We start from the raw sequence: 57,178 nt of genomic DNA, 5'->3' as shown, positions 1-57,178 counted from the left end.
GAGCACCGACTCAGGGTGGAACTGCACGCCTTCGACAGCCAGTTCACGGTGACGCAACCCCATGATGATGCCGTCTTCCGTGCGCGCCGTGACCTCCAGCTCGTCCGGCACGGTCTCCGGCTCCGCGGCCAGCGAGTGGTAGCGCGTCGCGGTGAAGGGTGAGGGCAGCCCGGCGAAGACGCCCTTGCCCTCGTGCAGCACGAGCGAGGTCTTGCCGTGCAGCAGCTCGGGGGCCCGGTCGACGACTCCGCCGTACGCCACCGCCATCGACTGCATGCCGAGGCAGACGCCGAAGACGGGCACGCCGGTCGCGGCACAGTGACGGACCATCTCGATGCACACCCCGGCCTGTTCGGGCGCGCCGGGGCCCGGCGAGAGGAGCACACCGTCGAAGCCGTCCTGCGCATGCGAGGTGGACACTTCGTCGTTGCGCACGACTTCACACTCCGCGCCCAGCTGGTACAGGTACTGGACGAGGTTGAAGACGAAGCTGTCGTAGTTGTCGACGACGAGAATCCGCGCGCTCACTGGCCGTCCACCGTCACATCATTGAACGGAAGCAGGGGCTCCGCCCAGGGGAACACGTACTGGAACAGCACATAGACAACCGCGAGGGTCAGCACGAGCGAGATGAGCGCCCGCACCCATGCGTTGCCCGGCAGATGACGCCAGATCCAGCCGTACATGCTGTCCCTTTCCGTTCGGTACGGAACCAGACTAAAGGTCGCCGGGGGCCCGTGGGTCAGCTGTGGAAAGCTTCCGGCTTGCCGTCCGTCACAGGTCGGGTGGCGTCGAGGTGCGCCCAGACGATGAGCCGGTGGCTGCTGCCCCACTCGGGATCACACGTGGTCAGCGTCAGATACCGGCCCGGCCCGTCGAAGCCGGACCGGCTGGGCACGGGGTCGATGACGGCGACATCACCCGGGACGGTCCGGTAGGGCTTCTGCTTGATGCGGTACGTGAACCAGGTCGTCCCGTCGTTGAGGATCACCGCGTCGCCGGGACGGAGCTTCGGGAAGTCCTTGAACGGGTCGCCGTACGTGCGCCGGTGTCCCGCCACCGAGAAGTTCCCGGTCTCGCCGAGCCGGGCGGTGGCGGCGTAGTGGCCGAGGCCCTTCTTCAGCGTCCCGGTCGCCGTGCCCTCCAGCACGGGCCAGTCCCAGCTCGCGCCGAAGCGGGGGATGTACATGACGGCGAAGGGCTTTCCGTCCACGTACTCCTTCGGGGCAGGCGGCGCGGGCGCCGGTGACTCCGGTGCCGCCGTCGACGGCTGGACGGGAAGCTGTACCCACTCCTCCTGCAGCTTGACGATCTCGCCGTCGGCCGCGCCCGCCGCCTTCACTCCGGTCCAGAACAGCACGTACACCACGAAAAGTACGATCACGGTGCCGGCGGTGATGCAGATCTCGCTGAAAGTCCTGACGATCAGTCGCGCCGGTTGCACCTGCGGCGCCGGTCGTTCCCGCCGTACCCGTCGCACCTGTCGCACCGACACCGGCGACCCCTCCCGGGAGCTAGCTCACAGGCTTCGCGTAGTGGAGATCCACTGTGCCCGAGTAGCCGGGGAGAGTCACCGCCTCGTGCTCGTCGACTTTCCAGCCGAGCCCGTAGGCCTGCACGTACAGCTGGTAGTTCTGGATCGCGGGCGACGCGGTCAGCGCGCGCTTGAGCCTGCCGGGGTCGCCGACGGCCGTGACCTTGTACGGCGGGGAGTAGACGCGGCCCTGGAGGATCAGGGTGTTGCCCACGCAGCGCACGGCGCTGGTGGAGATCAGCCGCTGGTCCATGACCTGGATGCCCTCGGCGCCGCCCTGCCAGAGCGCGTTCACCACGGCCTGCAGGTCCTGCTGGTGGATCACGAGGTCGTTGGCCTGCGGCTCCGGGTAGCCGGGGGCTGCCTGTGCGTTGGGCGGAGCATCATTGAGGGTGACGGAGACGGCCCGACCGCCGAGTTTCTTGGTCCCGGCGGCCTCCTCCAGGGACTGGAGCTTCTCGTCCTCGGCCTTGGTGGAACCGTCGTCGCGACGGGCGAGAGCGTCGACGTCCTTGCGGACCGCTGCCGTGGACTCGTCCAGCTCGGCGTTCCTCTCGCTGCGCTGCTGGATGAGGTCGGACAGCTTCAGCAGCGAGTCGTCGGTACGGAGGTTGGTGCCCTTGGCCGTGTTGAAGCTGGTGACGAAGATCAGCCCGGCGAGCGCGAAAACGGCAGCCGTCAGCAGCCGGACCGGCCGCCATGCGAAGCGGCGGTCCGGCCCGTGGGGGGAGTCGGCGGAATTGCTCAACGTACCCTTACTCCTACGGTGGCCGCGGAAGCACTACGCTAACGGACGCCCGGGGGTGCCGTGATCCCCCTCGCTCCCACCCGGCGCCAGCCACAGATCCCCTGCGCGGTCACGCAGCGCATCGACAGGAGAGTCCCTCGTGCCGAAGTCACGTATCCGCAAGAAGGCCGACTTCACGCCGCCCCCCGCCGCGAAGCAGGCGACCAACATCAAGCTGTCGAGCAGCAGCTGGGTCGCGCCGGTGATGCTGGCGCTGTTCCTCATCGGACTGGCCTGGATCGTCGTCTTCTACGTCACCGACGGCCGGCTGCCGATCCAGTCCTTCGGCAACTGGAACATCGTCGTCGGCTTCGGCTTCATCGCGGGTGGCTTCGCCGTATCCACACAGTGGAAGTAACCGCTTAACAGCGGTTGTCAAGCTCTGCCCCGAGGTTATCCACAGCGTTATCCACAGCGGTGGGAAAAGGTCTGACGATCTGTGGATAACTCAGAGAGTGTTGACGCCGATGTGACTACGGCGGCCGTTCCAGCGACATTCGCCATCACTGCTCGCCCCTTGTCCCTCCTGGGAAAACCCAGCTCAGGGACAAGGGGCACAGTTGTTCTCCACGGGGTGCACAAGATCCGCCACACGCTGTGGACAACTTTGGGGAAAGCTCGCGCTCACGTGAGCGACTGGGTCCTCAGGACGACGGTCACGATGATCGACAGCAGGACGAGTGCACAGGTACCGACCTGTACGAGAGTCCGTCGCTCACGCGGCGCGTGCACCATGCCGATGGCGACGACGGTGCCCGCGATCAGCCCGCCGACATGCGCCTGCCACGCGATGCCGCTCCAGGTGAAGGTGAAGAGCAGATTCAGCGCCAGGAGCGCGACCACCGGGCGCATGTCGTAGTTCAGGCGGCGCATCAGCACGACCGTGGCGCCGAGCAGGCCGAAGATCGCTCCTGAGGCCCCCAGCGAGGGCTGGTTCGGCGCGGCGAGCAGATAGGTGAACGCGCTGCCCGCCAGTCCGGAGAGCAGATACAGGGCCAGATAGCGCGCCCGGCCGAGCGCGGCTTCCAGCGGCCCGCCGAGCCACCAGAGCCCCAGCATGTTGAAGGCGATGTGCCAGATTTCCTGGTGCAGGAACATCGCGGTCACCAGGCGGTACCACTCGCCGTCGGCGACGCCGACCACTTGGACGGTCTGAGGGCTGAACGCCAGACCGATCAGGTCGAGCTGGTTGACGAGGGTGTCGGCGGAGACGGCGGCGAGGAAGACCGCGATGTTGATACCGAGCAGGATCTTGGTGACGAGACGGGGGTCACCGGATTCGACCGCACCCCCCGCGATCGTGCGGGGCCGGCTCGCGGCCGGGGCGTGCCCTGCGCCGGAGCCGGTGCGCACGCAATCGGGGCACTGGAAACCGACCGAGGCGCTGACCATGCACTCCGGGCAGATCGGCCGCTCGCAGCGGGTGCAGCTGATGCCCGTCCCGCGTCCCGGGTGGCGGTAGCAGCTGGGCGGCCCGGGCGTTGCCTGGGGCTGCTCCGGGCTTCCTGGCGCCTGATCCATGAGGTTTCCTCGTCTCCTGTCGTCTCTTGACAGTGCTTCGCCCCGCTCGTCTTACGGACAAGCGGGGCGGAAAGGTTCCCGTACGGGAATCTCCTCGTGCGAGGTCAGCCTTCGCGGGTCTCGACCACAACGGACTCGATCACGACGTCCTCGACCGGGCGGTCGGTACGCGGGTTGGTGCGGGTGGTCGCGATGGTGTCCACGACCTTCTTGCTGGCCTCGTCGGCGACCTCACCGAAAATGGTGTGCTTGCGCGTCAGCCAGGCGGTCGGTGCGACGGTGATGAAGAACTGCGAGCCGTTGGTGCCCGGGCCGGCGTTGGCCATGGCCAGCAGGTACGGCTTGTCGAAGGCCAGGTCCGGGTGGAACTCGTCCGCGAACTCGTACCCGGGGCCGCCCGTTCCGTTGCCCAGCGGGTCGCCACCCTGGATCATGAAGCCGCTGATAACGCGGTGGAAGACCGTGCCGTCGTACAGCTTGTCCGTGGACTTCTTGCCGGTCGCCGGGTGCGTCCACTCACGCTGACCGGTGGCGAGCTCGGTGAAGTTCTTGACCGTCTTCGGCGCGTGGTTGGGCAGGAGCCGGACCTTGATGTCGCCTTGGTTGGTCTTCAGGGTGGCGTAAAGCTGCTCAGCCACGATCTGCCTTCCTTAGTTCTTCTTTGACGTCCTCCGATCCTTGCACGGAAGTGCCGTCGGCACAGAAACCGTGACCCGGATGCCCGTACCGCATGCCGACCCCGCGCCCAACGGGCATGATTTCGAAAAGGGTGGAAAGGCGAACTGTGCCTTGCCTGGGAAGACAACCTCCCAGACCCCCGCGAACGCCACCGAGGAGGAGGATCCCGTGACCCGCATGGACAGCGTGCGCGCCGCGACCGGTACGGCGAAGGAGAGCGTGCTGCACGCCGCGGAAGTGGTGGCGCCCTACGCCGGCACGGCCAAGGGCCAGGCCGCTCTGTACGCGCACGAGGCTCGCGACTATCTCGCGCCGAAGGTGTCCCACGCCGCGCACGAGGCCCGCCGTCAGGCTCGTGCCCAGTACCGCACGCGTGTGGCCCCGCATGTGCCGCCGAAGGTCGACGACGCGGCTCACCGGGCCGCCGTCAGAACCCGGAAGGCCGCACGTCAGGCGGCGGACTACACGAAGCCGCGGATCGAGAGCGCCGTCGCGGCGGCTCAGCCCGTGGGGCTGGAGGCCGCGGCCCGATCCGCTGCTGCCCTGGCCGCGCTGCGCGGTCAGGTTTCGGCGAAGGAAATTCGGAAGCTTGCCAGGAAGCACGAGCGGCGGGCCAAGGTCGGCCGGGCTACCAAGGGCGTGGCCGTCCTCAGCGTCGTGGCCGTCGGGGTCTTCGCCGCCTGGAAGTGGTGGGACAAGCAGGCCAACCCGGACTGGCTGGTCGAGCCGCCGGCTCCCACCGAGGTCTCGGACCCGGGCGCTCCACTTGCGTCGGTCGACGGGAGCAGCCAGGCGGTGCTGGACCCGGAGGTTCAGGCGAAGCAGGCGGAGTCCGAGTCAGAGACGAACCGCGAGGACCGTCGCTGACCGGTGGTCGTATGCGGGTGGCTGCTGGTGGGCGCCGTATCCGTGCCTGGGCGGCCGAGGAGGCCTGACCGGGCGGAACAACCGATCCGGGTGTGGCGACCGATGCGTGCGCAGCGGACCGGGCGGGCGCAGCAACCCAGGCGGGCATGACGACCGGGGCAACGGGCGCCGGGAGCGACGATGGCTTCTCGGCGCCTCATGCCGCTGCCGGTGCCACTGCCGGTGCAGCGGTCGGTGCCTGTGCCGCGATGGGCTTCGGGTCGGCGTCCTGCCAGGCCCCTTGCGTATCGGCTTCGGCGTCGGGCACGGCGGGCAGATGGCGTACCGCCGGCGAGGCGCCGTGGGCCTCTGCTCTGATGCGCTGTTTGATCGTCGGCGGCAGGGACCGGTCCCGCGGTTGCCTGGGGCGGACCACTCTCACCCGCTGCGCGTGTCCGGCAGCCGTGGTACGCGGCCGCTCCTGAGTGGTGGTCTCCTCCGGCTGCCGGTTGGCCGACTGCGGAGCGGCCGAAGCGGAAGGTGCGAATCCCAGCGGGGCGAGCAGTGCGATGAACAGGGAGATGAAGGCGGTCCACAACTTCTTGACCGTGACGGCGGCGGCCATGACCCCTCGCTTTCAGGTAAGGGCGTTTTACATACCTTCCTCATGATGTGTACGCATCTCGGGAATCGTGGGATCCGCGCCACGCGTCGACAGATCTTCGGATGAACACCACCCGTACGGCCCTGAGCCTTCCGAGCTCGCTGAACCGGCCGTCGCCGCCGAAGCGCCCGCCCAAGCCGTGGGCAGAGGCTCTGCCGGGGCTGCGCAGGCCTTCTGCCGCACCAGGGTGAGCGCGACCAGTACCGCCGCGAGGCCGGACGCGCAACTCAGGGCGACGGTCGCCCCGTAACCCGAATTCTCGGCGAGCCGACCCGCCATAAGGGCAGCGATGCCCTGGCCGGCGATGAGCCCGCTGCCGAGCAGCGCCATCGCCTCTCCCATCCGTGTCGGCGGCGCGACCCGCTCGCCGAGGCCGAACAGACCGGCGAGCGCGCTCGTCACCGCCATGGCGCCCCACGCGAATCCGGCCGTTCCGGAGTCGCACAGCTGCTTGGCCGGCGAGCTGACGCCCGCAGCGAAGGCAGTAAGCACGACCGTCACCCCACGCGCCCGCCCGCGCAGCGGCATCTCAAAACCTGGACAAGCTGGGACGATCCTCCGACGCGGAGCCTCGTGAGCATCCCGATTCTGTCGTGTACGCGTCCATCGCACGCGCCGCGTCCGGGCATTCGGATCGGCGCTCGGCTCGGCGCTCAGCTCGATACGCAGCCGCGTCCGGGCCCGTAGACCGGAAGGCCTGGCGCACACACCGCGCACACCACAACACAGAAATGCCCCTCCGACCCACGATTCGCAGGTCGGAGGGGCACGCATCCGGTGGAGCCTAGGGGAGTCGAACCCCTGACATCTGCCATGCAAAGACAGCGCTCTACCAACTGAGCTAAGGCCCCGGAACGCAGACCAGAGTACCGGGTCACCCCCGGGATCTCGCAAAAGGATTGGGACTCCCGGTATTCGACCACTCTCCGTAGGATGCTCGACGGGTTCGCAGCAGCGAAGCCGACGCATGGGGAAGCGATGGGGAGACGCACATGGATGCAGCACAGCAGGACACCACCGCCAGAGCCAGAGAGCTCCAGCGCAGCTGGTACGGAGAGCCACTGGGGGCGCTCTTCCGTCGGCTGATCGACGATCTGGGGCTGAACCAGGCCCGGCTCGCGGCGGTGCTCGGGCTGTCGGCTCCGATGCTCTCCCAGCTGATGAGCGGCCAGCGGGCCAAGATCGGCAACCCCGCCGTCGTCCAGCGTGTCCAGGCTCTGCAGGAGCTGGCCGGGCAGGTCGCCGACGGAAGCATCAGCGCTGCGGAGGCCACGGACCGGATGGACCAGATCAAGAAGTCGCAGGGAGGATCCGTGCTCACCAGCACCGGTCAGACCACGACCAGCTCGGGCGCGCCGACGGTGCGCCGGGTGGTCCGCGAGATCCAGTCGCTGCTGCGGTCGGTGGCCGCGGCCGGCGACATCATCGATGCGGCGGACACACTCGCACCGACGCACCCCGAACTGGCAGAGTTCCTCCGGGTGTACGGCGCCGGGCGCACCGCGGAGGCGGTCGCCCACTACGAGTCGCACCAGAGCTGAACGAGGCAGCAGAACGCCGGACGAAGCCGGACGAGGCACGACGCCGGAACAGGGAACTGGGAGCGGGCGCAGCGCAATGGGTGAGGTCTTCGCGGGTCGGTACGAGCTGATCGACCCCATCGGTCGCGGTGGAGTCGGCGCGGTCTGGCGCGCCTGGGACCATCGGCGGCGGCGCTACGTGGCCGCCAAGGTCCTGCAGCAGAGCGATGCGCACACGCTGCTGCGCTTCGTCCGCGAGCAGGCTCTCCGCATCGACCACCCCCATGTCCTCGCCCCGGCCAGCTGGGCCGCGGACGACGACAAGGTCCTGTTCACCATGGATCTGGTGAGTGGCGGGTCGCTGGCGCACGTCATCGGCGACTACGGCCCGCTGCCACCGCGCTTCGTCTGCACCCTGCTCGACCAGCTGCTGTCCGGACTCGCCGCGGTGCACGCCGAGGGGGTCGTGCACCGCGACATCAAGCCGGCCAACATCCTGCTGGAGGCCACCGGGACCGGGCGGCCGCATCTGCGGCTGTCCGACTTCGGTATCTCGATGCGCAAGGGTGAGCCGCGGCTGACCGAGACCAACTATGTCGTGGGGACGCCCGGTTACTTCGCGCCCGAGCAGATGATGGGCGCGGAGCCGGACTTCCCGGCCGACCTCTTCGCGGTCGGGCTGGTCGCGCTCTATCTGCTCCAGGGCCAGAAGCCCGACTCCCGTGCCCTGGTCGAGCACTTCGCCGCGCACGGCACTCCGGGGGCCCCGCAGGGCATTCCCGAACCGCTGTGGCAGGTCCTCGCGGGCCTGCTGCAGCCCGACCCGCAGGCCCGGTTCCGGACCGCCACGGGTGCGCGCAAGGCGCTGACCTCCGCCGTCGAGCTGCTCCCGGAGCCCGGCATCGACGACGAGCCGGTCGAGGTCTTCGACCAACTCGGGCCGCTGCCGACCGGTTTCGGACCCGACGGCCCGGTGACGTCCGCTCCCGCCGCCCAGCCGGCGCCCGCCCAGCCCGCGTCCGCCCAGCCTGATCCGTACACCCACCGGACCGGATACAGCACCGAGCCCCACACCGGTCAGAACACAGGCCTGCAGCCAGGGCCGCAGACGGGCCACGGTCAGCCGGGCCACGGTCAGCCGGCGGTGGCGCCCTCCGTGCCCTCACCCTCCGAGACCGGCTCCTTCCATCTCGCCCCGCCACCGGACCAGCCCCCGAACCAGCCCGCCGTCCCCGCGCATGCGGCCTCCCCCCGTCATGCTGCCGCACCGGACTTCTCCCAGGCCCAGACGGCAGCGGTGTCGTACGAACAAGCTCCTACTCGTCAATACACCGCCCACGGCCCGCAGGTTCCCGTCCAGACACCCCCGGTCTCCCACGCCCCGGTCCCCGCGGCTCCCCAAAAGCGGCCGGGACCGCCCCCGAAGGTGGCGATCCCGGTGCTGCTCGTGGCGCTGGTCTGCTTCGCGGTCGGCATCTGGGCGCTCACCCAGGCCTGACCGCCCCCGTCACCAGCCGGCCGGCGGTCCGTACTGCGACTGGGACTGGGCCGACTGGGACTGGTGCTGGGACTGGGACTGCATCGGCGTTTGCGTCGGCGCCGGCGTCTGAGTCTGCGTCTGCATCGGCCCGTGGGCCGGTAGGTGCGCCGGCCCGGCCACGCGCCTCCGCGCGAGCAGCATCCAGGCCCCCAGCCCGAGCACCAGCACAGTCCCCGCACCGATGCCTGCGGCGCCGACCAGCTTCATCGCGTTGCTCTTCTCCGCCTTCTCGCCCTCCGAGACGCCGAAGTCGCCGAGCGGCCCGTCGTACGCGGGCGCGGCCTTCGCCGCGCCTTCGACATTGAGCCGCAGGGTCACGCCGAAGGGTTCCTTGCCGTACTTCTGGCCGAGCTCGGGATTCAGGCTGACGGCGAGGTAGTACGAGCCGGCGAACCGCATGCCGTTGACCTTGGCGCTGCTGTCGTAGCGGTTCTCGTACGCCACTTCCGGCAGCGGGTCCAGCGCGGCCTGCTTCTGCCTGCCGTCGTACGCCGTGCTGCCGTCGTCGACGAAGCCGCGCACCGGGTTGTACAGCTGCATGGTCAGCGCGTTGCCGATGTAGCCCTCGCCCGATCCGCTCCCGATGTCCGCGGTGGCGAAGATCTGCTGACCCCAGTCGACCGGCACCCGGTAGAAGTACGTGCGACCGGCCTTCATACGACTGGTCCACTCGCCCTCGGAGATCGCGGCGGCGTCGTTGAAGCTGGTGCCGCCGGCCCTCTCCTTCGGTCCGCCACCGGGCAGAGCGGGCGAGGCGGAGGGCCACGCGCTGGGCGCGTCGGTCGGCCCGCCCTCCTTCAGCGCGGGCTCGGTCACATGGCGGATCTCCAGCTCCCAGTCCTCGGGGGTGGAGGTCGCCGAGCCGGAGCGCTCGACCAGCACGTTGTACGCACCGGGCGCCTGGCAGCTCGATCCGTCCTTCTCGATGGTGCGGTACGCGTAGGCGGCGAAGGGCCTGGCGAACGCGGCCGCTCCGGCCAGGGCGTCGTTGCTGCTGCAGTTGCTCCCCTGGCTGTCCTGCAGGCTCACCTTGATGCCGTCGCCGTAGGCGAACTTCGCCCCCAGCTTGGGGACGGCGACCACCGACACATACGCGTTCTTCTTGCCGTCCAGGTCCACGCGGTAGTTGAGCTTCCCGCCGGGGCCGATCGAGGAGCGGTACGTCGCACCGTCCTTCAGTGCCTTGGCGTTCGCCGTGCTCTCCGCGCCCTCGATCGTCTGCGCGTCGGTGTCGAAGGCGTACGGATTGGGCTCACCGGCCGCCCACGCCGTCCCGCCCGGCAGCGCGGCAACCGCGCACATCGCCGCCACCCCGGCCAGCGTCACCCGGCCCCTGCTGCGCTGCCTCATCACGCGCTTCCCCTTGTCGTGTCCGTGCCCGTCGCCATGCGCCCCGCCATGCCCGCCGCCGTCGCCGTCGCCGTAGCCGTGGCCGCCCTGCGCCGCGTCGCCCGTACGCGTACGAAGAGGAGCCCCGCGATCAGGACGACCGCGCCGCCGGCAGCCGCGGCGGTCGCAGTGCCGGTCCATCCTGCCCCGCCAGTCCCGCCGCTGTCTGCGCGCGTGGCCGAATCGCCCCCCTTGTCCGCCTCGTTGCCCGGCTTCTTCGCAAGCACGGGGGCGTCGTGCTGCGGCCCGGCCTTCTCGTCGCCGAGCACCGCCACGCGCAGCACCACGCCGATCTGCGGGCTCTCCGCGATCTCGGCGGCCCGGGCGCCGAGCGTGACGGCGATGTAGAAGTCGCCCTTGGCGTGCACGGGGACGACATTGGGGTGGGTCTCGTGGCGGTTGGTCCAGGAGACCGGGACCGTGCCCATCTTCAACGCGGCAGGACGCCCGTTGTAGACCGTCTGGGGGATGAACTCGGCGGTGCCGCCGCCCACGGGCGCCCGGGCCGGCGTGTAGACCTCGGTGGCCCCGTACGACAAGGTCGAGGAGTGTCCCCGCTTCAGCGTCGGCTCGTTGGCGAACTCGACGTCGTAGCGCAGCTGCTGTCCCCAGCCGAGCGGCACCTTGTACCAGAGGGTCTGCGCGGGCAGCACCCGGTCGCGCCACACGCCCTGGCCGAGCTCCCTGGCGTCGTTGAACCCGGTGCCGCCGGCCACGTCCTTCGGGTCACCGAGAGGCAGGGCCGCCTCCTTGCCACCCTTTCCGTACTCGGGCCGGGACTCGGCGGGCCTGACGCCCTGGGGGAGCGGCCGCTCGACGCCGTACGTCAGCTCCAGCGGCCAGCGCGCGGCGTCGGAACCCTTCTTGCTCTCGCGCTCGACGACGAGCCAGTAGCGCCCCGCCTTGTCACAGCTCCCGAAGCCCTTCTCGCTCGGGACACGGGCGACTGCCGAGGTCAGCGTCGTCGCGCCCTCCCTCTGGAAGAAGTGCTCGGTGCTGGACTCGCAGGAACCGCCGGACGTGTCGGTGCCGTAGGCGATCCTGGTGCGCAGTGCGTCGAAGGTGTCGACCGCCGCCCCGGGCTGCGGCACCGCCGTCGCGGAGAAGTTCACAGTGGAGATGCCATCGAGGTCGACGGCGTAATGCCGTTTCTCTCCCGGCCCGATGGTGTCCAGGTACTGGCCCGGCGCGAGCGCGGGCGCCCCGCCGCGATCCGGCGTGCCCTCGACCCGCTCGCCCCGGAAACGGTAGCCGTCCGCCGACAGCTGGGCGGAGCGCTGCAACTGTCGCGCCAGCGCCTCGGCGTCGGGTGCGTCGTAGTAACGCCCGTTACCGGCCTCGGCGATGCACTCCAGCTGCTTGCGGGCCGTTCCGCGGACCTGGAAGCCGACGGTGTCGATGCGCAGCCCGATGCCGTCCTTCGCGAGCTGCTCGGCGACCTCACAGGGCTGCGGCGTACCGCAGTTGTCGTCGCCGTCGGAGATCAGCAGGATCGTGCGTGTGCCGATCGCCCCGTCGGCGGGCTTCGGAAGGTCCTGGGCGGCCTTCTGGAGCGACAGCCCGATGGGGGTGTCCCCCTTGGGTCGCAGGGACGCCACGGCCTGCTTCAGGGCCGCCCGGTCGAGCGCCTGTACGGGCCGGACCAGGCGGGTGTCGGTGCAGCCCCTGGGCCGGTCCGCGCCGTAGACCCGCAGGCCGGTGGGATGGCCGTCCGGGAGCGCGTCCACGACGGTGCCGACGGCGCGCTGTGCGGCATCCATACGTGTCCGTCCCGTGCCGTCGTCGTCGTCGTCGGCCATCGAGCCGGAGGAGTCGAGCACCATGACGAGGCTGCTCTTCCCGTCCACACGCGGCGCAGACGCCGCACTCCCCGCCGCCGCACTCCCGGCCGCCGTGCTTCCGGCCGCCGTGCTTCCGGCCGCCGCCACCGCAGGCAGCGGCCCTGTTGCCAGAGCGAGCGCCGCTCCACCGATGATGAGCGCCGCTCCTGCGCGGCGCCGCAGTCGTGCTGTCACCCGTTGCCCCCTCGTCCGAGTCCGCGACTTTGCCCCTGCAAGCTATTGATTTGCGTAAGCGAACTCAAGGGTCTTGCGTCACAGTCCGGCAACAGGCAGCAACCACCCCACGCAGCCCACGCGCGCAGCACAGCACGTGGGAGCAGCACAGAGCCCCGGCCGCTCGGCGGCCGGGGCTCCGTCACTCAGACGTGTTTGCGTCTCACACACCCGAACCTGCGGGCACGGAGTCGGTCGCCTCCGTCCACAGATCCTGCTCGGCGCGATCCGCCTGGATCTGGCGGTACACGAGGAGCCCGCCGATGGCGGCCAGTGCGACCAGGAGAAGCTTCTTCACCGCGCGACCTCGTCTTTCCTTGACGTATGAGGACTTCTGGCGCCCGACTATACACACCGATCGATACCGTTCGGTGACCTGAGCCCGGGCCGGCTCGCACCCCGGGGGCGTCCAACTCCCGCTGCCGCCATACGAAATCGGCCCGGACGGAGAGTCTCCGTCCGGGCCGATCGTCACTGTGGGGCTAACAGGATTTGAACCTGTGGCCTCATCCTTATCAGGGATGCGCTCTAACCAACTGAGCTATAGCCCCGCCGCGCTGCGCGCTGACTCCTGAAGATTAGCGCACGTGGGGGGCAGTCCCAAAATCGCCCGGGGCGGAGCCCCTGATCGATACTGCCTACCCCCCGGGACCTACGCCTACTCGTCCTCGGCGAGCGTCAGCTCGACGCCGCCCACGAACCCGGCGGAGATGTTGTAGATGAAGGCGCCCAGCGTCGCCAGCGCCGTGGCCAGCACCACATCGATGACGGCGATCACCGAGGTGAAGATCAGCACGCGCGGCAGCGACAGGAACGACTGCAGATCGAAGCCGTTGCTCTCGTTCGACCCGGTGGCCTCGCTGATCGTGCCGCCGACCGTCGAGAAGACGCCCATGGCGTCCATGACCATCCACAGCACAGCGGACGCGACGATCGTGCAGATACCCAGCGCGATGGAGAGCAGGAAGCTCACCTTCATCACCGACCACGGGTCGGCCTTGGCCACCCGGAGCCGCGCCTTGCGCGTCCGCGGCTGGGTGGTCGCTCCGGTACGCGGCCGGCGGACGGCGGCGGCCGCCTGCCCTCCGGCCTGACCCGGCTGTCCCGGCTGACCGGCGCGCTGCTGGCCCCCCTGCGTACCCGTACCGCCCTGGGGCGAGGGGTACGCCTGGGGCGGGTGGTACGGCTGCGTTCCCTGCTGCACCGGCTGCTCCCCGCCGTAGGTCTCGTACGGGGGCTGCGGCCCCCGGGTGTCCGTCACCGTAACCCCCTGGGAGTCCGTGGCGGAGCCAGGGGTGCCGTCCGGTCCAGCAGCTCCGCCGTCGGCCGATCCGGCACCCGTGGCTCCACTCACGCTCTACTCCTCGTGCTCCCCGGCCGAGGGCTCCGTGCCCTCGCCGGCCCGACCGGTCTCGGCGGACTCGACGGCCTCGACTGTCTCGACGGCCTCGACCGCGACACCGTCCTCGGCGCCCGCCGCCCCTTCGACCTCTTCGGCCTCGCGACCGGCCTCGGCGTTGCGGGCGATACCGACCACGGCATCGCGCTTGCCCAAGTTGATCAGTTGGACGCCCATGGTGTCACGGCCCGTCTCCCTGACTTCGTTGACTCGCGTACGAATCACACCACCGGACAACGTGATGGCGAGGATCTCGTCGGTCTCCTCGACCACCAGCGCGCCCACGAGCGAACCGCGGTCCTCCACGATCTTGGCGGCCTTGATTCCGAGGCCACCGCGGCCCTGGACGCGGTACTCGTCGACGGCGGTCCGCTTCGCGTAGCCGCCGTCGGTGGCAGTGAACACGAAAGTACCGGGCCTGACCACATTCATCGAGAGCAGTTCGTCGCCCTCACGGAAACTCATGCCCTTGACGCCGGACGTCGCACGGCCCATCGGCCGCAGGGCCTCGTCCGTGGCGGTGAACCGGATCGACTGCGCCTTCTTGCTGATGAGCAGCAGATCGTCCTCCGCCGACACCAGCTCGGCGCCGATCAGCTCGTCGTCGCTGCCGTCCTCCGTCTCCCGGAGGTTGATCGCGATGACACCGCCCGAGCGCGGGGAGTCGTAGTCCTTCAGAGAGGTCTTCTTGACCAGTCCGGCCTTGGTGGCCAGGACCAGATAGGGCGCGGCCTCGTAGTCGCGGATCGCGAGGATCTCGGCGATCTGCTCGTCCGGCTGGAAGGCCAGCAGGTTGGCGACGTGCTGGCCGCGGGCGTCCCGGCCGGCGTCCGGCAGCTCGTACGCCTTCGCCCGGTAGACCCGGCCCTTGTTCGTGAAGAACAGCAGCCAGTGGTGCGTGGTCGAGACGAAGAAGTGGTCGACGATGTCGTCCTGCTTCAGCTTCGTGCCGCGCACGCCCTTGCCGCCGCGCTTCTGCGAGCGGTAGTCCTCGGTTTTGGTGCGCTTGATGTAGCCGCCACGCGTGATGGTGACGACGATGTCCTCCTCGGCGATCAGGTCCTCGATGGACATGTCACCGTCGAAGGGGATCAGCTTGGAGCGCCGGTCGTCGCCGAACTTCTCGACGATGACGGCCAGCTCCTCGCTGACGATCCCGCGCTGCTTCTCGGGCGAGGCGAGGATCTGGTTGTACTCGTTGATCTTCGCCTGCAGCTCGTCGTGCTCCTGCACGATCTTCTGCCGCTCCAGGGCGGCCAGCCGGCGCAGCTGCATCTCCAGGATCGCATTCGCCTGGATCTCGTCGATCTCCAGCAGGCCCATCAGGCCCTCGCGCGCGACCTCGACCGTGTCACTGCGCCGGATCAGCGCGATGACCTCGTCGATCGCGTCGAGCGCCTTGAGCAGACCACGCAGGATGTGGGCCCGCTCCTCGGCCTTGCGCAGCCGGAACTTCGTCCGCCGGACGATGACCTCGATCTGGTGCGTCACCCAGTGGCGGATGAACGCGTCGAGCGACAACGTACGCGGCACACCGTCGACCAGCGCCAGCATGTTGGCGCCGAAGTTCGTCTGCAGGTCAGTGTGCTTGTAGAGGTTGTTCAGGACCACCTTGGCAACGGCGTCGCGCTTGAGCACGATGACCAGGCGCTGGCCGGTACGGGACGACGTCTCGTCACGGACGTCGGCGATGCCGCCGACCTTGCCGTCCTTCACCAGGTCGGCGATCTTCTGCGCGAGGTTGTCCGGGTTGACCTGGTACGGAAGCTCCGTGACCACCAGGCACTGGCGGTTCTGGATCTCCTCGACCTCGACGACCGCGCGCATCGTGATGGAGCCGCGACCGGTGCGGTACGCCTCCTCGATGCCCTTGCGGCCCACGACCAGCGCACCGGTCGGGAAGTCCGGGCCCTTGATCCGCTCGATCAGCGCGTCGAGGAGCTCCTCGTGGGTGGCCTCCGGGTGCTCCAGCGCCCACTGGGCACCGGCCGCGACCTCGCGCAGATTGTGCGGCGGGATGTTGGTGGCCATACCGACGGCGATACCGGCGCTGCCGTTGACCAGCAGGTTCGGGAAGCGCGCCGGCAGAACCGTCGGCTCCTGGTTGCGGCCGTCGTAGTTGTCCTGGAAGTCGACGGTCTCCTCGTCGATGTCCCGGAGCATCTCCATGGACAGCGGCATCATCTTGCACTCGGTGTACCGCATGGCGGCGGCCGGGTCGTTGCCCGGGGAACCGAAGTTGCCGTTGGAGTCGACCAGCGGCATCCGCATCGACCACGGCTGCGCAAGACGTACGAGCGCGTCGTAGATGGAGGAGTCGCCGTGCGGGTGGTACGTACCCATGACGTCGCCGACGACGCGGGCGCACTTGTAGAAGCCCTTCTCGGGCCGGTAGCCGCCGTCGTACATCGCGTACAGCACGCGGCGGTGGACGGGCTTGAGGCCGTCCCGTACGTCGGGCAGCGCGCGGGACACGATGACGGACATCGCGTAGTCGAGGTAGGAGCGCTGCATCTCGGTCTCGAGCCCGACGGGCTCGATCCGCAGCTGCTCTTCCTCTTCGGTTTCCGTGGTCGCGGGAGTCGCGGGAGTGTTCTCGTCGGCCATTGCTGGTCTTCAGTCCTTTCGTGCGGTCAGCTGAGACCGACTCAGATGTCGAGGAAGCGGACGTCCTTGGCGTTGCGCTGGATGAACGAGCGCCGAGCCTCGACGTCCTCGCCCATCAGCACCGAGAACAGGTCGTCGGCCTGCGCGGCGTCGTCCAGGGTGACCTGGCCGAGGACACGGTGCTCGACATCCATGGTGGTGACGCGCAGCTCCTCGGCGTTCATCTCGCCGAGACCCTTGAAGCGCTGGACCGAGTCGTCCTTGATCCGCTTGCCCTGCTGCTTGCCGAGCTCGATGAGCGCGTCGCGCTCGCGGTCCGAGTACGCGTACTCGAAGTCGTCCCGGCCCCACTTGATCTTGTAGAGCGGCGGGCGGGACAGGAAGACGTGCCCGGCCTCGACCAGCGGCCGCATGAAGCGGAACAGGAACGTCAGCAGCAGCGTATTGATGTGCTGGCCGTCGACATCGGCGTCCGCCATCAGAATGATCTTGTGATAGCGGAGCTTCTCGATGTCGAAGTCCTCGTGGACTCCGGTACCGAAGGCCGAGATCAGCGCCTGGACCTCGGTGTTCTGAAGGATCTTGTCGATCCGCGCCTTCTCGACGTTCAGGATCTTGCCTCGGATCGGCAGGATGGCCTGGTACATCGGGTTCCGGCCGGACTTGGCCGAGCCGCCGGCGGAGTCACCCTCGACGATGAAGATCTCGCACTTGATGGGGTCGTTCGACTGGCAGTCGGACAGCTTGCCGGGCAGCGAGGCGCTCTCCAGCAGGCCCTTGCGCCGCGTCAGGTCGCGCGCCTTGCGGGCGGCCACGCGCGCGGTGGCGGCCTGGATCGCCTTGCGGACGATGTCCGCGGCCTCGTTGGGGTTGCGGTCGAACCAGTCGGAGAGGTGCTCGTGCACGACCTTCTGCACGAAGGTTTTCGCCTCCGTGTTGCCCAGCTTGGTCTTGGTCTGGCCCTCGAACTGCGGCTCGCCGAGCTTGACGGAGATGATGGCCGTCAGGCCCTCGCGGATGTCCTCACCGGTGAGGTTGTCGTCCTTCTCGCGCAGCAGCTTCTTGTCGCGCGCGTACCGGTTGACCAGGCCCGTCAGCGCGGCCCTGAAGCCCTCCTCGTGCGTACCGCCCTCGTGCGTGTGGATCGTGTTCGCGAAGGAGTACACGCCCTCGGTGTACTGCGAGTTCCACTGCATCGCGATCTCGACCGAGAGCGTCCGCTCCTTGTCCTCGGCCTCCACGTCGATCACGGTCGGGTGGATCAGGTCGCCCTTGCGGGAGTTGAGGTACTTCACGAAGTCGACGATGCCGCCCTCGTAGTGGTACTTCACCGTCCTCGCCGGCTGCTCCTCGGCCGCCTCGGCGTCGGGGTCGTCGGCGTTCATCGTCGCCTTGGCCGACTCGCGCTCGTCCGTGAGCGTCAGGGTCAGGCCCTTGTTGAGGAAGGCCATCTCCTGGAAGCGGCGCGCGAGCGTCTCGAAGGAGTAATCGGTGGTCTCGAAGACGTCCGGGTCGGCCCAGAAGGTCACGGAGGTGCCGGAGTCCTCGACCTGCTCGTGCTTGGCGAGCGGGGCGGTCGGCACACCGAGCTTGTAGTCCTGCGTCCAGCGGTAGCCGTCGCGCTTGATGTCGACCGAGACCTTGGTGGACAGGGCGTTGACGACGGAGACACCCACACCGTGCAGACCGCCGGACACGGCGTAGCCGCCGCCGCCGAACTTGCCGCCCGCGTGCAGGACGGTCAGCACGACCTCGACGGCGGGCTTCTTCTCGACCGGGTGGATGTCCACCGGGATGCCGCGGCCGTTGTCGACGACGCGGACGCCACCGTCGGCCAGGATCGTGACGTCGATCGTGTCCGCGTGGCCGGCGAGCGCCTCGTCGACGGAGTTGTCGACGACCTCTTGCACAAGGTGGTGGAGTCCGCGCTCACCGGTCGAACCGATGTACATGCCGGGGCGCTTGCGGACCGCGTCCAGCCCCTCGAGGACGGTGATCGCGCTGGCGTCGTACGACGAGGGCGCCAGAGCCACGTCGGTCCCGTCGGCAGCAGTGGAAGGAATGTTCTCGTTGGGGTTGCCGGAATCGGCCACGAAGCGCCCTTTCTGGCACAGCACAAGCCGTTCTCCGCGATCGCGGGAGCGGCTGCGTCGTTCGGCATTAATCGACGTGTCCCGTCCATCGGGCGGGATTCCCTACCAGTCTACCGGTACCGCCGACACTCATGGGGGTTTGCCGGTACCTGAGTCCGCATGTGCCGCCCTGAACGGGCGCCGACCGACTCCCCATATCCGGGAAGGGGCTCCAAGAGGCTCACACGGGCATTGAGCGCTTCGGCCTGTCAACCTCCGGCTACGGTGAGGGACGCCTCATGAGCCACGTGGGTTTCGGGCGGCACACCGGGCCGTGACAGGGGTACGGCGCGGGCCCTGCCCGGGCGCCCGCGGGGGCGCCCCGCGGACGGCGTCGGGACTCAGGGCCGTCGAGGGGGAGACGAGTCCGGGCTTCGGCCAGTGCCCGGATCGAGTGCCGGGACCGGGGGCAGAACCCCCCGTGCGGAAGGGGCGGGGGTGGGAGAAGGTCAGCCGTAGGTGTCGCCCGGGCCCGTGCTGCCCGGGGCGCGGAGCGAGCCGTACCGACGTGGGGGGCCGCCGGGGCCGAGAACCTTGATCAGGCGGACTGTTCCCTGGCCGAGGTCCTCGTTCAGCCGGGCCACCAGCCGCGGCGCCAGCAGCCGCAACTGCGTGGCCCACGCGGTCGAGTCGCACTGCACCGTCAGCACACGCTCGTCCGGATCCTCGTCGTACCGCAGCGGCACGCAGTGCTTCGCCAGGTCCTCGCCCACGATCTGCGGCCAGCGCCCCATCACACCGCCCACCGCCGCAGGCGTCTCCCAGCCCCGCTCGGTGATCAGCCGATTGATCGCCGCACCGAGCGGCAGCGGGTCCCGGCCGTCCGCACGAGCCCCGGACCGCAGTCCGCCGCCCCGCCTGGCCTGCCGTTTCTCCTGCGCCGCCGCGCCCCGCGCCCGGGCCTGCTCCTTGGCCGCGCGCAACGCGACCCGCGCCAGGTCCACCCCGGAGGCCTCAGGAACCCCAACCGCCTCGTTCTCGCTCATACGCGCTCCACCGCCCCGTCCGCGACGGAATACCGCGCGCCCGCCAGCACTCCCGGAACATCGTCGTCCACCGCTGCCGTCACCAGCACCTGCTCACCTGGAGCCACCAATTCCGCGAGTCGCTCACGCCGCCGGGCGTCCAGCTCTGCGAAGACGTCGTCGAGGACGAGCACCGGCTCGTTGCCCTCAGCCCGGAGCAGGTCGTACGAGGCCAGCCGCAGCGCCAGCGCGTACGACCAGGACTCGCCGTGGCTCGCGTACCCCTTCGCCGGCATCTCGCCCAGCTTGAGCACCAGCTCGTCACGGTGCGGCCCGACGAGCGTGACGCCTCGCTCGATCTCCTGCTTGCGCACCTCAGCGAGCGCGGCGATCAACTGCTCGTACAGCTCCTCACGGGTGTGCGCCTCCGCGCCCGCCGACCCGCGGTACTCGAGCGCGACCGGTCCGCCCCCGGGCGCAAGCTGCTCGTACGCCTTGTCGGCGAGCGGCTGCAGCGTCGCGATCAGATCCAGTCGCCGCGCGAGCAGCTCCGCTCCCGCCCGTGCCAGGTGCTGGTCCCACACATCGAGCGTCGACAGATCCATCGACCGCCCGCCGTGCCGCCGCGCCATCGCCGCCGACTTCAGCAACGTATTGCGCTGTTTGAGCACCCGCTCGTAGTCCGCCCGCACGCCGGCCATCCGCGGCGAACGCGCCGTGACCAGCTCGTCCAGGAAGCGCCGCCGCTCGCCCGGATCGCCCTTCACCAGCGCCAGATCCTCCGGCGCGAACATCACGGTCCGCACGATCCCGAGCACATCCCGGGGCCTGACCTGCGAGGACCGATTGATCCGCGCCCGGTTCGCCCGGCCCGGATTGAGCTCCAGCTCGATCAGCTGGGACCGCTCGCCCTGGGTGACGGCCGCGCGGATGACCGCCCGGTCCGCTCCCATCCGTACCAGCGGGGCATCCGATGCGACCCTGTGACTGCCGAGGGTCGCCAGATAGCCGACGGCCTCGACCAGATTGGTCTTCCCCTGTCCGTTCGCCCCCACGAACGCGGTGACGCCCGGGTCGAGCGGGACCTCGACCCGGGCGTACGAGCGGAAGTCGGCCAGCGACAGATGCGTGACATGCATATCGACGCCGACCTCCCCCGGCTTACCTCTTACTGCCTACTGCCTACCGCCTGCTGCCTGCTGCTTCACCGCACATCGACAGGCATGACCAACAGGCTGTGGATTACTTGTTGCTCTCGACCGCGTGCCCGCCGAACTGATTCCGCAGGGCCGCGATCATCTTCATCTGCGGAGAGTCGTCCTGGCGGGACGCGAACCGCGCGAACAGCGACGCGGTGATCGCGGGCAGTGGCACCGCATTGTCGATGGCGGCTTCCACAGTCCACCGGCCCTCACCGGAGTCCTGTGCATAACCGCGCAGCTTCTCCAGGTGCTCGTCCTCGTCCAGCGCGTTGACCGCGAGGTCGAGCAGCCAGGAACGGATGACCGTGCCCTCCTGCCAGGAGCGGAAGACCTCACGGACATCGGTGACCGAGTTGACCTTCTCGAGCAGCTCCCAGCCCTCGGCGTAGGCCTGCATCATGGCGTACTCGATGCCGTTGTGAACCATCTTCGCGAAGTGGCCGGCGCCGACCTTGCCCGCGTGCACCGAGCCGAACTCGCCCTCCGGCTTCAACGCGTCGAAGATCGGCTGCACCCGAGCGACGTGCTCGGCATCGCCGCCGTACATCAGCGCATAGCCGTTCTCGAGGCCCCACACGCCGCCCGACACACCGCAGTCGACGAAGCCGATGCCCTTGATGCCGAGCTCGACCGCGTGCCTCTCGTCGTCCGTCCAGCGGGAGTTGCCGCCGTCGACGACGATGTCGCCGGGGGACAGGAGCTCGGCCAGCTCGTCGATGGTGGACTGCGTCGCGGCGCCCGCCGGGACCATCACCCACACGACGCGAGGACCCTTGAGCTTGGCCACAAGCTCCTCGAGGCTGGGGACATCGGCGAGGTCCGGGTTGCGGTCGTAACCGATGACGGTGTGGCCTGCGCGGCGGATACGCTCGCGCATGTTGCCGCCCATCTTGCCGAGGCCGACGAGACCGAGCTCCATCAGAGATTCCTTTTGCGTCGTGTGCAGTTTCGTACCCGCGTCCGAGCCTACGCCCGGACGTGGTTGCACACCTGTGGGGTCAGCCGCTCATGCGGCGCACGGCCTGCGGCCGCTCTCAGCAGGTCAGCCGCTCAGCCGCACCGGCATGATCAGGTACTTGTAGGCCGCGTCCGCCTCCGCGTCCATCGCCAGCTTGCCGCTGAGCAGCGCGGGCTTGGTGGAGGTGGTGAAGGAGAGCTGGGCAACCGGCGAATCGATCGCGCTCAGGCCGTCCAGCAGGAACGTCGGGTTGAAGGCGATCGAGATGTCGTCGCCCTCCAGCTGAGCGTCCACACGCTCCACAGCCTGTGCATCGTCGCTTGAACCGGCCTCCAGGATCAGCACGCCCTGCTCGAAGCTGAGCCGCACCGGCGTGTTCCGCTCGGCGACGAGGGCGACACGCTTGACGGCCTCGACGAACGGCGCGGTCTCGATCACCGCGACCGAGTTGAACTCGGTGGGGAACAGCGTCCGGTACTTCGGCAGGTCGCCCTCCAGCAGCCGCGTGGTGGTGCGGCGGCCGGCGCCCTCGAAACCGATCAGACCCTCGCCCGCACCGGAGCCGGAGAGCGCCAGGGTGACGGTGTCACCGCTGGTCAGCGCCTTGGCGGTGTCCAGAAGCGTCTTCGCGGGCACCAGGGCGACCGCGGAGGCGTCCGGGGACTCCGGCTTCCACAGGAACTCGCGGACCGCGAAGCGGTAGCGGTCGGTGGAAGCCAGCGTGACGGTGTCGCCCTCGATCTCGATCCGAACACCGGTGAGGACCGGCAGGGTGTCGTCGCGGCCCGCGGCGATGGCGACCTGGGCGGCGGCGGAGGCGAAGACCTCGCCGGAGACCGTGCCGGTCGCGGTCGGCATCTGCGGCAGTGCCGGGTACTCCTCCACAGGGAGCGTGTGGAGTGTGAAGCGCGAGGAGCCACAGACGACGGTCGCCCGTACACCGTCTGTGGAAATCTCCACCGGCCGGTTGGGGAGGGCGCGGCAGATGTCGGCGAGGAGACGGCCGGAGACGAGGACCGTGCCGTCCTCCTCGACCTCCGCCTCGACCGAGACCTTCGCCGAGACCTCGTAGTCGAAGCTCGAGAAGCTGAGAGCGCCGTCCTCCGCCTTCAGAAGAAGGCCCGCGAGAACGGGCGCCGGCGGACGGGCCGGGAGGCTCCTGGCCACCCACGCCACCGCCTCCGCGAGTACATCGCGCTCCACCCGGATCTTCACCGGAACCGCCTCCTGCTGTTGCTCGCTCGCCCTGCTGGCCTTCGTCGGCATGGGGTCCCCAGCCGGAGCCAGGGGCCGATGCCGGAGACCAGTCTGACGCACGGCACCGACACTCGGTGCGGCTCGGGGTCAAGTCGAGACAAGAGGCAGCCGGAGCTCCGGCGCCGAGTTGTGCACAGGGCCCTCTTCGAAGCGAATTCCCCGGTAACTCAGAGTGGGAGTAGTAGTAGGTCCTGTGGAAACCGTGGATAACGCCATCCACGCAGGTCAGCCCAGATTTTTTGTCCACCGGCCCTGTGGGTGCGAGCAGTGGACAACCAGGGCTCTCTGTGGACGCCCGAAAGTTCTGCACACCCGATGCACAGGCCACAGGTACTTCTCCCCAGTGCTGTCCCCAGCTTTACCCAGGTTCCCCACAGCCCAATCCAGCCCCTTGGTGTGACGGCTTTCACTCGGTCCGGTGAGCTAGGGCGTTTCGTTGCCGAACAGTGGACAGGGGTGTGGAGAAGCTGTGGGCAACATGGCCTCGCCTGTGGGCCGGGTGGGGACAACCTGGATCAAGCCTTGTGGACGAGCCGCCCGTCCACAGTCTGTGGAGCGCGGTTGGCCACAAATCCACAACCAGCTGACCTGGAGTGATCAAGTCTCGGCATTCGGCCCTGTGGACGCAATCTGGACAACTCGGGAGTCCCCAGGCTGTGGACGGAAGATCGTCCGCACTTCTGTGGAGAACGGACCGACGCCGGTACGTATTCGAACACCGCGACGGCGAGTCCATGGCGGCGCGGTGGCGTGGCGGCGGCATGGCGACCGCATGAGGACGGCATGAGGACGGCATGGCGACGGCGCGGGACAGGGCACGGAACGCCGAAGGGCGCCCCGGGAGCAGATCCCGGGGCGCCCTTCGGCGCGGTCGGCACAGCCTGCTGTGCCGACCTTGCAGTCCTGCGGAAGCCGGCGTCAGCCGTTCTTGATGCGGTTGGTGAGCTCGGTGACCTGGTTGTAGATCGAGCGCCGCTCGGCCATCAGCGCACGGATCTTCCGGTCCGCGTGCATCACCGTCGTATGGTCGCGGCCACCGAACTGCGCACCGATCTTCGGCAGCGACAGATCCGTGAGCTCGCGGCAGAGGTACATCGCGATCTGGCGTGCGGTGACCAGCACCCGGCTGCGCGAGGACCCGCAGAGGTCCTCCACCGTCAGCCCGAAGTAGTCGGCGGTCGCCGCCATGATCGCACTCGCGGTGATCTCCGGTGCGGTGTCCTCGCCGCCCGGGATCAGATCCTTGAGGACGATCTCGGTGAGCCCGAGGTCGACCGGCTGCCGGTTGAGGCTCGCGAAGGCCGTGACCCGGATGAGCGCGCCCTCGAGCTCGCGGATGTTGCGCGAGATCCGGGAGGCGATGAACTCCAGTACCTCCGGCGGGGCGTTGAGCTGCTCCTGCACCGCCTTCTTACGGAGGATCGCGATCCGCGTCTCGAGCTCCGGCGGTTGTACGTCGGTGGTCAGACCCCACTCGAAGCGGTTGCGCAGCCGGTCCTCCAGGGTCATCAGCTGCTTGGGCGGCCGGTCCGAGGACAGCACGATCTGCTTGTTCGCGTTGTGGAGCGTGTTGAAGGTGTGGAAGAACTCCTCCTGCGTCGACTCCTTGCTCGCGAGGAACTGGATGTCGTCGACGAGCAGGATGTCCACATCCCGGTAGCGCTTGCGGAACGCGTCGCCCTTGCCGTCGCGGATCGAGTTGATGAACTCGTTGGTGAACTCCTCGGAGCTCACGTACCGCACCCGTGTACCCGGATAGAGGCTCCGCGCGTAGTGCCCGATGGCATGCAGGAGATGGGTCTTGCCGAGTCCCGACTCCCCATAGATGAAGAGGGGGTTGTACGCCTTCGCCGGGGCCTCCGCCACCGCGACGGCGGCCGCGTGCGCGAACCGGTTGGACGCACCGATGACAAAGGTGTCGAAGAGGTACTTGGGGTTCAGCCGGGCATGCGGCTCACCGGGACCGGGGGCCGGCGCGGGCTGAGCGCCGAGCGGGCCGGGCGCGCCACTGCCGGGTACTCCCCCGACCGGCGGGCCGGGCGGACCGCCGTGCCGCGGGCTCTGACGCTCCGGCAGGTCGTGCCGCTCGGGGCGTGACTGGTCGTACTGCCCGCGGTCGGGCATCGGCGAACGGTAGTCGTGCTGTTGGGGGCGGGCCGTGGCGTACGGGTCGCGCTCCTGGAAGCCGCCGAGTCGCGGCTGCTGCCAGGAGAGGTCCTCCTGGGTGCGCGGCCAGGCGCCGGGCTCCGGGCGCTGCTGCTGGTATTCGGGGTACGCGGGGCGGACCGTCGGCAGACCGTCGTCGCTCGTGGGGCGGTGGCCGTAGCTCTCGTACCTGTCGCTCTGGCGCGGCTCGTCGTGCTGCGGGCCCTGGTAGCGGGGCTGCTGCTGTACGGGCGGGGCGGACGGCTCGGCCGCGGAGTCGTCGACGGTGATCGCGATACGGATCGGGCGGCCGCACTCGCGGCTGAGGGTGTCGCTGATCAGCGGGGCCAGCCGGCCCTCGAGGACGCGCTTGCCCCATTCGTTGGGGACGGCGAGGAGAGCAGTGTCAGCCACCAGCGCGAGGGGCTGGCAGCGCTCGACCCACTGCTTGTCCTTGGGTTCGATGCCCTGCTGGCCCTCTCCCAGGAGATGCTCCAGCACTCGTGGCCACACTGCGGCAAGATCGGCAGGTACGTCAGCCACAAGGCACGCTCTCTCACAGGTCCCACGAATGTGTGGTTCTCGGGACGGGTCGGTCAGGCCCGGCAGGCGGGTAGGAAAGGAATTCGAGTCCAGTCAAGGTAGTCAGGCGGACCCTCGTCGTTCAAGTTGTTGTCCACAGCCTGTGTACAGCGGGGCGCGCCGTGACCCTGGTTTGACCGAATGGCGTAGCCGCGCGTACCGTAACCAGGTCGAGTTGTCGATGGCTGCTGCCGCCTGCCTCCGATGGGCAAAGATCACGATCAGTGATTGTGAAGCGGTGCACTCGGGCGTATTGCGAGCTACTCGTGGGCGCACGGTGACAGCCAGGCGATGCCCCGCCACTACACGAATCATTTCTGGAGCCCCCGAGTGAGCAAGCGCACCTTCCAGCCGAACAACCGTCGTCGCGCGAAGACCCACGGCTTCCGCCTGCGCATGCGTACCCGTGCCGGCCGAGCCATCCTGGCGAACCGCCGCAGCAAGGGTCGCGCGAACCTGTCCGCCTGATCGCTAACAGGTCATGACGTGCTGCCTACCGAGAATCGGCTGAGGCGGCGCGAGGACTTCGCGATCGCGGTACGCCGAGGACGCAGGGCCGGACGCCCGCTACTCGTCGTCCATCTACGCAGCGGTGCAACGGACCCGCACGCGCCTGGGGAGAGCGCTCCCCCGACGCGTGCGGGTTTCGTCGTGAGCAAGGCAGTAGGTGGCGCGGTCACACGCAACCAGGTGAAGCGGCGACTGCGGCACCTGATACGCGAACGACTGTCCGAGCTGCCCCCCGGTAGCCTGGTGGTCGTACGGGCGCTGCCCGGAGCGGGCGACGCCGATCATGCACAGCTGGCCCAAGACCTGGACGCCGCTCTTCAGCGGCTGCTGGGAGGGGGCGCGCGATGAAGTACCCGCTGCTGGCTCTGATCAAGCTGTACCAGTGGACGATCAGCCCGCTGCTCGGGCCTGTCTGCCGGTACTACCCGTCGTGTTCTCACTACGGATTTACAGCCATCGACCGGCATGGCGCGGTGAAGGGCACGGCCCTGACCGCCTGGCGCATCCTGCGGTGCAATCCGTGGTCGCCAGGTGGTGTGGACCATGTCCCCCCGCGTAAACGACCTCGTTGGCACGAGCTGCTGCGCGACTACCTGCGCGGTGGCAAGGGCGGGCACCCCCCTGAGACCAGCCCGGCCGCAGAGACCTCGCCCAATGCTCAAGGAGCCTGATTAGTGGACACGATTGCCAGTCTCTTCAGCTTTATCACCACACCTGTTTCCTGGATCATCGTCCAGTTCCACTCGCTCTACGGTGCGATTTTCGGCCCCGACACGGGCTGGGCCTGGGGACTGTCCATCGTGTCACTGGTGGTGCTGATCCGTATCTGCCTGATCCCGCTCTTTGTGAAGCAGATCAAGTCGATGCGGAACATGCAGGCGCTCCAGCCGAAGATGAAGGCGATCCAGGAGCGCTACAAGAACGACCGGCAGCGTCAGTCCGAAGAGATGATGAAGCTGTACAAGGACACGGGTACCAACCCGCTGTCCTCGTGCCTTCCGATCCTCGCGCAGTCGCCGTTCTTCTTCGCGCTCTACCACGTGCTGAGCAACATCGCCAACGGCAAGACGATCGGCGTTCTCAACCAGACCCTGGTGGACAGCGCGCGGCAGGCTGAGATCTTCGGCGCTCCGATCGCCGCGAAGTTCACGGACTCCGCGGATAAGGTCGCGGCGCTCCACGCTTCGGTGACCGATGTCCGCGTTGTCACCGCGGTCATGATCATCCTGATGTCGGCGTCGCAGTTCTATACGCAGCGCCAGCTGATGCAGAAGAACGTCGACCTCACGGTCAAGACGCCGTACATGCAGCAGCAGAAGATGCTGATGTACATCTTCCCGGTGATCTTCGCCGTCATGGGCATCAACTTCCCGGTCGGTGTTCTCGTCTACTGGCTGACCACCAACGTGTGGACCATGGGCCAGCAGATGTACGTGATCAACCAGAACCCCACCCCGGGCTCCAAGGCGCAGGACAACTACCTGCAGCGTCTGCTGAAGGGCGTCACGACTCACGGTGAGGTGCGCGGCCGCCGCAAGCGCAGCGTCGTCCAGGCCATCGTCGCCAAGGGCGCCGACCGCAATGAGAACGAGCGCCGGTTCATTGCGGCTCTGTCCAAGGCGGGCTTCGCCGCCCAGACGGACGGCACTGTGGTCAAGAGCGACACGGTCACCGCCGAGGCCGACGGAGGTGCCTCGTCGAGGCGCCAGCAGCCCAAGCGCCAGACCAAGGCCAAGCGGCAGGCCGCTGCCGCTCAGGCCGGCGGTGCTCAGCAGGACTCCACGTCGAGCGAGTCGAGCGAGTCAAGCGACTCGAGCGCCTCGAGCGTCTCGAAGCCGTCGCTCGAGAAGCGGGACGAACCGCAGGACGCCAAGCCGAAGCCGGCGGGTAAGACCGCCCCTGCCTCGGCCCGCCAAGCCAAGTCCGGACAGCGCAAGGGCCAGCAGCGGCCCAAGCACCCGTCGTCCAAGAAGTAAGAAGGAGTCCATCCGTGACGGAAGGCACCACCTCCGCCGCCGCCGAGGGTGGCGACACCCTGACCCGCCTGGAGCAGGAGGGGGAGATCGCCGCTGACTACCTCGAGGGCCTGCTCGATATCGCCGATCTCGACGGCGACATCGACATGGACGTCGAGGCGGACCGGGCCGCGGTCTCGATCATCAGCGAGGCGGGCAGCAGGGATCTGCAGAAGCTCGTGGGCCGGGATGGCGAGGTGCTCGAGGCACTCCAGGAGCTCACGCGCCTCGCGGTGCACCGGGAGACCGGGGACCGCAGCCGGCTGATGCTGGACATTGCGGGTTTCCGGGCCAAGAAGCGTGCCGAGCTCGCCGAGCTCGGGGCCAAGGCCGCGGACGAGGTCAAGAACACCGGTGAGCCGGTGAGGATGAAGCCGATGACTCCGTTCGAGCGCAAGGTTGTGCACGACGCGGTCGCGGCCGCTGGTCTGCGCAGTGAGTCCGAGGGCGAGGAGCCTGAGCGCTTCGTCGTCGTGCTCCCGGCCTGACCTGATCGTTCTCTCGGCCCCGTCTGTTCGCAGGCGGGGCCGAACTTTGTCAGCCTGTAGTCAGCCACCACAGCGCGGTAGCGCGGTACGGAAGGACGGTTCCGGTGACGGAGGCAGCAGAGCTTCCCCAGGCGCCCGAGGCGGCGCGGACGGTGTTCGGTGAGTTCTTCCCCGAGGCCGTCCGGTACGCGGAGCTGCTCGCGGATGCGGGGGTCAAGCGCGGACTGATCGGTCCGCGTGAAGTACCGCGGCTGTGGGAGCGGCATCTGCTGAACTGTGCCGTGCTCTCCGAGGTGGTCCCGGAAGGTGTCACCGTCTGCGATGTCGGTTCCGGTGCCGGACTCCCGGGTATCCCGCTGGCCCTCGTACGCCCGGATCTCAAGATCACCCTCCTTGAGCCGCTCCTGCGTCGCACGAATTTCCTTCAGGAGGTCGTGGAACTGTTGGGGCTGGACCATGTCACGGTGGTCCGTGGCCGCGCCGAGGAGGTCCTCGGGACGCTTCCGCCGGTGCATGTGGTGACGGCACGTGCGGTGGCTCCCCTGGACCGGCTGGCGGGCTGGGGTGTTCCGCTGCTGCGTCCATACGGCCAGATGCTGGCGCTCAAGGGCGACACCGCGGAGGAAGAGCTCAACGGTGCCCGTGCAGCCCTCAGCAAGCTGGGGGTAGTGGAGACCTCCGTGCTGCATGTCGGGGAGGGGATCGTGGATCCGCTCTCCACGGTGGTACGGGTCGAGGTCGGGGAGAGCCCCGGCGGTGTTCGCTTTGCGGCCAAGCGGGCCAAGGCCGCCAGGACGGGACGCAGCCGTCGCCGTCGTTGAGACCTGACAGGCCTGGTGTGATTGAGGTCTCACATCGTTCGGGAGCCAGCCAAGCGGTTGTTGGCCTGCGTCCCCATACGTACGCATTTCGGAGTGTCGTAACGATGTGACCGTGCGGCGCGTGCATCGTGTTTCACGTGAAACGTCGCTCACTGCTGCAGGGAATCATTAGCCGCGGTCGCGCGGCTGCCACTCCCCGTGACCGCAAGCCCCTCTTGAGGGCTACGGAATTGTCCCCAGAGGTGGATTCCTCCACAGAACCACCGGCCTCGCTGGTTCGCGACCCCCAAGGCATGGCAGGCTCTGTTCATCGCGAGTCTGAAGTCGAGGAGAGTGAATCCTTGCGGTCCGACGCCAACATCGCGGGACCGATGACCGATCCGGTCCCAGGTCCCCGTACCGAGTCAGCGGGGGCGGATGTTTCACGTGAAACACCGCCTCCGATGGACGACACCCCCATTGGTCGTGCTGCCCAACTGGCGGTGGAGGCTCTGGGCCGTGCCGGCGAAGGTCTTCCTCGACCTGAGCAGACACGCGTCATGGTGGTCGCCAACCAGAAGGGCGGAGTGGGTAAGACGACCACGACGGTCAACCTTGCCGCTTCGCTGGCGCTCCACGGCGCCCGTGTTCTGGTGATCGATCTGGATCCACAGGGCAACGCTTCCACGGCGCTGGGGATCGACCACCATGCCGAAGTCCCTTCGATCTATGACGTCCTGGTGGAGAGCAAGCCGCTCTCCGAAGTGGTCCAGCCGGTCCCGGACGTTGAAGGCCTCTTCTGTGCCCCTGCCACCATCGATCTCGCCGGTGCGGAGATCGAGCTGGTGTCTCTGGTGGCACGGGAGAGTCGACTGCAGCGGGCGATCCAGTCGTATGAGCAGCCGCTGGACTACATCCTCATCGACTGCCCACCGTCGCTTGGCCTGCTGACCGTCAACGCCCTTGTCGCGGGCGCCGAGGTGCTGATCCCCATCCAGTGCGAGTACTACGCACTCGAGGGCCTTGGTCAGCTCCTGCGCAACGTCGACCTGGTACGCGGCCACCTCAACCCCGCCCTGCATGTGTCGACGATCCTGCTCACCATGTATGACGGTCGGACGAGGCTCGCCTCGCAGGTGGCGGACGAGGTCCGCAGCCACTTCGGTGACGAGGTGCTGCGGACGAGTATTCCTCGGTCCGTGCGCATCTCGGAGGCGCCCAGCTATGGGCAGACGGTTCTCACCTACGACCCGGGCTCCAGCGGCTCGCTGTCGTATCTTGAGGCCGCGCGTGAGATCGCACTGCGGGGGGTCGGGGTCCATTACGATGCCCCAGCTGCGCATGTGGTCAGCCAGAACAACCAGCAGAGCATGTCGGAGGGGATCCAGTGAGCGAGCGACGTAGAGGACTGGGGCGTGGGCTCGGTGCACTGATCCCGGCCGCTCCGCAGGAGAAGCCGGTGGCTTCCGAGGGGGCAGGCCCGGTTCTTACAGCGGAGCGGGGTGTGGCCGTCTCCAAGGTGACCACGCTGCCGCCGGGGCCGGCGACGCCCGAACCGCGGACCGCCGAGCCCGAGCCGGAGGCGGTGCCCGAGGTCATGTCCCCGGCCGGTGCGCACTTCGCCGAGGTGCCCCTGGACGCCATCACGCCGAACCCCCGACAGCCGCGTGAGGTCTTCGACGAGGATGCGCTCGCCGAGCTGGTCACCTCCATCAAGGAAGTCGGCCTCCTTCAACCTGTCGTCGTACGCCAGTTGGGTCCCGACCGGTATGAGCTCATCATGGGTGAGCGCCGCTGGCGGGCATGCCGTGAGGCGGGCCTGGAGAGCATCCCGGCGATCGTGCGTGCCACGGAAGACGACAAGCTTCTGCTGGACGCCCTTCTGGAGAACCTTCACCGGGCACAGCTGAACCCGCTGGAAGAGGCTGCTGCCTACGACCAGTTGCTCAAGGACTTCAAGTGCACGCACGACCAGCTGGCCGACCGGATCGGACGCTCGCGTCCTCAGGTTTCCAACACGCTGCGGCTGCTCCGCCTTTCGCCTCCGGTCCAGCGCCGCGTTGCCGCTGGTGTGCTCTCCGCCGGTCACGCCCGTGCTCTGCTCTCGGTGGAGGACTCCGAGGAGCAGGACCGACTGGCACACCGCATCGTGGCCGAGGGCCTGTCGGTGCGTGCTGTCGAGGAGATTGTGACCCTGATGGGTTCGCGGCCCTCGAGCGCTCCGAAGCCCAAGGGGCCCCGTGCCGGGGCCCGTCTCTCGCCGGCGCTCTCCGATCTGGCATCGCGCCTGTCGGACCGCTTCGAGACCCGAGTGAAGGTCGACCTCGGTCAGAAGAAGGGGAAGATCGTCGTCGAGTTCGCCTCGATAGAAGATCTGGACCGCATCCTCGGCACGCTTGCTCCCGGAGAGGGGCGGGTCATGGAGAAGGGGCTCTCCGAGGAGGCCGCGGAGGACGAAGAGGTCTGAGGCCTCTGTGTAGTCATCAGGGCGGGTCGTGTCCGGCACTCGGCGGAACACGATCCGCCCTTTGCCGTCTCACGGTAGGCGTGTCCTCGCTGGGTGGATACGATGCGTTCTGGTATGGCGCATCCACCTTTACCCACCTCAGAGGAAGGCGAGCCATGCGATCGGTGAGCCGCAGCCAGCTACTGACAGCCGGCCTGAGCATTGGCGCGGTCGGCGGGTTCATCGGCAGCCTGCTCCGGGAACGGAGTGTGTTGTCCGCTGCCCTTGGCGCGGCAGTCCAAGGAAGTGAGGAGCAGCCTTCATGGGCCGTCGGCTCGTACCGCTCACATTGGACAACCTCCCAGACCTCCCCAAGCGCTGCCGAGCGTGTGTCTTCTGGGAGCTTGATCCAGTCAGCGGAGAAGCCGCAGTAAAAGCGGGCAGACCTGAGCTGGAGAAGGAGGCCTGGATCTCCGCCGTCCTGCTCGAGTGGGGATCCTGCGGCCGCGTCGTCTATGTCGACGAGGTGCCGGTCGGCTTCGTGCTCTATGCGCCGCCTGCCTATGTGCCGCGCTCCACGGCGTTTCCGACCAGCCCTGTCTCGCCGGATGCCGTGCAGTTGATGACCGCCTGGATTATGCCGGGCTATCAGGGGCAGGGGCTCGGTCGGGTGCTGGTACAGACCGTAGCCAAGGACTTGCTGCGCCGGGGGTTCAAGGCGATCGAGGCGTTCGGCGACGCCCGCTGGACCGAGCCGGCCTGTGTGCTGCCTGCAGACCACCTCCTGGCGGTCGGCTTCAAGACCGTCCGTCCGCACCCCACCTACCCGAGACTCAGGCTGGAGCTGCGCACCACGCTCTCCTGGAAGGAAGACGTGGAGCTGGCGCTCGACCGGCTTCTGGGAGCCGTACAGAAGGAACCAGCGCTTCGGCCGCTGTGAATCAGCAGCCGGAGATGAGGAATGGGCCAACCCCCACCGGGTTGGCCCATTCGTGTTTCACGTGAAACGAAGCGCGGCGCGTCAGGCCTTGGCGACCTCATCACCGATGAAGGCGTCGAGCTCACGGACGAGCATCGCCTTCGGCTTGGCGCCCACGATGGTCTGGGCGACCTCGCCGTTCTGGTAGACGTTCAGCGTCGGGATGGACATCACGCCGTACTTGGCAGCCGTGGCCGGGTTCTCGTCGATGTTGAGCTTGACGACCTCGATCTTGTCGCCGTGCTCGGCCGCGATCGCTTCCAGGGACGGCGCGATCTGGCGGCACGGGCCGCACCAGGCGGCCCAGAAGTCGACGAGCACGGGCTTGTCGCTCTTGAGCACGTCCTCTTCGAAGGTGGCGTCGGTCACGTTCTTCAGGGCCACGGCGGCCTCCTTAACTTGCGGGGTGTGGGGTGTGGGGTCGTTGAGCTCAGGCCGGTCAGACCGTCGCCGCTGCCGCAGTCTTCTCGTCGTCAGCGAGGGCGGCGAGGAAGCGCTCGGCATCCAAGGCGGCGGAGCAGCCGGTGCCGGCAGCGGTGATGGCCTGCCGGTAGGTGTGGTCAACCACATCACCGGCGCCGAAGACACCGGACAGGTTGGTGCGCGTGGAAGGGGCGTCGACCTTGAGGTAGCCCTCGTCGTCCAGCTCCAGCTGACCCTTGAACAGCTCGGTGCGGGGGTCGTGGCCGACAGCGATGAACAGGCCGGTGACGGGCAGCTCGGAAGTCTCCCCGGTCTTGGTGTTGCGCAGCGTCAGATCGGAGAGCTTCTGGTCCCCGTGGATCTCGGCGACCTCGCTGTCCCAGGCGAACTTGATCTTCGGGTCGGCGAAGGCGCGCTCCTGCATGGCCTTGGAGGCCCGAAGGCTGTCGCGGCGGTGGACGATCGTGACCGACTTGGCGAAGCGCGAGAGGAAGGTGGCCTCCTCCATGGCGGTGTCGCCGCCGCCGACAACGGCGATGTCCTGGTCCTTGAAGAAGAACCCATCGCAAGTGGCGCACCAGGAGACACCGCGACCGGAGAGTGCGTCCTCGTTAGGCAGGCCGAGCTTGCGGTGCTGGGAGCCCGTCGTGATGATGACGGCCTTGGCGCGGTGCACGGTGCCTGCGGTGTCCGTGACGGTCTTGATGTCACCAGCGAGGTCCACGGCGATGACGTCGTCAGGGACGAGCTCTGCACCGAAGCGCTCGGCCTGCGCCCGCATGTTGTCCATCAGGTCCGGCCCCATGATGCCGTCGCGGAAGCCGGGGAAGTTCTCCACCTCGGTGGTGTTCATGAGCGCACCACCGGCGGTGACGGCGCCTTCGAACACCAGCGGCTTCAGCGACGCGCGCGCGGTGTACAGCGCAGCCGTGTAGCCGGCCGGCCCGGAGCCAATGATGATCACGTTACGGACGTCGCTCACGGGTTTCTTCCTCGTCTCTGCAGACTGCCTACGGCCTACTGGGGCGGGTTCAACGACTCTCACCCCACCCAACGGATCCTACGGGGCGTGCATTCCCGCGGAGGCCGAGCGGCACGGCAGCAGTATCAGGGGCGAGGGTAGGCGTGGGTCAGCAGGAGCTCGCCCTTGCCGGACGGCGCGGTGTCGACACACGCCGCGTCGACCACATATGCCTGGACCTGAGAGTTGTTGTTGGAGTGCGGGAGCACGACGAGGTACGCCTCGATACCTGCATAGGTTCCCTGCTCGACCGCAAGGGCCGGATCGGTACGGCCGGTGCCCTTCTGGATGCAGGCGGGGACAGTTGCGGCCGGTGTGCGCATCGGGGAGCGAGGGCTGGCCTCGGGGCCGACGGAGGATTCCGTCTCCAGGCGGGGCGCCGGTTTTGTGTCGCCCTGCCAGCTGTCCTTCGCGGCGCTGTAGGGGGCCAGCAAGGCGTGGACGCGTGCCTGGAGCCGGTGCTCCGAGAAGTCGGACGCGGTATCGGCGGCGCTGACGCCGCTCTTCGTCGACTCTGCCCCGTCTCCGCCCGTGCCGATGGACTGGAGGAGCAGAATGCTCACCCCGGCGGCAGCGACACCGAAGGCCGCGCTCAGAACGGCAGTACGGCGCCGACGCCGGGTCGGACGGCTCCGGCCGGGACCCGTGGCCGCGCGGGGATGTCCTGCGGGGCGGTGCACAGGCGCGCTCTGCGGCTCAGTGATCGATGTTTCACGTGAAACATCGGTCGGTTCGTCGTGTGGGGCGGTGGCACTGAGCAGTGCCTCGGCGGCCAAGGCGGCGTCGATGCGTCCGGCGATGTCGGCGGGCATGCGTGGCGGCCCCGGGAGCGTCCCCAGGAGGCTGCGGATCTCCTCCAGGGAGGCGCGTACCTCGGCGCACAGGGCACAGCCGTTCAGATGCTCCCTGACGGCTGCCTGGCGGGACGGTGACAGGATGCCTTCGGTGAGATCGGAGATCTCGGAAACATCCGGGTGCTGAGTCGTGCCGGTCGTGGAGGTCACGCGCGCCCACCTCCGCCCTTCACAGCAGCAGGATCACTTGGCCCTGCATCACTTGGTCCCGACGCAGGTGGGACGGATGTCCCCGGCGTCCGGTTCCTTCCCTTGTCGTGACCGCTGCTATCCCCTGCGTCGCTACGCAGATGAGTGAGCATGGGGAGCAATCGTGCCCGCCCGCGTGCGCAGCGGCTTTTCACGGTTCCCGTAGGCACGTCCAGCACGCGCGCGGCCTCCGCCACCGGGTAGCCCTGCATGTCGACCAGCACCAGCGCGGCCCGCTGGTCGGAGGGAAGTTTGGCGAGGGCGGCCAGCAGCTCGCGGTGGAGATCCTGGCGTTCTGCGGGCGCCTCGGCGGACTCATGGGGCTCGAGGAGCTGCTCCAGGCGCTCGGTGTCGTCAACGGGGGACGTCTTGCGGGACGCCGCTTTGCGGGCCCGGTCGAGACAGGCGTTGACGGTGATGCGGTGGAGCCATGTCGTCACCGCGGACTGCCCACGGAAGGTGTGCGCAGCCCGGAAGGCAGAGACAAGGGCGTCCTGGACCGCGTCGGCCGCTTCCTCGCGGTCCCCCAGTGTTCGCAGGGCGACGGCCCAGAGGCGATCACGGTGGCGCCGGACGAGCTCACCGAAGGCGTCCGGATCGCCGGCGACGTGGCGTTCCAGGAGATCCTGGTCGCTTGCGTCGCCAAGTGTGGCGTTGTCCAACGGTGAGCCCCCTCCCCACGTGTCCCTGACGTCAGCCGGTGAACTTCACGTCCGTGATGCCTTGCTTGTAGCCTGCGCCGCTGACGCCGTCCTGCGGTGAGTACGGCATCGCGGTCATCCACAGGAGCACATAGCGGCTGTTCACGGACTCCTTCATGGTCAGTTTCGCCGAACTGTCGCTGGTCTGAGTCGTCGCGATCTTCTTCATGGATTCGACGGGACCGGACGGCGACAGGGAGTCCACCGCATAGAGCGAGACCGTGGTGTGGGGCCCCGAGTAGCGCAGCGCTATCGAGGCGGCGGAAATGTCCTTCGCGTCGCCGAGGTCGTAGACGATGCCCACGCCCTGCTTGATCGACGGAACCAGGTCGGGACCGTCGAGGTAGTACTTGGTGCGCCAGTACGAGGAACTGTCGTCGTCATAGGTGTTGCCGACGTCCGCGGCGTTCTGCGGCTTACCGTCCGGGGCGTACTCCTCGGCGCCCTGGATCGCCAGGGGTACCGGTGCCTTCGGCTTGTCGTTCTGGTCCTCGTCGGTGGTCTGGCTGTTTCCGGGATCCTTGGTGCCCGTGTCGCGGTCGAGGAGCCTGTCGGCGATCTGCCAGCTGCCCAGCCCCAGTGCGGCGATGAGCAGCGCGGACACGACCCACTTGAGGACCTTGCCGGTGCGGCTCTCCAGCGGCGCGGGCGGAGCCGGTACGGGCTGGGGCGCGGTGGCCCCGGCATGGGCGGTGGGACGCCCATACGTGCCCTGCTGGTATGTGGTGCGCTGGTACTCCGGTGGTGGAGTGAAAGCGGGCTCCGGCGGACGGATGCGCGGCATGGCTGCGACCGCCTTCGCCAGCTCGTCCGGAGTGGTGCAGGGCAGCTCCTGCCTGGATGCGGTGGCACCGTCGTTGACGAGGGCGCGCATTGCGAGCTCCGAGAGACCGCGGTGGACTCCCGCCCGTACCTGGTCGGGGGCGATGAGGCCGACACCCTTGGGCAGTCCGGAGAGGCCGTAGGCGTCGTTCTCGTACGGCCAGCGCTGGGTGAGAGCGGCATAGAGCAGGGCACCGATCGCTTTGGTGTCGGTGCGCTGCGGACGGTCGGCGCTGATGCCGCGCAGTGCGGCATTTACGGCGAGCCCACGGATCCGGTACTGGCCGGTCGAGCTGCGCAGGACCGCGTTGGGGGTGAGACGCAGATGGGCCAGGCCCTCACGGTGCGCTGCCGCCATGGCCTGGGAGAGCTGGCTGACCAGCTGGTAGGCGTCGTGGGCCTCCATCGGCCCGGCGGCCAGCAGTGTGGTGAGCTCCGTGGCGTCGGGCAGCCACTCATGGACGACGTAGACGAGGTCGTTCTCCTCGACGGCGTCCAGCACCTGGACGAAGCGGGGATCGCCGAGGAGCGCCGCTGAGCGAGCCGCGGCGAGGACGGACCGGGCCCGCGGGTGATCGGCGGGCAGGATATGGACGCCCACAGCACGGCGCAGCTTCTCGTCGACTGCTCGCCAGCTGCTGAATCCGTCCAGACGGGTGACGCACTCCTCGAGTCGGTAGCGTCTGGCGAGCCTGTGGCCGCTGTGCAGCTCGGGCGTCGTGATGGTGGGCTGCTCGCTGCTCCTGCGCTCGCTGCCCGTGTCGTCGGCTTCCGCCACCCCGTCGGTCGTGGCCTTGTCCGCCTTGGCGGCCAGCGGGTCGTCTCCGCTGTTGTCGGCCACGTCGACGGCAGCACTGCTACGTTCCGCCACCGTCGTTCCCTGCCTCCCCATCCGTTGCGCCATATCCAACAGCCATGCCAATTGTGCCCACAGTCCGACGCTATGCACGACACACAGTGGCGGACGATGGTTGTGCGCGAACGACCGGGTACTAGCGCCCGAGACGACCGCGGACCATGCCGACCATGGCGTTGAGCTCCTCGATCCTCATCTTCTTCGCGGCGACGAAGAAGACGCCCAGCAGGACCGCCCCGCCGGCGACAAGCGCGACGAGCGATCCAAATGCTCCCTGGCCCATGGTCCTCAGCAGAAGGAAGCCCACCGCGCCGCCCGCGAGAGCTGCGGGGACCGACGCCAGGCAGAGCCGGGCGTAGGTGCGGAGCACGTGGGAACCGTCGAGGTCGCCACCCAGCCGGTTCCGCAGTCGGCGCCAGGCGATGCCGACACCGACGGCGTACGCGAGACCGTACGAGGCGGCCATGCCGACCACGGCCCACTCTGCCGGGAGGAGGACGTAGCAGGCGGCCGAGGCGGCCGCGTTGACGGCGGCCACGATGACCGTGTTGTAGAAGGGCGTGCGGGTGTCCTCGTAGGCGTAAAAACCCCGCAGCACGACGTACTGCACCGAGTAGGGGATCAGGCCGAGGCCGAACGCCATGAGGATGAAGCCCATGGACTGCGCGGCCTGGACGCCGCTGGAGGCGTAGAGCAGGGTGCACATCGGCACACCCAGCGCCAGGAAGGTGAAGGCGACCGGGACGATCGCGACGGCCGAGTTGCGCAGGCCCTGTGAAATGTCGTCGCGAACGGCGCCGGGATCGTCGTCGTGCGCGGCACGGGAGATCCGGGGCAGCAGGGCGGCCATGACCGAGACGGTGATGATCGCCTGCGGCATGCCCCAGATCAGCTGGGCGTTGGAGTAGGCCAGGAATCCTGCCCCGTCCTTGCCGGAGGCCTCACCGGCGGCGGTGGCGAGCTGGGTGACCACGAGAACGCCTGCCTGGTTGGCGAGGACGAACAGAACGGTCCACTTGGCGAGCTTGACCGTCTTGCCGAGTCCCTGGCCCTTCCAGTCGAAGCGGGGGCGGAAGCGGAAGCCCGTCTCGCGAAGGTAGGGGATCATCGCGAGCGCCTGGACGGCCAGCCCGAGCAGGGTGCCGATGCCCAGCAGCCGGACACCCTCCGGCGGGATCGTCTGCACGCTCATCTGGGTTTCGGCCGACGTGCCGTACACCCAGATGAAGAGCCCGAAGGTGAAGATCATGACGATGTTGTTGAGGACCGGGGTCCACATCATCGCGCCGAACTTCCCGCGTGCGTTGAGGATCTGGCCCATCACCACGTGCACACCCATGAAGAAGATCGTGGGCAGGCAGTAGCGGGCGAAGGTGACGGCGACACTGTTCGCCGGCGGGTCGTTGGCGATCGTGGCCGACATCAACTGGATCAGCAGCGGCGCGGCGAACACGGCGATGACGACGATGGCGCCGAGCGCGACCATCACAAGAGTCAGCAGCCGGTTGGCGTAGGCTTCGCCGCCGTCCTCGTCGTTCTTCATGGCGCGCACCAACTGCGGCACGAAGACCGAGTTGAGGCCGCCGCCGACGGTGAGGATGTAGATCATCGTCGGGAGCGTGTAGGCGACCGTGAAGGCGTCACCGAGCAGCGCCGCCCCCAGCGCACCGGTGATCACCAGACTGCGGACAAAACCTGTGAGACGCGACACCAGCGTGCCCGCCGCCATGACCGCGCTGGACTTGAGCAGCCCTGATGCCCGGCCGCCCGCCTTCTTCGGGGCGGGTGCCGGTGCCGCCGGTTCCGGTACGGACGAGGCCGGTGGCTGACCGGATCCCTGTTGGTCCCGGTAGAGATGGGCGAACGCGTCCGGCTCCTGCTCGTCCTCCCCGGCCCTGGTCACGAGCTCGTCGACGCCGGTGAACTGGACGCTGCGGGTGTCGTCCCCGTAGGGCAGACGACGCGACGGGCCATCCGGCTCGGGCGGCGGGGTCTGGGCCCAGACCCGCGGGTCCGGCGCATGCTGCTGGGCGGGTGGCTGCTGGTAGAGCGACTGTGGCTGCGGGTAGCTGCCGTGCGGCGGCGGGTGGGCGGCACGGTCATAGAGCGCCTCCGACACGGGGTCCTGAACGGAGAGGTCCTGCTCCCGGTAGGGGTCGTGCGCGTACGCGTCGTCGACGTACGGGTCCGTGGCGGGCTCGGGCGACGGCGTGGGCGCCTGGCCGGCCGCCGACTGATCCGCCCGCTGCGGACCGGGCGCGGGGTACTGAGTCCCCGGGGAGGGCGCGGTGTTGCCCGCGCCCTGCCCACGGTCACCGTCGTACGGCGCGTTCATGGTTACCCCACCTCATCGTCCCCGGCCGACCGGCCACGACATCGCTCAACGGTCCACTTTCTCACCCGTGCCCGACGGGTCCCCGCTTTCCGGTCCGGTGTCCGGTGCGGGGTCACTCGGCTGCTCGGGGTCGTCGCCCTCATCGGCCAGGGCAACCGTCCCGCGGGCAGCAGCGCGCTTTCGCTGGGTGTACATCCTGACGCCCGCGAGGACGAGCAACAGTACGCCGCCCGCGATGACGAGCATCACGGTCGGGGTGATCTCGGAAGCCCTGACAGTGAAGGTCATCGGGCCGCCGTACAGCTTGCCGTCCATCGTGTAGAGCTGTGCCGTCACCTGCACCGGACCGTTGGCATTGGCCGCTGCCGTGAACTTCACCGACTGGCTGTGCCCGCCTTCGATCTTGATCTGCTTCTCGGCGACGATGTTGTCCTCGCCGAGTTCGAGGCGCGTGGGGTTCGAAGACGTGAGTCGGAGAACGAGGTTGTCGACGCCTTGGAGGAGCTTGTTCTGCACGGTCACGGGGATGGTGGCGCTACGGCCCGACAGTGTCACAGCCGACTTCTGGATCAGCCGCACCTCTGTGCTGAGGTCCTCCAGGAAGCTCTGCACACCTCTGCGGTAGTCGGCCGCGGCGCTTGTCTTTCCGCGCCAGGATGTGGACATCTCCCGGTTGATCGCATTGCCGAACGGGGTCACCACCCGGTCCGGTGCGGTCAGGATGACCTTGAAGTTGTCGAGGGTTTCCTGGGTGAACTTGATGTCCTGGAAGGTCTGGAGCGGCAGCTCCCGTGCGCGGAGCCGGTCGGGGTATCGGGAAGCACCCGGCACGCCGGTGGTGGCGTCGGGGTCGGGCTTCGCGGCCGCGGCCGCGATCAGGTCCAGTGGCTGGGTCCAGCGCTGTCCGGCGAGACCGTGCAGCGCGCTCGCCATCGTCTGTGCCTGGGAGGCCGACGGCGTGCGCTGCGGGGCGACCACGATGCTGCGCTGCTTGTCCGGCGCCTGAAGGGTCAGCGCGAGCGCCTGCGCGAGGAACTTCTGAACCGCGGGGGTCGAGTTCCCGGCCTCGGCCATGTCCCCCTGGAAGACCGTGGAGAGCCGTTCGTCCGCGACGACAGCCGTCGTACCGCCACCGATGGGCCGTGCCGCGGACGGCGTGTAGGACACCGAGCCGGTCTCCCGGAGGCTGTCGCTACGGGCGATGATCTTGTGTGCTCCCGCCGAGGTCGCCACATCGACGATCGATGGGTCGATCGCACCCTCCACCGGCCAGGCGAAGTCTATGGACGGCTCCACATGGAGGATCGTCTCCACGGTCGTCTCGGCGACCGCGGTGGCCGGCTGAAGCTGGCTGAGCGCCCCGGAGACGTCCTTACCGCGATGTGCGAGGGATGCCAGATCAGGGTCGGCGAACGGCAGAGCGACGACCTTGCTGTCCTGTACCGCCTTCTCGAGCGAGCTCAGCCATTTCTTGGCCACGGCCTGGTTCCGGCCCGCGATCGTGCCGTCCGTGCCGTTCTTGATCCGGTAGTTCCGGGTCATCGCGTCGACCGTGGCCAGCAGATCCGGGTCGATGACCCAGGTCACGGGGAGCTCGCTGCCGAGCGAGACGAGCTGCTCGAGCCGGCCACCGGGGGCGAGCTCAGCGGCGAGGGTGTCGTTCTCGAAGATCGGCGTCTGCTGTTCGTCCGAGCCGGTCTCGGCGGACAGATGCGTCGTGGAGATGAGCGGCCAGAGGAAGGTGAGCTGGGTCTTCTTCTCGGCGGCCTCCGGCTGCCAGGGCAGGAAGGTCCGCTCGATGCCCAGCACCTGGTCGTACGGCTCGCTCGGAGTCCGTCCGGAGAGCGACACCCCGAGCTGGTACACACCGTCCTGGTCGAGCCCGAGCTTGCCGACCGGAACGGTCAGCGCGAAGTCTTCGCTGATCCCGGCCGCCAGCTTGGGGAGCTTGACGGTGTACGGATCGCCGAGCTTCTCGGCGTCGCTGCCCGGCGAGTAGCCGGTGCGCTGAGAGGCCTCGTCGATCTCCGGGCGTCCCTCCATACGCGGCCCGACCCTCAGATCGACCTGTGCGTCCGTGACCGGTTCCTTGCCCTTGTTCGTCACGGTGCCCGTGATGGTGAGGGTGTCGTCTTTCACAGGGGCGCTGGGCGTCAGCGAGTCGAGAGACACGTCCACGGTGCGGGAGCCGGTGGCGTCCTCGGCGGCGTGCGCGGGTGAGGCCGCCGGTACATAGACCAGAGCGGCCAGCAGTGGTGTTCCCGCGATGAGGGCAGCTGTGCGCCGCAGCCACCGGCGGGCAGGAGAGGGGCCCATCCCCTGGAATTCTGCCGCCTCGGCCACGCGCTCGTCCGTCCCTTGTCGTCTGTTGCCGTTGGTGGGTGTCGCTAGGTGCGTCCACGAATGGTAACGAGGCGCGCTGTGATGAAGTGCTGGGGACCGCTCCTCAAGATCGTAAGAGTGGCGGACGCGCTGAAAACAGGGAAGCCCGGGTCCGCGCGGGCACGTACCCTTTTCTGTTGTGCCGAATGCCAACGAAGACAACCCCACTGCACTGAGCCACGTGCAGCGCCGCGCGGTCAGCGAACTGCTGCGGGTGTCCCCTGTCGCCGATCACCTGGCCCGCCGGTTCCAGGAAGCCGGGTTCAGCCTAGCCCTGGTCGGCGGCTCGGTCCGGGATGCGCTGCTCGGCAGGCTCGGTAATGATCTCGACTTCACGACCGACGCCCGCCCCGAGGACGTTCTGAAGATCGTCCGGCCGTGGGCGGACTCGGTGTGGGAGGTGGGGATTGCATTCGGCACGGTCGGCTGCCAGAAGGACGCCCGCGTCGGAGACGTTCTTCAGCGCTTTCAGATCGAGGTCACGACCTACCGCTCCGAGGCCTATGACCGGACCTCGCGCAAGCCCGAGGTGTCCTACGGCGACTCCATCGAGGAGGACCTTGTCCGCCGCGACTTCACCGTGAACGCGATGGCCGTCGCGCTGCCGGAGAAGGAGTTCATCGACCCGCACGGAGGCCTGGAGGATCTCGCGACGCGAGTGCTCCGCACTCCCGGTGCCCCCGAGGACTCCTTCTCGGACGACCCGCTGCGCATGCTGCGGGCTGCACGCTTCGCGGCCCAGCTGGACTTCGAGCTGGCGCCCGAGGTTGTCACCGCGATGAATGGGATGGCGGACCGAATCGAGATCGTCTCCGCCGAGCGGATCCGTGACGAGTTCAACAAGCTGATCCTCTCCCCGTATCCCCGGAAGGGCCTGGCGCTCCTTGTCGACACCGGTCTTGCCGAACACTTCATCCCTGAACTGCCGGCGCTCCGCCTGGAGAGCGATGAGCACCACCGGCACAAGGATGTGTACGAGCACTCACTGACCGTGTTGGATCAGGCGATCGAGCTGGAGGAGAGCGGCCCGGATCTTGTGCTGCGTCTGGCCGCGCTGCTTCACGACATCGGGAAGCCGAGGACCCGCAGGTTCGAGACGGACGGCCGGGTTTCCTTTCACCACCACGAGGTCGTGGGCGCCAAGATGACCAAGAAGCGGCTGACGGCGCTCAAGTACTCCAACGACATGGTCAAGGACATCTCGCGGCTGGTTGAGCTGCATCTGCGCTTCCACGGCTACGGCACCGGCGAGTGGACCGACTCGGCGGTGCGGCGCTACGTACGGGATGCCGGCCCACTGCTGGAGCTGCTGCACAAGCTGACCCGCTCGGACTGCACCACTCGGAACAAGCGGAAGGCGAGCGCACTGTCGCGCGCCTACGACGGGCTCGAGGAGCGCATCGCCCAGCTCAAGGAGCAGGAGGAACTGGACTCGATCCGCCCGGACCTCGACGGCAACCAGATCATGGAAATCCTTGGCGTCGGCCCCGGGCCCGTGGTCGGCAGGGCGTACCAGGCCCTCCTGGAGCTGCGGCTGGAGAACGGGCCCATGCAGCACGAGGCCGCCGTCGCCGCGCTCAAGGAGTGGTGGGCCAAGCAGGGCTGAGTCCGACCGTGGCCCGTTTCACGCGAGTGATGTTTCACGTGAAACACGCCAGGGTCGACTGGTCGAGGGGCGATGTTTCACGTGAAACATCGCCCCTAGCGCCAACGGGCCATGGCAGTCGCTACGGCGGCATAGAGGGCGGCGACCGAGAGGACGAGCGGCACTGACCTGCCGTCCGGTGGCAGCATCAGGGCGGCCACGCCCGCGGCGGCCACGAAGGCAACGTTGATCACCACGTCGTAGAGGGAGAACACCCGGCCACGGAAGGCGTCGTCGATGGAGGTCTGCACGACCGTGTCGGTGGCGATCTTGGCTCCCTGGGTGTTGACCCCGAGGACGAACGCAGCGATGAACATCGGTGCGGGGGCGAAGGGGAGTCCAAGTGCCGGCACGAGAATCGCCGCCACTCCTGCGCAGGTCGCCACCCAGCCGTACTCTCCGAGCCGTGCGACCGCCCATGGCGTGATGGCGGCCGCAGTGAAGAAGGCTGCCCCCGAGATCCCTACGGCGAGACCCAGAAGAGTGAGCCCCTCGGACTCCGTCTCCGACCATGCGTACCGGCAGAGCATCAGCACCATGACGGTCAGCGCGCCGTAGCAGAAGCGGAGCAGAGTCATGGCTGCCAGGGCGCGGGCGGCGACCTGGCGCTCCGCCAAGTGGCGCAGCCCGCCCACAAGGCCGCGGACTGTCGAGGCGACGGCGGCGCCCAGCCGTGACTGCACGAGCTCCGGATCAGGCCCGAGCAGCTCCCGCGCCATGCGCAGAGAGGCGAGTCCGGCGCAGAGATAGACCGCGGCGCCCAGCAGTACCACCGTGGCGTCGGAGCCGTGGGCGACCACGCGTAGGGCGACGGCGAGCGCACCGCCCGCGGTCGCGGCAAGCGTCCCCGCGGTCGGTGAGAGGGAGTTGGCCATGACGAGCCGCTCCTCATCGACGACGCGTGGCAGCGCGGCGGACAGTCCGGCCAGGATGAACCGATTGACGGCCGTGACGGAGAGCGCGGAGACGTAGAAGAGCCAGTCGGGAACAGCGCCGACAATCAGCACCGCGGTGCCGGCAGCGAGCACGGCTCGGAGGAGATTGCCGTAGAGGAAAACCTGACGGCGCTGCCAGCGGTCCAGGAGGACGCCCGCGAAGGGGCCGACGAGCGAGTACGGCAGCAGCAGCACGGCCATCGCGGAGGCGATCGCGCCGGGCGAGGTCTGCCTCTCCGGTGAGAAGACGACGTACGTGGCGAGCGCCACCTGGTAGACGCCGTCGGCTGACTGCGAGAGCAGCCGCACGGTGAGCAGTCGGCGGAAGTTCCTCAGGCGCAGGAGTACGCGCAGATCACGTACGACAGGCATGTGCGCAAGCGTCACACAGGAAGAGGGTCCCCGGGCAGAAGCCACGGGGACCCTCACATGTCCGGCAGGACAAGCGCCGGCCTGCTGTCTCGCCGGCGCGCTGCGCTCTGTCTGCTCAGCGCGCTGTGCTGCTCGCTAGCGCGCTGAGCTCAGTCTCGCTAGCGCTCGACCTCACCCCTGATGAACTTCTCGACGTTCTCGCGCGCCTCGTCGTCGAAGTACTGGACCGGCGGGGACTTCATGAAGTACGAGGACGCCGACAGGATCGGGCCGCCGATCCCCCGGTCCTTGGCGATCTTCGCCGCGCGCAGGGCGTCGATGATGACACCCGCAGAGTTCGGGGAGTCCCACACCTCGAGCTTGTACTCCAGGTTCAGGGGGACGTCACCGAACGCACGGCCCTCCAGGCGCACGTACGCCCACTTGCGGTCGTCGAGCCAGGCCACGTAGTCCGACGGGCCGATGTGCACGTTCTTCTCACCGAGTTCCCGGTCCGGGATCTGGGAGGTGACGGCCTGCGTCTTGGAGATCTTCTTGGACTCCAGGCGCTCACGCTCGAGCATGTTCTTGAAGTCCATGTTGCCGCCGACGTTCAGCTGCATCGTGCGGTCCAGGATGACGCCCCGGTCCTCGAACAGCTTCGCCATGACACGGTGCGTGATGGTGGCGCCGACCTGCGACTTGATGTCGTCGCCGACGATCGGGACACCGGCCTCGGTGAACTTGTCCGCCCACTCCTTGGTGCCGGCGATGAAGACCGGGAGAGCGTTGACGAAGGCGACCTTGGCGTCGATGGCGCACTGCGCGTAGAACTTCGCGGCGGCCTCGGAGCCCACCGGCAGGTAGCAGACGAGCACGTCGACCTGCTTGTCCTTGAGGATCTGGACGACGTCGACCGGGGCCTCGGGGGACTCCTCGATGGTCTCGCGGTAGTACTTGCCCAGACCGTCGAGGGTGTGGCCCCGCTGGACCTTCACGCCCGTGGACGGCACGTCGCAGATCTTGATGGTGTTGTTCTCGCTGGCACCGATGGCGTCCGCGAGGTCGAGGCCGACCTTCTTCGCGTCGACATCGAAGGCGGCCACGAACTCGACGTCCCGGACGTGGTACTCGCCGAACTGGACGTGCATCAGACCCGGCACCTTGGCGGCCGGGTCGGCGTCCTTGTAGTACTCGACGCCCTGCACCAGCGAGGCGGCGCAGTTGCCTACGCCGACGATGGCTACGCGAACCGAACCCATTCCGGTTGCTCCCTGTTTGTTCTCGTACGAGACCCTGCGTGGATGCAGGGCCTCACTTGGTGGTGTCATCGGACGGATCCGGCGCGTCGGGGTGCCCGGACGAGCTCCCCTCAGGGGGCACTTCGCCCCGGTGCCGGGGCAGGCCGCCCGTCTCTCCAGATGTGGTGTCCTGCTGAGCGGCTTCCCCGGGGGCGGAGGATCGTCGCTGATCCCGCCCCGCCCGCTCGCTCTCGATGAGCTCGTTCAGCCAGCGCACTTCGCGCTCCACGGACTCCATGCCGTGGCGCTGCAGCTCAAGCGTGTAGTCGTCGAGGCGCTCGCGCGTACGGGCGAGGGAGGCGCGCATCTTCTCCAGACGCTCCTCCAGCCGGCTGCGCCGGCCCTCCAGCACGCGCATCCGCACCTCGCGCTCCGTCTGCCCGAAGAAGGCGAACCGGGCGGCGAAGTGCTCGTCCTCCCAGGTGTCGGGGCCGGTGTGGGAGAGGAGCTCCTCGAAATGCTCCTTACCTTCCGCCGTCAGCCGGTAGACGATCTTTGCCCGGCGGCCGGCGAGGGAGGCGGCGAGGGCGTCCTCAGGAGCGCTGCCCGGCTCCTCGATCAACCAGCCGTTGGCGACCAGCGTCTTGAGGCAGGGGTAGAGGGTCCCGTAACTGAAGGCCCGAAAGATTCCCAGCGACGTATTGAGCCGCTTGCGCAGCTCGTACCCGTGCATCGGAGCCTCACGGAGCAGGCCGAGAACGGCGAACTCGAGGATGCCGGAGCGCCTGCTCATCGATCGCCTCCTCCGTCTTCCCCGGCTCCTATGCCGTTCTGATGTATCGATTCGATACATCCAGACGATAGAACGGCGGCTCTGTCGCGACAAGGGGAGTCATCGTGACCGGCATCACATCGTCAATTCGCAGCAATTGAGTTGCCTGATTTCGGGTGAATTATGCCGATAGGCAGGTTTTGGTCGTGCGTAGTCTGTGCGGCATGCAGACCACCGGGAACCGTGTGACGCCAGGGAGCGTCATCGTCCTGGATGCATCACGGATGAGCCCGTCGCCGGGCTGGTCCGTATTCATTGCGGGGGGACCGGATCTCAACTGCCGCTTCCAGGCGTTCATGCCTGCCCGAGGAGTAGTCGTTCGATGAGCGAGCACCGTCGCAAACTGCCGCAGCCCCAGGGTGGCGGACGTGCCGCGGCCAGGCGCGCCGCCCAGCAGCCCTCAGGCCGCCGCGCAGCCCCCAGGGGCGCCAGCACCGGATCCCCTTCCGACGCGTACGGGCAGGAGCAGCCGTACGGCGGACGCGCCGAAGCCCGGCGCGCCGCTCAGCGCGGCGGTGGGGGGCGTAGAAGGGCCGCCGAGGGTGGTGGAACGGGCTACGGCGGCCACGGTGGGGGCCGACGTGGCGGAGGCGGTGGCCACGGCGGACCGGGCGGCCGCGGGCGGGGCGGCAGCCCCGGCAAGAAGCGGCTGATCGACTATCCGCGCCACGACAAGTACGGCTGGCGGCGCTGGGTCCCGTCGTGGAAGCTCATGACCGGGCTCTGCCTGGCCTTCCTAGGCAGCCTGATGGCGGCGGGGACGATCGCGTACGCCATGGTGGAGGTGCCCAACCCCACCCTCGCCTCGAAGGCGGAGAACAACGTCTACTACTGGGCGGACGGCTCGCAGATGGCCGCCACCGGTGGTGAGATCAACCGGCAGATCATCGGAATCGAGCAGATCCCGGTGGACATGCAGAACGCGGTGATCTCGGCGGAGAACAAGACCTTCCTGAAGGACTCGGGCGTCGACCCGATGGGTATCGGGCGTGCCATCTTCAACATGGCGAGGGGCCAGCAGACCCAGGGTGGCTCGACGATCACGCAGCAGTACGTCAAGAACACGCGGCTGAACCAGGAACAGACCCTGAGCCGTAAGTTCAAGGAGCTGTTCATCTCCATCAGGGTCGGCGCCACGCTGGACAAGCCCGAGATCATGGAGGGCTACCTGAACACCGCGTACTACGGACGCGGTGCCTACGGAATCCAGGCCGCAGCTCGCACGTACTACGGCACGGACGCCAAGAAGCTCAACGCGAGCCAGTGCGCACTCCTCGCGTCGCTGCTCAAGGGCGCCACGTACTACGACCCGGCCGGCGCTCCGGAGATCGACCCCAAGGCCAACGCAAAGGACAACACCGAGCGCGCCACCAAGCGCTGGACGTGGATCCTCGACGAGATGGTCAAGGACGGCCACCTCGATGCTGCGGAGCGTGCCACGTTCACGAAGTTCCCCATGCCCCTGAAGCCGAAGAAGAACGCGCAGCTCAACGGTCAGGTCGGCTATCTGGTCGACCTGGCCAAGGCCAACTTCGTCAACAGCAACGACCGTGGCATCACCGCCGAGGACCTGACAAAGGGCGGCTACGAGATCCACACGACCTTCGACAAGACAAAGGTCAATCTGCTCGAGAAGGCCGTCAAGAAGGTCTACAAGGAGAACATCGATCCCAAGAAGCGCCCGGACAAGGACACCCACGTCCAGTTCGGCGGCGCCTCGGTGGACCCGAAGACCGGCGCGATCGTTGCCATCTACGGCGGTGAGAACGCGACCAAGCACTTCACCAACAACGCCGACGAGACCGGTGCCCAGGTCGGATCGACCTTCAAGCCCTTCGTTCTCGCCGCGGCGATGAAGGACGGTGTGCGCGATCCCGAGCTCGGCCCGGTTCAGGGGCCGGAGACCCGCAGGCGTGTCGACCCCGACAAGAGCAAGTACAACGGCGTCAACAAGCTCAAGATCAAGCTGTACAACGGGGACGTCTGGCGGAACGAGAAGGGCGAGGAGTGGCTGCAGACCAATGACGGCCAGGAGTCGTACAAGGACATCACCCTGCGCGAAGCCATGATCCACTCGGCCAACTCGCCCTTTGTCCAGCTGGGCATGGACGTCGGCATCGACAACGTCAGGCAGACGGCGGTCGCCGCCGGCCTGCGGGAGAACAGCCTCGTCAAGGCCAACGTCCCGTCGTTCTCGATCGGTATCTCCAGCCCCAGCGCCATCCGCATGGCGGGGGCGTACGCGACGTTCGCGGCCAACGGAAAGCAGCGCGATCCGTACTCGGTCACGAAGGTCGAGAGGCGCGGGAAGACCATCTACGAGCACGAGGACAAGGCCAAGGTGGCCTTCCCGTCCAACATCGCGAGCAATGTGACCGATGTGCTGGTGGACGTCGTCGAGAAGGGCACGGGTACCAACGCCAAGCTCCCGGGCCGTCAGGTCGCCGGCAAGACCGGTACCACCGACGGCAACAAGTCCGCCTGGTTCGTGGGATACACACCCCAGCTGGCGACCGCCATCGACATGTACCGGATGGACGACAACGCGGAGAGCAAAAACCGCAAGTTCCTCGAAATGTTCGGCACGGGTGGCCAGAAGAAGATCCACGGTGCGTCGTTCCCGTCCGAGATCTTCAAGGAATACATGTCGGGAGCGCTGGAGAACGCGGAAGTGATCCGCTTCCCGGAGCCGGAGCCTCTCGACGCCGAGGCCGTCTACGGCGGTGGTCAGCCCAGCCCCACCCCGACGCCGTCCTCGTCGCCTTCCGGGAGCCCGTCCGAGAGCCCGTCCGGGATCCCCTCGGAAACCCCCTCCAAGTCGCCCGGCCCGAACAACTCCTGCCGCCCGTTCGACTGGAACTGCACCCCGACCGCGGGCCAGGACGGCGGTGGTGACACCACCGGCACCGACGCGGGCGGAGTGACCGACGGTGGCACGACGGACGGCGGTGTGACCACCAGCCCATCGCCCACAGACACCGGTGGCAACGGAAAACCGGGCAACGGAAACAGCGGCTGGCTCGCAGGCTCGGAGGGCTGACGGCCTGACGTTTCGTACCGGCCAAGAGGCGGTCGCACAGGAAGCGTTATTTCCCGTGCGACCGCCTTCTGCCGTCGTGGACAACCCGAACGGCACCGAGCGGTATCGCTTCCGTGCCGCCGGCGGATCGCCGCCGCCCCTCGGCACAGCCCGGTACGGCAGGATGTTCCTATGCCGAGCCCAGAGAAGACGAGCACGCGCCAGGACCAGCCGGTGGTACGTCCCACACAGCGGGACGAGGTCGCCGCGGCCGGCAGTGAGCTGATCGGCGGACCGCTGGGCCGCTTTGCACGGGTCGGCAGCAGCTCGTTCACACCCGTACGGGTCGTCGCGCTGGTAGCGATCGGGATGTTCGCGCTGGGCATGGTGCAGAAGATCCCCTGCTACGAGTGGGCGTGGTTCCGGGGCGCCGGCTCGCAGTACACCCACGCCTGCTACTCCGACATCCCGCACCTCTTTCTCGGGCGGGGCTTCGCCGACGGTCTTGTGCCGTACTTCGACCGGCTCGGCGGCGACATGGAGTATCTCGAGTACCCGGTCCTCACGGGGCTGTTCATGCAGGTCGCCGCCTGGCTGATCCTGCCCTTCGACGGCTCTGTCCAGCAGCGCGAGCAGGCGTACTGGATGGCCAACGCGGGCATGCTGCTCATCTGCACCGTCGTCATCGCGGTCTGCGTCACCCGCACCCACCGCAGGCGCCCCTGGGACGGGCTGCTGGTCGCCCTGGCGCCCGCGTTCGCCCTCACCGCCACCATCAACTGGGACCTGTTCGCGGTGGCCCTCACAGCCGCGGCGATGCTGATGTGGTCGCGCGGACGTTCTCTGGCCTTCGGCATCCTCATCGGCCTGGCGACTGCGGCCAAGCTCTATCCGGTGCTGCTGCTCGGACCGCTGCTGGTGCTCTGCTGGCGGGCCGGCAAGTACCGGGAGTACGGGGCGGCACTACTGGGTGCGGCAGGCGCCTGGCTGGCGGTGAACCTGCCGGTGATGCTGCTCGCGCCCGAGGGTTGGAAGTTGTTCTACAGCTTCAGTCGCGAGCGGGGGGTCGACTTCGGCTCCTTCTGGCTGATCATCACGCAGCGCACGGGCGAGCAGCTGGACGTCGACGCCGTCAACACGTACGCGACGCTGCTGATGATCCTGGCGTGCGCGGGCATCGCGGCGCTGGCCCTGACCGCACCGCGCCGACCGCGGTTCGCCCAACTCGCCTTCCTGGCCGTGGCTGCCTTCATCCTCACCAACAAGGTCTACTCACCGCAGTACGTACTGTGGCTCATCCCGCTTGCCGCACTTGCCCGGCCGCGCTGGCGGGACTTCCTGATCTGGCAGGCCTGCGAGGTCATGTACTTCCTGGGCATCTGGATGTATCTCGCGTACACGACGAGCGGCGACAAGCACCAGGGGCTGCCGCAGGAGGGCTATCAGCTGGCGATCGCCCTGCATCTGCTGGGGACGCTCTACCTGTGCGCGGTGGTTGTCCGGGACATCCTGATGCCGGAGCGGGACGTCGTACGGCAGGACGGGTCGGACGACCCTTCGGGCGGTGTGCTGGACAGGGCGCCGGATGTGTTCGTGCTCGGCCGGGCGGCGCATCCGCCGCGGCACGCGGCACACGCGGTGGAGGGGCCCCGGGTGGAGTGGGGGATGAAGAGCGCCGCAGGGTCCACGGGGACCACCGCGGGCTGACCGGGGCCACGGGCACGCCTGTCAGGGCCCCGGGGCCACGGCCGCGCCGTAGCCCCCGGGGCGCGGCGCCTAGTGGTCGACCAGGCGGTCGAACTGCGTGGTCGTGTGGCGCAGATGGGCAACGAGCTCGTCGCCGACCTTCGGCTCCTCGGCGTCCGCGGGGACGAACAGGATCGAGACCTGCATGTGCGGCGGCTCGGCGAACCAGCGCTGCTTGCCCGCCCAGACGAACGGCGAGAGGTTGCGGTTGACCGTGGCCAGGCCGGCGCGGGCGACGCCCTTGGCGCGCGGCATGACGCCGTGCAGGGCCTTCGGCGCCTCCAGGCCGACGCCGTGGGAGGTGCCGCCGGCGACGACCACGAGCCAGCCGTCCGACGCGGCTTTCTGCTGGCGGTAGCCGAAGCGGTCGCCCTTGGCGACGCGGGTGACGTCGAGGACGGAGCCGCGGTACTCGGTCGCCTCGTGGTCGCCGAGCCACAGCCGGGTGCCGATCCGGGCGCGGAAGCGGGTCTGCGGGAACTGCTGCTGCAGGCGGGCCAGTTCCTCGGCGCGCAGATGGCTCACAAACATGGTGTGCAGCGGCAGCCTGGCGGCGCGCAGCCGGTCCATCCAGCCGATGACCTCTTCGACCGCGTCGGAGCCGTCCGTGCGGTCCAGCGGCAGGTGCAGCGCGAAGCCTTCGAGGCGTACGTCCTCGATCGCGGCGTGCAGCTGGCCCAGTTCCTGCTCGGAGACGCCGTGGCGCTTCATGGAGCTCATGCACTCGATGACGACGCGTGCGCCGACCAGGGCGTGCACCCCGTCGACCGACGAGACGGAGCGGATGACCCGGTCCGGCAGTGGAACCGGTTCCTCGCCCCGACGGAACGGGGTGAGGACGAGAAGGTCGCCGCTGAACCAGTCCTTTATCCGGGCCGCTTCGTAGGTCGTGCCGACGGCGAGCATGTCCGAGCCGAAGCGGGTCGTCTCCTCGGCGAGCCGCTCGTGGCCGAACCCGTAGCCGTTGCCCTTGCAGACCGGTACGAGGCCCGGGAACTGGTCGATCACGGACTTCTGGTGCGCCCGCCAGCGCGCGGTGTCGACGTAGAGGGAGAGCGCCATGGCCGGGACCGGAACCTTTCTGGTGGCAGCGGTGTATCTGCGATATGAGCGAGATTACGGAAGAATCAGCGGCGCGACATGTAGATGTCGAGCGCCTTGTGCAGCAGCTTGTTGAGGGGGAAGTCCCACTCCCCGACGTATTCGACTGCCTCTCCGCCCGTGCCGACCTTGAACTGGATCAGGCCGAAGAGGTGGTCGGTCTCGTCGAGCGAGTCGCTGATGCCCCGCAGGTCGTAGACGGTGGCGCCCATGGCGTACGCGTCGCGCAGCATCCGCCACTGCATCGCGTTCGAGGGCCGGACCTCGCGCCCGATGTTGTCGGACGCTCCGTAGGAGTACCAGACATGGCCGCCGACGACGAGCATCGTCGCCGCCGACAGGTTCACGCCGTCGTGCCGCGCGAAGTAGAGGCGCATGCGGTTCGGGTCCTCGTTGTTCAGCACCGTCCACATGCGCTGGAAGTACGAGAGCGGGCGCGGGCGGAAGTGGTCCCGCACGGCCGTGATCTCGTACAGCCGCTGCCACTCGGCGAGGTCGTCGTAGCTGCCCTGGACGACCTCGACGCCTGCCTTTTCGGCCTTCTTGATGTTGCGCCGCCACAGCTGGTTGAAGCCCTTGAGGACGTCGTCGAGCGACCGGTTGGCCAGCGGCACCTGGTAGACGTACCGGGGCTGGACGTCACCGAAGCCGGCGCCGCCGTCCTCGCCCTGCTGCCAGCCCATCTTGCGGAGCCGGTCCGCCACCTCGAAGGCGCGCGGCTCGATGTGGGTGGCCTCGACATCACGCAGTCGCTTCACATCCGGGTCCTGGATGCCCGCCTTGATCGCCGGGGCGTCCCAGCGGCGGATGACGACCGGCGGACCCATCTTCACGGAGAAGGCGCCCTGGTTCTTGAGGTGGGCCAGCATCGGCTGCAGCCAGTCGTCCAGGTTCGGGGCATACCAGTTGATCACCGGGCCCTCGGGCAGATACGCCAGGTACCGCTTGATCTTGGGCAGCTGGCGGTACAGGACGAGCCCGACTCCGACGAGCTCACCGCTCTTGTCGAACCAGCCGAGGTTCTCGGAGCGCCATTCCGTCTTGACGTCCGCCCACGCCGGGACCTGGCAGTGACTCGCCGCAGGCAGGCTCTGGATGTATGCCAGATGCTGCTCTCGGCTGATGGTCCTCAGGGTCAGGCTCATGCGGGGCGCTCCTCGGCAGGTGTGTCCCCATGGGTACAGGGGCTCCGGCTCTCGCGCCGAAGCCTACTGGGCGTGGGGAGCGCCCCGCGTGGCCGCGGGGGAACGGGGGCCTAGTAGCCGATCAGCCCGCCGAAGAGCCCGCCGTTTGCCATCCCGAGGAAGAAGCCGACGGCAGCGGCACCGAGTCCGATGACCGTCAGGAAGCGCTCGCGGGTCGTGACCGAGATGAACTGGCCGTACCCACCGGTGAGGATGCCGATCAGGCCGGACCACGAGCTGAGCAGGTGGAGGCTGTCGAACTGCGCGGACACAAAGGCCACGACGCCCAGGACCAGCGTCGCGGCCATCAGGGCGTCCTGGAGCGGATGGGGCTTGCCGTCCGTGGCGAAGAGAGAGCCGGTGGGATTCGGTTGCGTTTGCGCCATGAAGCACCTCCTGGCATTCCTGGAAGGCGGCGCACTGTGACGCCGCCCACACCGATGCGTCCAGAGTGCGGTGCCCGGCCGCCGGATTTCAACCGGAAGCCGGTCTGCAGGTACTGTGTACGGTCTGCACCGGTGTCTGCCCAGCCCCGCACTCGATCCCTCGCTCATCGAGGCCGATTGTCAGTGGGGCCTGATTTACTCGTAGACATCGATGCTCACGCATCACGACCCTCCTGCCACGGAACGACCGTGGCCGCTGAGTCCAAAGGAGGTGGGTTCCACATGCGTCACTACGAGGTGATGGTCATCCTCGACCCCGATCTCGAGGAGCGCGCTGTCTCCCCGCTGATCGAGAACTTCCTCTCCGTCGTCCGTGAGGGCAACGGAAAGGTGGAGAAGGTCGACACCTGGGGCCGTCGTCGTCTCGCTTACGAGATCAAGAAGAAGCCCGAGGGCATCTACTCGGTCATCGACCTGCAGGCCGAGCCTGCGGTCGTCAAGGAGCTCGACCGCCAGATGAACCTGAACGAGTCGGTCCTCCGGACCAAGGTCCTCCGTCCCGAGACCCACTGAGCACCTAGCTCAGAGGTCATCGGGTTCGAGTAGCAGCAAGCAGCCAAGCAATCCCGCCGAGAGGTTCACCCATGGCAGGCGAGACCGTCATCACGGTCGTCGGCAATCTCGTCGACGACCCCGAGCTGCGCTTCACCCCGTCCGGTGCGGCGGTCGCGAAGTTCCGCGTCGCGTCCACTCCCCGCACCTTCGACCGTCAGACCAATGAGTGGAAGGACGGCGAGAGCCTCTTCCTCACCTGCTCGGTCTGGCGTCAGGCGGCGGAGAACGTCGCCGAGTCGCTCCAGCGAGGCATGCGCGTCGTCGTGCAGGGCCGGCTGAAGCAGCGGTCCTACGAGGACCGCGAGGGCGTCAAGCGCACGGTCTACGAGCTGGACGTCGAGGAAGTCGGCCCCAGCCTCAAGAACGCCACGGCCAAGGTCACCAAGACCACCGGTCGCGGTGGTCAGGGCGGCTACGGCGGCGGCCAGCAGGGCGGCGGCAGCTGGGGCGGCGGTCCCGGCGGTGGCCAGCAGGGCAGCGGCGGTGCTCCCGCCGACGACCCCTGGGCCACCAGTGCGCCGGCCGGCGGCCAGCAGCAGGGCGGCAGCGGTGGCAGCTGGGGCGGAGGCTCCGGCGGCGGCTACTCGGACGAGCCTCCCTTCTAGGGATCAGTCCCATCGGGATCCGTCCCAGGGACAGCTCGTACCCCCACTTCTTGATCACACAGGAGATACACCATGGCGAAGCCGCCTGTGCGCAAGCCGAAGAAGAAGGTCTGCGCATTCTGCAAGGACAAGACCGCGTACGTGGACTACAAGGACACGAACATGCTGCGGAAGTTCATTTCCGACCGCGGCAAGATCCGTGCCCGTCGCGTGACCGGCAACTGCACGCAGCACCAGCGTGACGTCGCCACGGCCGTCAAGAACAGCCGTGAGATGGCGCTGCTGCCCTACACGTCCACCGCGCGCTAAGGGAAGGGTGACCAACACATGAAGATCATCCTCACCCACGAGGTCTCCGGCCTCGGCACTGCCGGCGACGTCGTCGACGTCAAGGACGGCTACGCTCGCAACTACCTGGTCCCGCGCGGTTTCGCGATCCGCTGGACCAAGGGTGGCGAGAAGGACGTCGCGCAGATCCGTCGCGCTCGCAAGATCCACGAGATCGCGACCATCGAGCAGGCCAACGAGATCAAGGCCAAGCTCGAGGGCGTGAAGGTGCGTCTGGCCGTTCGCTCCGGCGACGCCGGCCGCCTCTTCGGCTCCGTCACCCCGGCTGACATCGCCTCGGCGATCAAGTCCGCCGGTGGCCCGGACGTCGACAAGCGCCGCGTCGAGCTCGGTTCGCCGATCAAGACCCTGGGCTCGCACCAGGTGTCCGTGCGTCTGCACCCCGAGGTTGCTGCCAACCTCGGCATCGAGGTCGTCGCTGCCTGAGCGACCGCTCGAAGAGCATGAGAGGGGCGCCCCCCCCCGGGGGGGGGGCCGCGCGGCGTGTGACGGGTAAAAGCCGGGGTGCGCCGGGGGCGCCCCGGGCGGTGCAGCCGCCCGGGGGGGGGCGGCGGCCCCCGGGCAGCGTG

The 57,178-nt window shown here is 68.2% G+C and carries 52 protein-coding genes and 2 tRNA genes (1 of these 54 running past the window's edge); 20 read left to right on the top strand and 34 right to left on the bottom strand.

From position 1 onward, the window contains the following. From ACWCXB_RS15740 to ACWCXB_RS15725, 4 genes are all read right to left on the bottom strand, one after another. A protein-coding gene (locus ACWCXB_RS15740; RefSeq protein ID WP_450723063.1) for an aminodeoxychorismate/anthranilate synthase component II crosses the window boundary here: on the bottom strand, positions 1-528 show its 5' portion. 111 nt of this gene lie to the left of the window's left edge; 528 of the gene's 639 nt are visible here — the first part of the coding sequence; its start codon is at positions 526-528; the stop codon falls past the left edge of the window. Further along, positions 525-686, bottom strand: coding sequence for a hypothetical protein (locus tag ACWCXB_RS15735; RefSeq protein WP_450723061.1), 162 nt, complete (start codon positions 684-686; stop codon positions 525-527). The genes ACWCXB_RS15740 and ACWCXB_RS15735 overlap by 4 nt, the downstream gene beginning before the upstream one ends. Before the next feature lie 56 nt (positions 687-742). Further along, positions 743-1,444, bottom strand: a complete 702-nt coding sequence (locus ACWCXB_RS15730) for a class E sortase (protein ID WP_450723101.1) — start codon at positions 1,442-1,444, stop codon at positions 743-745. 70 nt (positions 1,445-1,514) lie between these two features. Next, positions 1,515-2,282, bottom strand: a complete 768-nt coding sequence (locus ACWCXB_RS15725; protein ID WP_450723059.1) for a DUF881 domain-containing protein — start codon at positions 2,280-2,282, stop codon at positions 1,515-1,517. A gap of 139 nt (positions 2,283-2,421) precedes the next feature. On the opposite strand from ACWCXB_RS15725, the gene crgA reads away from it, so the two are divergent. Next, on the top strand, positions 2,422-2,679 hold the full coding sequence (crgA, locus tag ACWCXB_RS15720; RefSeq protein WP_450723057.1) for a cell division protein CrgA: 258 nt from the start codon (positions 2,422-2,424) through the stop codon (positions 2,677-2,679). A gap of 266 nt (positions 2,680-2,945) precedes the next feature. Here the strand turns inward: crgA and ACWCXB_RS15715 are convergent, their stop codons facing one another. Both ACWCXB_RS15715 and ACWCXB_RS15710 read right to left on the bottom strand, forming a co-directional pair. After that, the gene (locus ACWCXB_RS15715; RefSeq protein WP_450723055.1) at positions 2,946-3,842 is read right to left on the bottom strand and encodes a rhomboid family intramembrane serine protease; all 897 of its coding nucleotides are present in this window, start codon (positions 3,840-3,842) and stop codon (positions 2,946-2,948) included. Positions 3,843-3,946: 104 nt separating this feature from the next. Then, on the bottom strand, positions 3,947-4,480 hold the full coding sequence (locus tag ACWCXB_RS15710; protein ID WP_450723053.1) for a peptidylprolyl isomerase: 534 nt from the start codon (positions 4,478-4,480) through the stop codon (positions 3,947-3,949). Between the two features lie 208 nt (positions 4,481-4,688). On the opposite strand from ACWCXB_RS15710, the gene ACWCXB_RS15705 reads away from it, so the two are divergent. Then, on the top strand, positions 4,689-5,387 hold the full coding sequence (locus ACWCXB_RS15705; RefSeq protein WP_450723051.1) for a DUF5324 family protein: 699 nt from the start codon (positions 4,689-4,691) through the stop codon (positions 5,385-5,387). A gap of 196 nt (positions 5,388-5,583) precedes the next feature. Here ACWCXB_RS15705 and ACWCXB_RS15700 read toward each other — a convergent pair whose 3' ends face one another. From ACWCXB_RS15700 to ACWCXB_RS15690, 3 genes are all read right to left on the bottom strand, one after another. Then, positions 5,584-5,991 (bottom strand): DUF6344 domain-containing protein, encoded by a 408-nt coding sequence (locus ACWCXB_RS15700; RefSeq protein WP_450723049.1) that lies wholly within the window; start codon positions 5,989-5,991, stop codon positions 5,584-5,586. Positions 5,992-6,018: 27 nt separating this feature from the next. Beyond that, complete coding sequence (locus ACWCXB_RS15695; protein WP_450723047.1) at positions 6,019-6,522, bottom strand: hypothetical protein; 504 nt, start codon at positions 6,520-6,522, stop codon at positions 6,019-6,021. A gap of 286 nt (positions 6,523-6,808) precedes the next feature. Then, positions 6,809-6,881, bottom strand: a tRNA-Ala gene (locus tag ACWCXB_RS15690). Positions 6,882-7,022: 141 nt separating this feature from the next. Here ACWCXB_RS15690 and ACWCXB_RS15685 point away from each other — a divergent pair. Together ACWCXB_RS15685 and ACWCXB_RS15680 are read left to right on the top strand one after the other, a co-directional pair. Beyond that, complete coding sequence (locus ACWCXB_RS15685; protein WP_450723045.1) at positions 7,023-7,571, top strand: helix-turn-helix domain-containing protein; 549 nt, start codon at positions 7,023-7,025, stop codon at positions 7,569-7,571. Positions 7,572-7,647: 76 nt separating this feature from the next. Continuing rightward, positions 7,648-9,048, top strand: a complete 1,401-nt coding sequence (locus tag ACWCXB_RS15680; RefSeq protein ID WP_450723043.1) for a protein kinase domain-containing protein — start codon at positions 7,648-7,650, stop codon at positions 9,046-9,048. 9 nt (positions 9,049-9,057) lie between these two features. Here ACWCXB_RS15680 and ACWCXB_RS15675 read toward each other — a convergent pair whose 3' ends face one another. The 12 genes from ACWCXB_RS15675 to dnaA form a co-directional block, all read right to left on the bottom strand. Further along, positions 9,058-10,440: a hypothetical protein gene (locus ACWCXB_RS15675; RefSeq protein ID WP_450723041.1), complete on the bottom strand. Its 1,383-nt coding sequence runs from the start codon at positions 10,438-10,440 to the stop codon at positions 9,058-9,060. Next, positions 10,440-12,494, bottom strand: a complete 2,055-nt coding sequence (locus ACWCXB_RS15670) for a vWA domain-containing protein (protein WP_450723039.1) — start codon at positions 12,492-12,494, stop codon at positions 10,440-10,442. Before ACWCXB_RS15670 ends, ACWCXB_RS15675 begins: the two co-directional genes overlap by 1 nt. A 202-nt stretch (positions 12,495-12,696) precedes the next feature. Continuing rightward, on the bottom strand, positions 12,697-12,831 hold the full coding sequence (locus tag ACWCXB_RS15665; protein ID WP_003958712.1) for a DLW-39 family protein: 135 nt from the start codon (positions 12,829-12,831) through the stop codon (positions 12,697-12,699). A 179-nt stretch (positions 12,832-13,010) separates the two neighbouring features. Then, positions 13,011-13,084: transfer RNA gene (locus tag ACWCXB_RS15660), tRNA-Ile, on the bottom strand. Between the two features lie 107 nt (positions 13,085-13,191). Beyond that, positions 13,192-13,794, bottom strand: a complete 603-nt coding sequence (locus ACWCXB_RS15655; RefSeq protein WP_450723099.1) for a DUF3566 domain-containing protein — start codon at positions 13,792-13,794, stop codon at positions 13,192-13,194. 96 nt (positions 13,795-13,890) lie between these two features. Beyond that, positions 13,891-16,539: a DNA gyrase subunit A gene (gyrA, locus tag ACWCXB_RS15650; RefSeq protein WP_450723037.1), complete on the bottom strand. Its 2,649-nt coding sequence runs from the start codon at positions 16,537-16,539 to the stop codon at positions 13,891-13,893. 41 nt (positions 16,540-16,580) lie between these two features. Beyond that, a complete protein-coding gene (gene gyrB, locus ACWCXB_RS15645) occupies positions 16,581-18,656 on the bottom strand; it encodes a DNA topoisomerase (ATP-hydrolyzing) subunit B (RefSeq protein WP_450723035.1) in 2,076 nt (691 codons plus the stop codon). Positions 18,657-19,120: 464 nt separating this feature from the next. Further along, complete coding sequence (locus ACWCXB_RS15640; protein ID WP_450723033.1) at positions 19,121-19,657, bottom strand: DUF721 domain-containing protein; 537 nt, start codon at positions 19,655-19,657, stop codon at positions 19,121-19,123. Further along, positions 19,654-20,775: a DNA replication/repair protein RecF gene (gene recF, locus ACWCXB_RS15635; protein ID WP_450723031.1), complete on the bottom strand. Its 1,122-nt coding sequence runs from the start codon at positions 20,773-20,775 to the stop codon at positions 19,654-19,656. Before recF ends, ACWCXB_RS15640 begins: the two co-directional genes overlap by 4 nt. A 103-nt stretch (positions 20,776-20,878) precedes the next feature. After that, positions 20,879-21,757, bottom strand: a complete 879-nt coding sequence (gnd, locus tag ACWCXB_RS15630) for a phosphogluconate dehydrogenase (NAD(+)-dependent, decarboxylating) (RefSeq protein WP_450723029.1) — start codon at positions 21,755-21,757, stop codon at positions 20,879-20,881. A gap of 123 nt (positions 21,758-21,880) precedes the next feature. Continuing rightward, positions 21,881-23,011 carry a DNA polymerase III subunit beta gene (dnaN, locus tag ACWCXB_RS15625; RefSeq protein ID WP_450723097.1) on the bottom strand — a complete coding sequence of 377 codons (1,131 nt, stop codon included), beginning with the start codon at positions 23,009-23,011 and terminating at the stop codon, positions 21,881-21,883. 960 nt (positions 23,012-23,971) lie between these two features. Next, entirely contained in the window at positions 23,972-25,741 is a 1,770-nt protein-coding gene (dnaA, locus tag ACWCXB_RS15620) for a chromosomal replication initiator protein DnaA (RefSeq protein WP_450723027.1), read from the bottom strand. Positions 25,742-26,110: 369 nt separating this feature from the next. Between dnaA and rpmH the strand changes: the two genes are divergently transcribed. The 9 genes from rpmH (at position 26,111) to ACWCXB_RS15575 (ending at position 32,979) form a co-directional block, all read left to right on the top strand. Further along, positions 26,111-26,248 carry a 50S ribosomal protein L34 gene (gene rpmH, locus ACWCXB_RS15615; protein WP_018846094.1) on the top strand — a complete coding sequence of 46 codons (138 nt, stop codon included), beginning with the start codon at positions 26,111-26,113 and terminating at the stop codon, positions 26,246-26,248. 18 nt (positions 26,249-26,266) lie between these two features. Then, positions 26,267-26,638 (top strand): ribonuclease P protein component, encoded by a 372-nt coding sequence (gene rnpA, locus ACWCXB_RS15610; RefSeq protein ID WP_450723025.1) that lies wholly within the window; start codon positions 26,267-26,269, stop codon positions 26,636-26,638. Beyond that, positions 26,635-26,961 (top strand): membrane protein insertion efficiency factor YidD, encoded by a 327-nt coding sequence (gene yidD / locus ACWCXB_RS15605; RefSeq protein ID WP_450723023.1) that lies wholly within the window; start codon positions 26,635-26,637, stop codon positions 26,959-26,961. Before rnpA ends, yidD begins: the two co-directional genes overlap by 4 nt. Before the next feature lie 3 nt (positions 26,962-26,964). Beyond that, positions 26,965-28,266, top strand: a complete 1,302-nt coding sequence (gene yidC, locus ACWCXB_RS15600) for a membrane protein insertase YidC (protein ID WP_450723021.1) — start codon at positions 26,965-26,967, stop codon at positions 28,264-28,266. Between the two features lie 14 nt (positions 28,267-28,280). Next, the gene (locus ACWCXB_RS15595) at positions 28,281-28,793 is read left to right on the top strand and encodes a Jag family protein (RefSeq protein WP_450723019.1); all 513 of its coding nucleotides are present in this window, start codon (positions 28,281-28,283) and stop codon (positions 28,791-28,793) included. Positions 28,794-28,897: 104 nt separating this feature from the next. Next, on the top strand, positions 28,898-29,614 hold the full coding sequence (gene rsmG, locus ACWCXB_RS15590) for a 16S rRNA (guanine(527)-N(7))-methyltransferase RsmG (protein WP_450723017.1): 717 nt from the start codon (positions 28,898-28,900) through the stop codon (positions 29,612-29,614). Positions 29,615-29,907: 293 nt separating this feature from the next. Continuing rightward, a complete protein-coding gene (locus ACWCXB_RS15585; RefSeq protein ID WP_450723015.1) occupies positions 29,908-30,984 on the top strand; it encodes a ParA family protein in 1,077 nt (358 codons plus the stop codon). Continuing rightward, a complete protein-coding gene (locus tag ACWCXB_RS15580) occupies positions 30,981-32,060 on the top strand; it encodes a ParB/RepB/Spo0J family partition protein (RefSeq protein WP_450723013.1) in 1,080 nt (359 codons plus the stop codon). The genes ACWCXB_RS15585 and ACWCXB_RS15580 overlap by 4 nt, the downstream gene beginning before the upstream one ends. 301 nt (positions 32,061-32,361) lie before the next feature. Next, a complete protein-coding gene (locus ACWCXB_RS15575; protein WP_450723011.1) occupies positions 32,362-32,979 on the top strand; it encodes a GNAT family N-acetyltransferase in 618 nt (205 codons plus the stop codon). 81 nt (positions 32,980-33,060) lie between these two features. Here the strand turns inward: ACWCXB_RS15575 and trxA are convergent, their stop codons facing one another. The 7 genes from trxA to ACWCXB_RS15540 form a co-directional block, all read right to left on the bottom strand. Beyond that, positions 33,061-33,402: a thioredoxin gene (gene trxA / locus ACWCXB_RS15570; RefSeq protein ID WP_450723009.1), complete on the bottom strand. Its 342-nt coding sequence runs from the start codon at positions 33,400-33,402 to the stop codon at positions 33,061-33,063. A 55-nt stretch (positions 33,403-33,457) separates the two neighbouring features. Beyond that, positions 33,458-34,423, bottom strand: coding sequence for a thioredoxin-disulfide reductase (gene trxB / locus ACWCXB_RS15565; RefSeq protein ID WP_450723007.1), 966 nt, complete (start codon positions 34,421-34,423; stop codon positions 33,458-33,460). A 125-nt stretch (positions 34,424-34,548) separates the two neighbouring features. Beyond that, complete coding sequence (locus ACWCXB_RS15560) at positions 34,549-35,466, bottom strand: anti-sigma factor family protein (protein ID WP_450723005.1); 918 nt, start codon at positions 35,464-35,466, stop codon at positions 34,549-34,551. Then, complete coding sequence (gene sigM, locus ACWCXB_RS15555) at positions 35,463-36,167, bottom strand: RNA polymerase sigma factor SigM (RefSeq protein ID WP_450723003.1); 705 nt, start codon at positions 36,165-36,167, stop codon at positions 35,463-35,465. Before sigM ends, ACWCXB_RS15560 begins: the two co-directional genes overlap by 4 nt. 31 nt (positions 36,168-36,198) lie before the next feature. Next, positions 36,199-37,899, bottom strand: coding sequence for a protein kinase family protein (locus ACWCXB_RS15550; protein ID WP_450723001.1), 1,701 nt, complete (start codon positions 37,897-37,899; stop codon positions 36,199-36,201). 121 nt (positions 37,900-38,020) lie between these two features. Further along, positions 38,021-40,219 carry a murein biosynthesis integral membrane protein MurJ gene (gene murJ / locus ACWCXB_RS15545; RefSeq protein WP_450722999.1) on the bottom strand — a complete coding sequence of 733 codons (2,199 nt, stop codon included), beginning with the start codon at positions 40,217-40,219 and terminating at the stop codon, positions 38,021-38,023. Positions 40,220-40,264: 45 nt separating this feature from the next. Next, positions 40,265-42,562 carry a DUF6049 family protein gene (locus ACWCXB_RS15540; RefSeq protein WP_450722997.1) on the bottom strand — a complete coding sequence of 766 codons (2,298 nt, stop codon included), beginning with the start codon at positions 42,560-42,562 and terminating at the stop codon, positions 40,265-40,267. Between the two features lie 178 nt (positions 42,563-42,740). Here ACWCXB_RS15540 and ACWCXB_RS15535 point away from each other — a divergent pair, with 178 nt between their 5' ends. Beyond that, positions 42,741-44,207 carry a CCA tRNA nucleotidyltransferase gene (locus ACWCXB_RS15535; protein WP_450722995.1) on the top strand — a complete coding sequence of 489 codons (1,467 nt, stop codon included), beginning with the start codon at positions 42,741-42,743 and terminating at the stop codon, positions 44,205-44,207. 95 nt (positions 44,208-44,302) lie between these two features. On the opposite strand, the gene ACWCXB_RS15530 is transcribed toward ACWCXB_RS15535, so the two are convergent. The 3 genes from ACWCXB_RS15530 to ACWCXB_RS15520 all read right to left on the bottom strand — a co-directional run bounded on the left by ACWCXB_RS15530 (position 44,303) and on the right by ACWCXB_RS15520 (position 47,566). Next, positions 44,303-45,553 (bottom strand): MFS transporter, encoded by a 1,251-nt coding sequence (locus ACWCXB_RS15530; protein ID WP_450722993.1) that lies wholly within the window; start codon positions 45,551-45,553, stop codon positions 44,303-44,305. 158 nt (positions 45,554-45,711) lie between these two features. Next, a complete protein-coding gene (locus ACWCXB_RS15525) occupies positions 45,712-46,794 on the bottom strand; it encodes an inositol-3-phosphate synthase (RefSeq protein WP_450722991.1) in 1,083 nt (360 codons plus the stop codon). A 52-nt stretch (positions 46,795-46,846) separates the two neighbouring features. Then, positions 46,847-47,566, bottom strand: coding sequence for a helix-turn-helix transcriptional regulator (locus tag ACWCXB_RS15520; protein ID WP_450722989.1), 720 nt, complete (start codon positions 47,564-47,566; stop codon positions 46,847-46,849). A gap of 361 nt (positions 47,567-47,927) precedes the next feature. Between ACWCXB_RS15520 and ACWCXB_RS15515 the strand changes: the two genes are divergently transcribed. Continuing rightward, entirely contained in the window at positions 47,928-50,645 is a 2,718-nt protein-coding gene (locus ACWCXB_RS15515; protein WP_450722987.1) for a transglycosylase domain-containing protein, read from the top strand. 171 nt (positions 50,646-50,816) lie between these two features. Further along, positions 50,817-52,331, top strand: coding sequence for a glycosyltransferase family 87 protein (locus tag ACWCXB_RS15510; protein WP_450722985.1), 1,515 nt, complete (start codon positions 50,817-50,819; stop codon positions 52,329-52,331). 69 nt (positions 52,332-52,400) lie between these two features. Here ACWCXB_RS15510 and ACWCXB_RS15505 read toward each other — a convergent pair whose 3' ends face one another. The 3 genes from ACWCXB_RS15505 to ACWCXB_RS15495 all read right to left on the bottom strand — a co-directional run bounded on the left by ACWCXB_RS15505 (position 52,401) and on the right by ACWCXB_RS15495 (position 55,041). Further along, a complete protein-coding gene (locus tag ACWCXB_RS15505; RefSeq protein ID WP_450722983.1) occupies positions 52,401-53,432 on the bottom strand; it encodes an alanine racemase in 1,032 nt (343 codons plus the stop codon). 65 nt (positions 53,433-53,497) lie between these two features. Next, complete coding sequence (locus ACWCXB_RS15500) at positions 53,498-54,616, bottom strand: lipid II:glycine glycyltransferase FemX (protein ID WP_450722981.1); 1,119 nt, start codon at positions 54,614-54,616, stop codon at positions 53,498-53,500. Between the two features lie 110 nt (positions 54,617-54,726). Then, the gene (locus ACWCXB_RS15495) at positions 54,727-55,041 is read right to left on the bottom strand and encodes a hypothetical protein (RefSeq protein WP_450722979.1); all 315 of its coding nucleotides are present in this window, start codon (positions 55,039-55,041) and stop codon (positions 54,727-54,729) included. Positions 55,042-55,323: 282 nt separating this feature from the next. Between ACWCXB_RS15495 and rpsF the strand changes: the two genes are divergently transcribed. The 4 genes from rpsF (at position 55,324) to rplI (ending at position 57,035) form a co-directional block, all read left to right on the top strand. Further along, entirely contained in the window at positions 55,324-55,614 is a 291-nt protein-coding gene (gene rpsF, locus ACWCXB_RS15490) for a 30S ribosomal protein S6 (protein ID WP_004950685.1), read from the top strand. Between the two features lie 71 nt (positions 55,615-55,685). Continuing rightward, on the top strand, positions 55,686-56,261 hold the full coding sequence (locus ACWCXB_RS15485; RefSeq protein ID WP_450722977.1) for a single-stranded DNA-binding protein: 576 nt from the start codon (positions 55,686-55,688) through the stop codon (positions 56,259-56,261). Between the two features lie 72 nt (positions 56,262-56,333). Continuing rightward, entirely contained in the window at positions 56,334-56,570 is a 237-nt protein-coding gene (gene rpsR, locus ACWCXB_RS15480) for a 30S ribosomal protein S18 (protein ID WP_005315025.1), read from the top strand. Between the two features lie 18 nt (positions 56,571-56,588). Then, complete coding sequence (gene rplI / locus ACWCXB_RS15475) at positions 56,589-57,035, top strand: 50S ribosomal protein L9 (protein WP_450722975.1); 447 nt, start codon at positions 56,589-56,591, stop codon at positions 57,033-57,035. The last annotated feature ends 143 nt before the right edge of the window (positions 57,036-57,178 follow it).

It is taken from the genome of Streptomyces sp. NPDC001514 (assembly GCF_053597075.1).
Note: the sequence above shows the minus strand (reverse complement) of the source record. Positions and strands in the feature narration are given on the sequence as shown.

Bases quoted from the DNA above. Each gene is read 5' to 3' on its own strand.
- murJ (WP_450722999.1), bottom strand. From the start codon at position 40,219: ATGAACGCGCCGTACGACGGTGACCGTGGGCAGGGCGCGGGCAACACC.
- ACWCXB_RS15530 (WP_450722993.1), bottom strand. From the start codon at position 45,553: ATGCCTGTCGTACGTGATCTGCGCGTACTCCTGCGCCTGAGGAACTTC.
- gyrA (WP_450723037.1), bottom strand. From the start codon at position 16,539: ATGGCCGACGAGAACACTCCCGCGACTCCCGCGACCACGGAAACCGAA.
- ACWCXB_RS15735 (WP_450723061.1), bottom strand. From the start codon at position 686: ATGTACGGCTGGATCTGGCGTCATCTGCCGGGCAACGCATGGGTGCGG.
- ACWCXB_RS15585 (WP_450723015.1), top strand. From the start codon at position 29,908: ATGGCAGGCTCTGTTCATCGCGAGTCTGAAGTCGAGGAGAGTGAATCC.
- ACWCXB_RS15675 (WP_450723041.1), bottom strand. From the start codon at position 10,440: ATGAGGCAGCGCAGCAGGGGCCGGGTGACGCTGGCCGGGGTGGCGGCG.
- rpsR (WP_005315025.1), top strand. From the start codon at position 56,334: ATGGCGAAGCCGCCTGTGCGCAAGCCGAAGAAGAAGGTCTGCGCATTC.
- ACWCXB_RS15525 (WP_450722991.1), bottom strand. From the start codon at position 46,794: ATGGGTTCGGTTCGCGTAGCCATCGTCGGCGTAGGCAACTGCGCCGCC.
- ACWCXB_RS15700 (WP_450723049.1), bottom strand. From the start codon at position 5,991: ATGGCCGCCGCCGTCACGGTCAAGAAGTTGTGGACCGCCTTCATCTCC.
- ACWCXB_RS15520 (WP_450722989.1), bottom strand. From the start codon at position 47,566: ATGAGCAGGCGCTCCGGCATCCTCGAGTTCGCCGTTCTCGGCCTGCTC.
- rpsF (WP_004950685.1), top strand. From the start codon at position 55,324: ATGCGTCACTACGAGGTGATGGTCATCCTCGACCCCGATCTCGAGGAG.
- ACWCXB_RS15485 (WP_450722977.1), top strand. From the start codon at position 55,686: ATGGCAGGCGAGACCGTCATCACGGTCGTCGGCAATCTCGTCGACGAC.
- rplI (WP_450722975.1), top strand. From the start codon at position 56,589: ATGAAGATCATCCTCACCCACGAGGTCTCCGGCCTCGGCACTGCCGGC.
- yidD (WP_450723023.1), top strand. From the start codon at position 26,635: ATGAAGTACCCGCTGCTGGCTCTGATCAAGCTGTACCAGTGGACGATC.
- ACWCXB_RS15505 (WP_450722983.1), bottom strand. From the start codon at position 53,432: ATGGCGCTCTCCCTCTACGTCGACACCGCGCGCTGGCGGGCGCACCAG.
- recF (WP_450723031.1), bottom strand. From the start codon at position 20,775: ATGCATGTCACGCATCTGTCGCTGGCCGACTTCCGCTCGTACGCCCGG.
- ACWCXB_RS15715 (WP_450723055.1), bottom strand. From the start codon at position 3,842: ATGGATCAGGCGCCAGGAAGCCCGGAGCAGCCCCAGGCAACGCCCGGG.
- gnd (WP_450723029.1), bottom strand. From the start codon at position 21,757: ATGGAGCTCGGTCTCGTCGGCCTCGGCAAGATGGGCGGCAACATGCGC.
- ACWCXB_RS15680 (WP_450723043.1), top strand. From the start codon at position 7,648: ATGGGTGAGGTCTTCGCGGGTCGGTACGAGCTGATCGACCCCATCGGT.
- ACWCXB_RS15575 (WP_450723011.1), top strand. From the start codon at position 32,362: ATGGGCCGTCGGCTCGTACCGCTCACATTGGACAACCTCCCAGACCTC.
- ACWCXB_RS15685 (WP_450723045.1), top strand. From the start codon at position 7,023: ATGGATGCAGCACAGCAGGACACCACCGCCAGAGCCAGAGAGCTCCAG.
- ACWCXB_RS15495 (WP_450722979.1), bottom strand. From the start codon at position 55,041: ATGGCGCAAACGCAACCGAATCCCACCGGCTCTCTCTTCGCCACGGAC.
- ACWCXB_RS15640 (WP_450723033.1), bottom strand. From the start codon at position 19,657: ATGAGCGAGAACGAGGCGGTTGGGGTTCCTGAGGCCTCCGGGGTGGAC.
- ACWCXB_RS15515 (WP_450722987.1), top strand. From the start codon at position 47,928: ATGAGCGAGCACCGTCGCAAACTGCCGCAGCCCCAGGGTGGCGGACGT.
- ACWCXB_RS15510 (WP_450722985.1), top strand. From the start codon at position 50,817: ATGCCGAGCCCAGAGAAGACGAGCACGCGCCAGGACCAGCCGGTGGTA.
- ACWCXB_RS15500 (WP_450722981.1), bottom strand. From the start codon at position 54,616: ATGAGCCTGACCCTGAGGACCATCAGCCGAGAGCAGCATCTGGCATAC.